Below are 57671 nucleotides of genomic sequence, written 5' to 3'. Positions count from 1 at the left end.
CCCGAGCTGACCCATCGTTATCCCACCTACAGGTTCGACATCGCACTGGGAAGGGTCGCAAGGGGAGACAGGTCACTCATTCGTCAGCTCCAGCGCGACGTAGCCGCCCTCATGGAACAGACCAAAGCGGAGCTCATCTTCTGCCCGGTCGGCGTGGGCAAGCACGTGGACCATCTCATTACCCGGGAGTCCGGCATGGGTCACCAGGAGAACCTTGTCCTCTACTCGGACTTCCCCTACGACCTGACAGGCAAACCGGATGCATCACGCCTGGCTGAATTGGGATACGTGCCGTGGACCTGGGATGAGGGCCTCACGGCCAAGCTGCCTCGGATCCGGCAGTACGCAACCCAGGCGGACGCCTTGTTCCCGTCGGGTGCCATCCCGGTGAAAGCGGAGACCTATTTCGTTCCGGCTGTGCGCTAGCAGGCGGCAGCTAGCAACCTTTCCGGTTGCCGCTCACAACGTTCCCGTCGCCATTGCCCAATTGCAGGGGACCCGACTCGCAGAAGACATTGTCTGTCACCGTGATGTTCTTCAGCTCACCTTGGAAATTCAGCCACGGGCCAGGTGAGTCGGTGAAGGAGTTGTTGTTGACTACAATGTCATGCACGGCAGCGTCGCCGTCGTAATAACCAATTTTGACTCCATTGGGGGATCCCCAGAACCGGTTGCCCTGTATGGTGATGCCATAAATCTCGTGGGTGCCAACGGCCAACTGCATACCGGAGCCATGGGACCCGCCACGGACATTGTTGTTCCGATAAATGACGTCGTAGACCGTCGCCCCAATGGTTTGCGCCACAAGGCCGTCATCGCCGTCTTCCCCTTGGCGTTGGTCGATGGTATTGCCTTCCACCACGCCGCTGTGCGAGTCCGTGATGTGGATGCCGTCCAGCTGATCGTATTTGCCGGTGCTGGTCACCAGGGTGTCATTGCCGCGGATGCAGAACGTGCTGCTGGCCACCACGGCAATGGAGTACGTGAAGGGGTTACGCGTGCGGACGCCCTCCACTAAGGCATTGCTGGTGCGGCGTACATCGATCAGATACTCGCTCAGCCGCCCCTGTGCGTTGCCATCGAGCTCGTCCCCGCTCTGATCCGCTGTCAGGTTGGCGATGGTGACGTTCTGAGCCCCATTGGTGGTGATTAGCGGGTGACCCCCGAACGGACCCTTGGTGTCCAGGAAGTCCGGGCCAGCCTTCAGCACCGTGGAAGCTCCGGTCCCCCTCAGCGCGACGTTGTTCTTGACTACCAGCGGACGCCCCAGGACGAAAGTACCCTCGGGCAGTTGCACCACGGCACCGCCGTTTTTAGAGGCAGTGTTGATCATTCGCTGAAGTGCTGTGGAGGTGTCGTCGGGGTCCAAGTAGCCCTCGACGATGAAGTGGTTCACCTGCGTGGCATTGCTGCCCTGGGCGCTGCACGAGCTTCCCTGGGGCTCCGGAACTACATTTGGCTTTGCCGCAACGGCAGCCACTCCAACTCCTGCCGCGACCAAAGCCACGGCCAGCAGCGCTACCTTCGGAGCGGCGGACTTCATGACAACACTTTATCTTGTTTGGATTCGGGCGGGTTAAAGACGAAGGCCCGGCATTAGGCCGGGCCTTCGGAACGCTCATGAAATCTAGCTTTCGCCTGCCGAATCCGAGCGGCCAAGAATTGTCTGCGGGATCCAGAATGCCAGGGCGAACAGGCCAAGGCAGACGGCCATCGGCCACGGGTTATCCAGGCTGAGGAAGGACAACGAGTAGATGGCACCCAGGAAGAGCACGATCATGACCACGAACAGCACAATGCTGGTGCCCAGGTTGTTCTCTTTTTCAATGGGGGCGCTTGTGGCGTTCTTGGACATTCATTCCTCCTCGGCCCCGCAGGGCTCAAAAATCTCTGACGGCAGCGGAAGCCTTAGTAGGCAGATGAACCCTGTTCACCTTTGACGATGGCAATTCCGGAACTCGCTCCGATACGTGTTGCACCAGCAGCAATCATAGCCTGTGCATCGGCCAGGGAACGCACTCCACCGGAAGCCTTTACCCCCAGATCGGGTCCCACGGTCCGGCGCATCAAGGCAACGTCTTCAACGGTGGCGCCGCCGCCATTGAATCCAGTGGAGGTCTTGACGAAGTCCGCCCCGGCTTCAACAGCCGCTTCGCAGGCGATGACCTTCTGCTTATCGTCCAGCATGGACGTCTCAATGATGACCTTCAGGATTGCCCCGCCGGTGTGGACTGTCTCGGACACGGCCCTGATGTCGTCCACCAGCGCGCCCTTGTCGTTGGCGCGGGCGGAGGCCATGTTGATCACCATGTCGATTTCATCCGCACCGTCCAGCACAGCTCCGCGGGCCTCGAAAGCCTTGACGTCGCTGGGGGTAGCACCCAGGGGAAATCCGATCACTGAGCACGTCAGCACACCCGAACCCTTGAGGGCCTTAGTAACTGTTTTGACCCAAACGGGGTTCACGCACACCGACTTGAACTTGTACTCGATTGCCTCGGCGCACACCTTGAGGACGTCAGCCTCGCTGGCCTCCGGCTTCAACAGTGTGTGGTCAATGTAGGAGGCGATATTTGCAGTTGCGACGGCTTCGTTGCTCATGGGATCCTTCCGTGCAGGGCGTGGCCGGCCCGGTGGCCGCAGGGTTGTCACTGCCCGTCAAAGGACCATCTTGCCACATGCGCCGGGCGCCACTCAGGGCGCTGCAGATTGCGGGTCAGGCAGCGATCAGAGCCTGCTGATCGTCTTTGCCCGCGCTCAGTAGCAGCCCTGAGGCGCACAGCATCGCAGAGGACTCGGCGGAGAGCAGCAGGCCCAGTCGAAGTCCGTCGCAGGATGCGGCGTCGCCAATCGCCCAGATACCCGGGACGGATGTGGCGAGGTCGCGCCCTACCGAAATGCCGCCGTCGGGAGCTGTTGTGAGTCCGGCGCTTTCGGCGAGGTCGTTGCGGGCAATGCGCTCCTCGGCCAGGACAACCAGGTCGCCATTCATGCTGCTGCCATCCTCGAAGAGGATGCCGGTGCCCGGCAGCATGGAACCTTGCTCGCCGGTGGCAGTGGAAGGAACGACGGCGGTCGGGCGGAGGGTTGTGCGGACGGGACGGACTCCGCGGGCACGCAGCACAGCCTCGGCCTGGCCAGCCGCTGGTCCGTTCCCAACAAGGATTCCCAGTGGACGGCGGCCCACCATGCGGGTGACGTCCTTGAGCGCTTCGCCGATGTTCGCGGCGTCGTCGATGGTGGAGTAGCTCAGGCCGCATTCGGCGCCTGCTACCGGCGGAAGGGCCGGGGCGGAGCCGGTCGCGATAACCAGTTGATCGTAAGAGAACTCCATGCCGTCCACGGTGGTAACAATTCTTGCGTCGGCGTCGATGAAGCTGGCCGCCTGTCCGAAGCGGACCGAGACCTGGGGGAGTTCTGCGAGTTCCATCAGGGCGTCCGGGCACTCGTCGCGGTTGCTGAGCACAGTGACGGTTCCACGGAAAGCCGGCTGTCGGGAGTCGGACCCTCCCGCAAGCCGCCGCACCAAAGCCTGGGCCGCGGGACCTGCGCCTGCAATGACGATGTGGAGGGAAGGTGCGGACGGGGTGACGGACATGTTTGGCCCTTTCGCTCATGTGACCTGCTGTTGATCATCAGCGTAGGGGGCCGGTTTTTCGCGGGTGTTTCCCCGCTGTTGCCATCTTTGGCTCATCCGTAGCGTGGTGTTTACCCGCCGGTAATAACGTGGATCACATCGAGGTCGCAGACTCGTTTATGCCGGTGACCACCGGGTCAGCGGATGCGCGTGAAGTTCAGGTCGAAGTCGTGTTCCAAGGGTGCGCCCGGATAGTTCCCTCGTTCCCAGCGGCCAGCGATGGTGTTGCCGTCTTCGCTGAAGCGGCCCACGTACCGGTGGGGCCGATGGTGCAGATGGCGTTCGGGAACTCCGGCCGCTGGACCGTGGAGCGTTGAATGAGGAAACCTCCGCCCTCAAGCCACTCGAAAGTGGTTCGGCCCGTTGCTTCCATGGCCGGAGCTGTGGTCTCCCACTCGCCGACCAGGATCTCGAGATGCTCCAAATTGGATGGGTGTGCCATGGATCTTCCTTAACTGACGCGATGAGCACAGGGTACGGCTCCGGTTGGGGCCAGCATAGAGTCGGAGGTTTCAAGGTGGAGTGACCCACCCGCTGACCTCGTGGGGCGGTGGTGGCATGATGGGCGCATGAGCCAAGTCACGTGCGATCTGACTGTTTCACTCGATGGATTCGTTGCTGGTCCCAACCAGCGAGCGGAGGAGCCGTTGGGTGACGGCGGAGAGCTCTTGCATCGATAGATGTTCGAAGATCCGGAGGCAAATGCGCCTGAGATCGAAGGGATACTCGCGGCCGGTGCCTTCATCATGGGGCGGAACATGTTTGCAGGGCCCGGACCCACGGCGTGGGACGCGGAATGGCGCGGCTGGTGGGGCGAAGAACCGCCGTATCACGCCCCCGTGTTCGTCCTCACCCACCATTCCCGTGCGCCGTTGGAGATGGAAGGAGGGACAACGTTCAACTTCGTGACCGACGGCATCGAATCGGCGTTGGCGCAGGCCCGGGAGGCCGCCGGGGACAAGGATGTCGCTATTGCCGGGGGAGCGCGAACCGCCCGCCAGTATCTGTCCGCCGGCCTGATGGACGAGTTGCGGCTCCACATTTCACCGATGGTCCTCGGTGGTGGCGAGCGACTGCTCGACGGCGTGGGTGACCTTAAGCTTGACCAGGCAGAGGTACGCGGGACTGACCTGGTCACACATGTGCGGTACCGTGTGGTTCACTGAGGCGGTCCTGGCGGCCGCTGGCCGGTATTAGGAACGGGGGTCCCGCTTCGACGGACATCAACCGGAGGTCTTGCCACTCCCTGACGATGACGGCCCTTGGTCGGACCAGGCGAAGGGCGGCGCTTGGTTTGCAACCACTCGCGAATGCTCCTGACTATTTCCGCCGTACTCCCTTTCCTTAGCTGCGCGAGGACTACAAGCCCGGTTAGAAGGACAGCCAGAACCCAGATGAGAGGTTCGCCGTCCACCAGCTTCAGCAGAAGGGTAAGGCAGGCTGCCACGGCAAAGCCGCCGGCAGCCATGCGGCCCGTTCGTGGGGGGAGATATGGAAGTGCTATTACGGTCAAAACGAACGCCGACGCTGTGGCACCGGCTGCACATCCGATCGCGATCCCCGGCACGCCTCCCGCATTCCAGCCCACAAACAGTCCAGCTGTGACGAGCACGGATGCTGTAAGCAATCCGAGCTGGCAACGCCTGTAGGCGCGCAGGGCAAGCAGAATTGTCACTAAGACAGTCAACGTGGCATAGCCAAGACCCGAAAGCGCCAACCAGGGCAGGAGGGACACGGAGGAGTGGTACTTCTCCGGAAGGAAGACGGACACCAAGGCCGGAGGAGCTGTGGCGATGACGGCGCAGGCAACCAGGGAAAGCCGGCCGAACGATCGTAAGGCATCGGTCAAAAGGAGGGTTCCGTCCACTCCGGGGCGGCGCAGGAGCGGAAAGATCACGATCACAGTGCCCGCTGCCACATAGACGGGGGCTTTGGCGATGGAAGCCAGTGCCTGAAATCCTGCAGCGGCCGGCGAACCGCCGTCGAGGAATGCTGCCAGCACCACATCTATTCCAACCAGAACTGACACGACGCAGAGAGTAAAAGCGATGCCGGATGTTTCAGCCCACCGCCATCGTTGCCGCAGCACAGTCGGACGCCACGACAGATCACGGAGAAATGATCTGGGAGTGACCAAAAGCGCCAGCCCGCCCATTGCGAAACCGAGAACCGCGCCGGTGGCTCCCCAAGAAAAAACGATCACAAGCACGGAGAAGAACAGGCGGATCATGACTTCTCCGACCGCCTTGACGGTGTAGCGCACGAATCGCAATTCTCCCTGGATCCACCCCGAAGGAGCCGCCCCAATGAACAGGACAAAGGCGGAAAGTCCTACGACGGCACCCGTGGAGGCACCGCCTAATCCTGTTGCAATCAGGCCAGTTACAAGAGCAGCCAGCACCCCGCCCCCGACTGATACCAGGCAGGCAAAGGCCATGGCGTCGCGCCGTTCTTCGGAACCCGGGGGGTGTGCCGTCACCGAGTGGGAGAGAGGCAGGGGAACCAAAGCGGACGTTACGATTCCCACCATCCCGAGGATCATTTGAGCCGCGGCAAATTGGCTAAAGTCGGCCGGCTCCAGCGCATTCGCCATCAGCAAGGTAACGACGTAGCTGAGGACACCTATAAGCCCGGCCCCGGCAGACAAAAGCACTCCGTGCTTGGCAGCTCCGGCACTCCCGTCCGGATCGGAAGCCTCCGTGTGGGAGCCGAGGCCGGCTTGGAGTTCAGCAATGGGACCGATGGTCATGTGTTTGGCCTTAAAGGGACACGCGGCTGCGGATGGAACGCCAGACTACGGGCACGGTGGAAGGGCTGGCAAGAGTAGTGACTACTCGATTTTTAAAGCAGTGACTACTTGGAAAAACAGGTACAAATTCCGTCCCTGCGGCGCTCACTCAGCAGTGTTCATGACCATATACTGGCCGTTAACTTTGAACAACGGTAGGGCTTCGAGTCCCCTCATTGAAAACCGGTAGGAAAAAGTATGGATTTCTTTGCATCTGATGTCTTCCTTACAGCACTGGCCACGGATTATCACCGAGCAAAGAAGTTCGAATTCAAATTCTTTGAAGCGCAGGGACGCATCGTGCGGCTTTTGGAAATCAATGGCCGCAAAGTAATAAGTACAGGGCCATTTTATGACTACGTTAAATTCGTGACCTCGGAGCAGGTCCCCCAAGGATCTGTGAAACATATTCCCCGTTTGGTGACTACGTCAATGCTGCTCCCCGAGCAGGACCCTGCAGCATCAGTTCCTGTCACGAAGCAAGACCCGGCGCCGTTGGTTGAGTGGAATGGCTTCAGCAGATGGGAAGAGTATGTGGCCTTGCTGAAGAAGCGGAGCAAGAGCCTCTTGCCGAACCAGCAGAGAAGGCTCCAGAGGCTGATCAAAGAGCATGGAGAGCCCACCTTTATTTTTGATAACCCCGATACCAGGGCGTGGGACCTCTGCATCCAATGGAAAGTCCGGCAGTACGAGGGCGGACATGAAACTCTGGAGGACCCCCGCGCGCTCGCCATGCTGAGGCGCCTCTTTGATGAACGGCACCTCATTCTATCGACGTTGCAGGTGGCGGATGACTATGTGGCCATTCAGGCGGGATTTTTTTGGGAGGGGGAATACCTTGCCCTCATTCCGGCCTATGATCCCGACTTTGGTAAGTACGCGGTGGGGAAGGAACTGCTGCTGCGAATGATGGAGTACAGCTACCGTCATGGACACAAGTGTTTTGATTTTTTGCAGGGAGCTGAAGCATATAAGTGGGACTTTGCCACACATGTTCAAATATTGGACAGTTACGGCAGGCCGCCTTTGGCCCAGGGTGTCCGCCTTGATGTACAGCGGCGGATGAAGGACCTCCTTGTTGCCATATCCCCGAACCTGTTCTACCGCCTCAAGCGACTGGTGATCTCGGCCCGCGCGTTATTGTCGCGTGCATTGGCTCATGGAAGCGCCGGACTGTGGGTACCATGACGGGATCCGCGTCACCACCCGTCGGGTCCTGACGCGGACGAACATGCTGGAGTAACCACAATGTCGGCCGCTGGCTGTACACTCGAGTATCGAACATATATTCGAATAAAGGTGTGTTGTGGGCGTGATAGTCGGCCCCCGCGTGATAGATGCGGGTTTTTCCCTTATGTCAGTACTGCTGGCGCCTATCCCGGTGGCTGCAGGGTATCCGTCGCCTGCACAGGACTATTTTGATGGCCGGATCGATCTCAATGAGCACCTGATTAAGGATGTCACCAGCACTTTCGTCGTGAGGGTCACGGGGCAGTCCATGGAGGGTGCAGGCATCAGCGACGGAGATGAGTTGATCGTCAACCGCGCGCTCGAACCCAAGGATGGCTCCGTCGTCGTGGCTGTCCTTGACGGCGAGTTGACCATCAAGAGGCTGCGAATCACGCGCTCGGGCGTAGTCCTGCAGGCTGACAATCCCAAGTATCCGGATATTCGCGTGCCGGCGATGTCTGAGCTGACCATCTGGGGTGTCGCCACCACCTGCCTGCATCACATCTAAGTGCGTTTTTCCGTTAAATGCGAATCTTGCTGCCGTGAAGCGCGTCCTTTTGCCAAGACGAGCTTATTGCTCCCCGTAACCTCGGGTACTGGACTTGCTTGAGCGCCAGATTTCGCATTCAGTGCATGAATAGTGCAACGAACGGGAGGATAAGTGCAGCATTCCGCTATCCCACTGGGGTCTTCGTCTCTGTATCTCGCGCCGGGCATTTCCTTCCTGGACGAGGAGGGTGCCGTCTTTAAGGGCACGCTGGATAGTTGGGCGATGCAGCAGCGGGGAGGCCGGAACTTGGAGGCAAAGTCCGTTGCGGCAGGCTTGGCCCGAGTTCGGGACTTTCAGCGCTTCACGGATGAGTGGTCGTGGAATTGGACGGCCGGGGATTTCGATGAGTGGATGATGCACCTGGTGTCGGTCAAGCGTCTGGCGCCGTCGACGATTCGCCCGTATCAGCATCCGATTCGCATGTTCTGCAATTACGTGTGCTCGGCTCATTACGGCTGGGTTGACGAGTGGCTGAACCGGTTCGGCACGCACCCCGCCCAGGTGTGCCACGAGTGGAACTCCGTGGCTCACCTGCAGGAGTACGAGGGCCGTCCCCGGCGCAGGCCCTTGACGCGCAAAGAGTTGCAGTTGCTCTTGGATCGTGCCGACTGTGTGGTCGAGGAATGCCTGAACGCTGGCAGGAAGGGTGCCTTGCCGGCCTATCGGGATGCGACGCTACCAAAAAGTTCTCTATGCGTGGGGGCTGCGCATTTCGGCGGCCGTGAGCCTGGACATGACGGACTTCTATGCCAATGCCCACGCTCCTGAGCTGGGCCGATTCGGGATGCTGCAGGTCCGCAACGGGAAGTCCTCCGCGGGTGGAGCGCCGAAGCGCCGTTCTGTCGTATCGTTGCTGCCTTGGGCCGTCGAGGCGGTGCAAGACTACGTAGAGAACGTCTGGCCGGGGGGGTCGAGTAGGGCAATCGAACGCTTTGTGGCTTTCCGAACGGGGCACCAGGCTGCGATCACGGGAGCTGCAGGACCGCTTTGCTGCGCTGCGCGACGAGTTGGGCCTCGACAGGGAACTCTCACGGCACGCACTGCGACATTCCTACGTCACTCACATGATTGAGGACGGACTCGATCCTGCCTTTGTCCGTCAGCAAGTCGGTCACGCCTATCAGTCAACGACGGCGATCTACACTGCCGTGAGCGGCGATTATGCGAACAAACTGATGCGCCAGGCACTGAACCGCACGCTCGGAACGGGCACGGCAACAGGAGGAATGGTTTGAAACTTATCGACTATGAGTGGCGGCTGCGGGAAGTGATGGCGGCAGTCGGAATGTTCACCACGACGAAACTGATCCCGGAGCTGCGCGAACGAGGAATTGTGCTGTCCAACAGCCAAATTTACCGGCTGGCCACAGACAAACCGGAACGGCTGAACTTGCAGGTCTTGGTTGCCCTGATGGACATCTTCGATTGCAGTGCCGATGACTTAATTCAGCGCGTGGAGTTGGGAAAGCCCGCAGCTCTGACTGGAACGGAGGAGACTGCGGGCAGCGCCGCGTCTCCCGACTTCCTCCGCCAACAAGGGTTCCGGCCCAAGAGAGCGAAGATCCTTCCCCCGCAGTGACGCCACGCATCGACCGCTGTCCGTCCTGTGGGAAGGAAAAGCTGTGCCTTTTCGCAGGCGCGGCCAAAGCACGCTGTCACGAGTGCTCGAAAAAGAAAGAGACGTGCAGTGTCTGCGGCAGGAACGGACTGGTCGGAACCCGCACGCAGGCCGGCGAGGCCAATGCAAAGTCTGTGCCCGCACCCGGGAGCCCTGCTCTGATTGCGGAAGGAGCCGGTACGTCGTAGGACGAGCAGAGGGTGCACCAATGTGTGACTACTGTTATCGGTTCAACCCGGCATCGTTCCGGGACGGCTGTTCCGGAAGCGGCGCTGCCGGACCAGCAACCTCGACATCGGATCTCGACATCGCCGTGCTCTTAGATTGGAGATCGCGGCCAGCGTTGAAGGCATGCCGGTATTGGCTGGGTGTGAGGGACGTAGCCTTTTTGAAAATTTGGCGGAAGTTCGCTCCTGTTCCCAGTCCGACTGAGGCGGCGATTCTGTCGATGGGGGCCGCCGTTGTTTCCAGTAGCTCCTTGGCTCGTTCAACACGCTGAATCGCCAGCCATTTCATAGGGGTAGTTCCTGCATGGGTGACAAATCTGCGGGAGAGCGTTCTTTCGCTAAGTGCCGTCGCGGCGCAGATGTCAGCGATGGTGAGGGCCTCGCGCATGTGCTTTGTTGCCCATTCCATGGCGGCTGCGACGTCGGTTGGCTGGTCCGAGTTGCCGTACATGCTCCGGTGTTCAATGAACTGTGATTGGCTGCCTTCGCGGCGAGGCGCGGAAACTATAGATCGGGCTGTCTGGTTTCCCTGTGCGGCTCCCCAGTCGCTCCGAACCAAGTGGAGGCAGAGGTCGATTCCTGCTGCGACACCGGCTGAGGTGAGCACTTGACCGTTGTCAACGAAGAGAACATTTTCATCCACGGTGATTTGCGGATAGAGACCGGCGAAATCGGCAGTGGAACCCCAATGGGTGGTGGCTGACAGCCCATCCAGGATTCCGGCCTGGGCCAGCGCAAAGGCGCCCGTACAGATCGAAACCATCCTCGCTCCTCGTCGATGGGCTTCGACCAGTGCAACCAGGACATCGTCCGGGAGCGGATCCCGGGACCTGGTGAATCCGGGAACGATCACCGTGTCTGCTTCACCGAGCAGGTCAAGCCCCCTGTCCGGGACCACTGAAAACCCGCCCGACGCTGGGACCGACTGGCCGCCCGGGGAACACGTGGCCACGTCGTAGAGGTGCGGTGAGCTCCTTCCGAGGATTTGGATGGGAATGCCAAAATCTAGGGCAAGGACCTCCGGCAATGCCAGGACTGCGACCTTGATCCGACCAAGGTCTTTCGCGGGATCAGCACTGTTTCTGATCAAGGTGTCTGGATTCTTTTGCATAGTGGCTATCTTGCCACTGGTGGGCTCGTTTGCCCAAGGAAATCATGAATGCATGACCACACCACCTCCACGCTTTCGTAACCTACTCATTCGTCTCATCGCCGCCCAGGCCTGCTACTACATCATCGTCAGCATCGAGCTGACCCTTACCGGATTGGTGGGAATGTCTCTGGCGCCCAGCCCGGCATTGATGACCTTGCCTTTGAGCCTGATTGTTGCGATCGGCACGGCTTGCTCGTTCCCTGCAGGGCATGCGGCCGCCCGCTTCGGGTACCGGCCAGTCATGATCGTTGGGGCGCTCACGGCGATCATCGGTGGAGCTCTTTCGGCAATGGCCGTCGCCTCGCACTCCTTCACTCTGTTCTGTGTCGGGGCTGCCTTGACCGGCGGATACAGGGCCGTGGGCGGGTTTCTGCGTTTCGTGGCCTCAGAATATGCTCCACCGACCAAGCGTGAACGCGCCTTGGCATTGGTCATGTATGGCGGGATCATTGCAGCGGCACTGGGGCCCTTCGCCGCCATCGCCGCCTCACGAGTAGTCGAAAAAACCTATATGGGATCCTGCCTGCTGATAGCGGTCCTGGGAATTGTCGCACTCCTCCTGGCGGCGTCCATGCCACCAGCAACTGGTGGCGGCGACGTCGAACACAATAAGCCAGCGATACCGATTCGGGACCGTCTTGCCGATCCGCAGTTTCAACAGGCAGTTCTTGTCTTGGCCGGTGCCGGGCTTGTGATGACGCTCGTCATGGCTTCCGGCCCGTTGGCGAACAACCATGCAGGCCACGGCTCTGCCATGGGAGCAACAATGATCCAATGGCACCTCATTGGGATGTTTGCCCCGTCCGCGCTCAGCGCACTGTTTCTCAAGAAGTTTGGAACCATGATGACCAACGTGGCCGGGTGTTTCATTATGGCCAGTGGGTGCGTCATAGGCATGATCGCGAGCACTGGATGGGCCATGACGGCGACGATGATGCTGGTTGGGATCGGCTGGAACGTTATGTTCGTTGCCGGATCGGCACTGCTGCTCCAGTCCTATCCCCAAGGGCGGGGAGCGAAACTTCAAGGCTTCACTGACGGAACAACGGCCGCCATCTCAGCAACAGGGTCTTTCGCAGCCGCTTGGCTACTTCAAGGCTTGGGATGGAGTGGAATCAATACCGCGGCGCTCACGACAACCGCGAGTATCCTGCTTCTTGTTGTCTGGTTGACCATCCGCGCTCGTAAAAGCGGTTCACCCCGGCCAACGCTAATTTCATCTTTGGTCGGGGTCGATACCTAGGACCTGGATTCCACATTCCACAAACAAGCTGTAGTAGTCGCGGCGATTTGGGCTCTGGTTCCCACTCATCGGTAGCGACTTCAGTACTCCGCACGGGGAAGCCTACGGGATGTGCCATGCCCGAGTCTGAAATCCGCTCGAATGTCACTCGATCCGGGCAAACGTTTGCCACCTTGGGTGCCAACCCAGGTGGGAGGGCGGACACGAAAAGTAAAGTAGCTCCGATGAACGCAGGCGCCGAAGCGGTGGAATTTTGCCCAGCTGGCCCCATCAACAACTCTGATCGGTCAGGGCTCTGGGCGGCTCGTTTACACCCCGGCCAGCCATCCATCGATCGACTCCGCAGAGCCATACATTGATAGGAAGACGGCAGCAACTACGTAGCCCCTGCTCCCTGTCCCCCTCCTACGCCCGGCCACGGACTCCGCGGCGGTGGCCAGCTTGGCCTTCATCGGCGCCACATACGGGTTCTCGCATGTGACCGGGCTAGAGTCCTACTTCGCGCCGGCCTTGCACGAGATCTTGGAACAAGATGTCAGGTATTTCACTGACCTGCCCTCGGGGTCGCTCCCCATCACAGGTGTCTCATTTCCTTGGAAATGAGACACCTGTGGTGAGCACTCCTGCAGCTATAGCCTTGAACGCTTCGCTTACCAACGGACGCAAGGGGAGACCTCGCTGTCAGTGGGCGCAAGTACACTCATGTACTTCCGCTGCGTAACGGACGTGGTATCAGCAGAGGGTCGAGTGGAGAGTCTTCTAAGACGCTTATCACCGGGGTCACCGCTACGAATAGCGCTCCAATGAATAACGCTAGTTACCGATATGACTGATTCCAGCCGGCGGAGCCGTCGAGTTTCGCACCACCAGTCGCGGTACGAGCCGCCTGTCTGCGACGGGCGCCTCGGGATTGCTGAGGCGTTCCAAGGCAACGGCTCCCGCAATCTGTCCCAGCTCAGCGGCGTAAAGGTCGACGGATGTGAGGTCGATGCCGTGGAGTCCGGCGGTCCTCGAATTGTCGTACCCCACCAGTGAAAGCTCGGATGGGACCGAGAGGCCCTTGGCATACGCGGCCTCGCGGGCACCCAGGGCGAGCTGGTCGTTGTGGGTGAAGATTGCCGTTGGTCGGTGGGCCATGGCGAGCAGTCGGGCGGCGGCGCGCTGTCCGGCATCCTGTGTGAAGTCCTCCGCAGCGAGCATTAGTGGCTTCAGCCCGGCGTCGCGCATGGTCTTTGCGTAACTCTGCCTGCGGACCGTGTGTCCGTCGTAAACGGGACCGGCTAAGTGTGCGATCCTCGTGTGACCCAGCCCGATGAGGTGTTCAGTGGCTGCGCGGGCGCCAGCGTCGTCGTCTGAGTACACGCTATCCACTCCGTCTACGGGACGCGTCACGCTGACGAGTGGAACGATCTTCGCCAACTCTTGGACCCGTTCCTCGGAATCCAACAGCGTGGCGGCGATGATGATGCCCACCCGCGCCTCAATGAGCGACTCCAATGCGCCTTGGTCCTCACCGTCAATGGACCGTGAGACGCTGAGAATGAGTCTGTTGCGGTCTTGGGGAAGCGCCGTGCGGACACCGCTGAGAATGTCCGCGTAGACCTCATTGCGGATGTCCATGAGATAGAGCCCGACGGCGGACCGATGCTTTCGTGCGAGATCGGCGGCTACTGCGTTGGGTCGGTAGCCCAGACGCTTGGCGGCATCGAAGATGGCCTGCTTGTTTTCATCGCTGACACCCGGCGCGCCGCGGAAGGCAAAGGACACGAGGGTTCGGGATACGCCGACCTCCCTGGCCACGTCGCTTTGTGTGGCCGAACGATGGCGGTTGTCGATAACCATGTCCTCATCCTCCCATGGGGGAGAATCGCGAAATTGACCCATTTGTAAGTTTGACCTTACATTCATGCCTTTCGCGCGTTAGTCTGTATTCAGAGCGGGTGGATATGACCCGCACCACACTGACAAAGGAGTCCTGATGTCTGCTACGCAAACGCAGCGGGGAGGCGCCCATGGCGTTTCGCTCCCTCCGCTGACCAATGGCCCGCACCGAAAGCGCTTGGGCCTCGTCGCCCTGGTGGCCACCTTCGGCGGTCTCCTTTTCGGCTACGACACGGGTGTTATCAACGGCGCACTGCGGCCGATGACGGCCGATCTCGCCCTGACGCCTCTGACCGAAGGGATCGTCACCAGCTCACTCTTGTTCGGAGCTGCTGCTGGAGCTGTTGGCGGGGGTCGGTTGTCCGACGGTTGGGGTCGTCGCAAGACGATCATCCTGCTGGCCGTCCTGTTCTTTGCTGGAACCGTCGCCTGCGTTTTCGCGCCGAGCTTCGAAGTGATGGTAGTTGGCCGGGTCATCCTTGGCCTGGCGGTCGGTGGGGCCTCTACCGTGGTTCCGGTATTCCTCGCCGAGTTGGCACCATACGAAATCCGAGGCTCCCTGGCCGGACGAAACGAACTCATGATCGTCATCGGGCAGCTCGCGGCCTTCGTGGTCAACGCCGTCATCGGCAATGTCTGGGGAGAGTTCGGAGGAGTCTGGCGGATCATGCTCGCGGTTGCCGCGCTGCCTGCCATTGCTCTGTTCTTCGGCATGCTGCGCATGCCTGAGTCTCCGCGTTGGCTCATCTCCAAGGGCCGCTCGCAGGAAGCGCTGGAAGTGCTGAAGACGATCCGCTCAGTGGACCGCGCCGAGGCTGAAATGGCCGATGTGAAGCACCTTGCCGATGAGGAAAGGGCTTCGAAGGCCACCTCTTGGGGCGCACTGAAGGACAAATGGATCCTGCGCATTGTGCTGGTGGGTATCGGCCTGGGTGTTGCCCAGCAACTGACCGGCATCAACTCGATCATGTACTACGGCCAGTCCGTGTTGGTTGAGGCAGGCTTCGACTCGAGCGCGGCCCTCATTGCCAATATTGCCCCTGGTGTCATTGCAGTGGTTGGCGGTGTCATCGCCCTGACGCTCATGCAGCGGGTCAATCGCCGAACCACCTTGCTCCTCGGGTTCACGCTGACCACTGTTTGCCACTTCCTCATCGGCATCGCCTCCATCGTCTTGCCAGTCGGCAATGCCGCACGGCCATTCGTCATCTTATTCCTGGTGGTCGCGTTCGTAGGCTCCATGCAGACATTCCTCAACATTGCCGTCTGGGTGATGCTGTCCGAGATCTTCCCGCTGCATGTTCGCGGCTTCGCGATCGGCCTGTCGGTGTTCTGCCTCTGGATCGCCAATGCCCTCCTGGGCCTTTTCTTCCCCACGCTGGTGGCCGGGGTCGGGATCACAGGAACGTTCTTCCTCTTTGGGGTTGTTGGAATCCTTGCCCTTATTTTCATCTACACCCAGGTTCCCGAAACTCGTGGACGCACGCTGGAGGCGCTCGAAGAAGATGTGACCACCGGAGCCATCTACTTGGTGCACAAGAGGGAATCGGCAGGAGTTTCCTAACTTTTCCGTACAGCCGCACCCCGTTCGCCGGACTTTCCACAGCCCCGCGGGCGGGGTTGGCGGACCTCGATTTAGGATCGATCACGTTCGGCTGTGACGGCAGATGCCGGACCGGTCTGCCGCTGCAGCTATGGGCTGAGCGGGCCTCATGTCTATCAGCAAGTGAACCGGATACACGTCAGGTGCCGGTTAAGGCACTGGAGAACCCGAGACCGGCCAGGCAAACCGGTATGGGACGTCGTTGAGTCATCGACCTGCACGCCCACGCTCGACCTCGGCGAGCTGATTGCTGGCGCAGTCACGCTCGACCCCTCATCGCCGCCGGTTCCTGAGTCCGACCGCGTGGCCCTGCTCGTTTCGGAGTTCGACTGCAATTCAGGGCAGAACGCCGAAGGTCGGGTGGAAGTCGTCAAGCTCACCGAAACCGAAACTGAAACCGAATCCGAGGTCGAGATCGTCCTAGGCGTGCGTCCGTCCGGAAAGCATTTGGCCTCGTGCCAGGGAAACCCAGCGACACCATTCACAGTCGAACTCCAACGACCACTCGGTACCCGAACAATCATGAATGCCGCCGTTCTGCCCGCCCGGGAGATCACCGCACCACCGTTACCGCCCAGAATCGACGGATAGCTTCATTCGCCTGCTTATCCGGCGCCGCCCTCTAAATCAGCGACTGTTCCGCACCAGGAAATTCGAAGCTTGTTGGGCCCGGCACTTCTAGGACGAGACCGAATCCAAGGCCTCCTGTTTGCCGGAGCATCGTGCCTCTAGTGCAACTTGATGGAGTGGTTTCTTTGTCAGGGGCCGGCGGTACAGTAGAGGTATTCGAATATATGTTCGAATGCGCGGCGTGTCTGGCACTGAAACAGCGGCTCGCGTGCTATCGCCGAGCCAGGGAGGGAAATGTCCAAGCCAGCACTCATGCACCGGATGCAGGAGATCGCCCATGTGGATATCAACTGCTTCTACGCCTCCGCGGAACGGGCCTTCAATCCCGCATTGGAGGGCAAGCCGCTGATCGTCCTTTCCAACAATGACGGCTGCGCCGTGACCCGGTCTCCGGAGGCCAAAAAGCTGGGGATAGTGCTGGGGGAGCCGTGGTTCAAGCTTGCTCCACGGGCCAAGGAATGGGGGCTCGTTGCACTCTCAAGCAACTACGAACTGTATGGAGACATCAGCTCGCGGGTCATGGAGCTCCTGGCCCGGTACTCAGCGTGGCAGGAGGTGTACTCCATCGATGAGGCATTCCTCGGAGTAAAAGGGACACCAGAAGACCTGCTGGAACTGGGACGGACCATTAAAGCTGCCTGCCAGAGACATGTCGGGGTACCCGTCTGCGTAGGAATTGCGCGCACCAAGACCCTTGCCAAGCTGGCCAACAAGTGGGCCAAGCACAATCCAGCCTTCAAGGGGGTGTGCCGTTGGGACTCCATCCCGGAAGCCCAACGCAACGCACTCATGGCGCGGCTCTCCGTGATCGAGATCTGGGGCGTGGCCACCAGGCTCACCAAACGCTTGAATGCGATGGGAATCTTTTCGATCCTGGACTTGGTCCGCGCGGACCCCGTGGCGCTGCGGGACAAGTTTTCCATCGTCATGATGCGGACCATTTTGGAGCTGCAGGGCACACCCTGCATCCCCATGGAGGAGGAGCGGATCGGGCGGGACCAATTGATCTTCTCCCGCTCCTTCTCCACACCGATCACCACGGCAGCTGAGCTGCGGCAGGTGCTCAGCGTTTACGGCCAGATGGCCAGCGCCAGGCTGGCCAAACATGATCTCCAAGCCAAACTGCTGACAGCCTTTGCAGCAACATCGGTCTATAACCCGAACGACAAATCCTTCCCCACCGTCAACGTCAAGCTGCCCATGCCCACCTCGGATCCTGTGTTGCTGACCAAAGCCGCGCACGCTCTGGTGCCAAAGATCCAGGAAGGCGTGAGGTACGCCAAGGCCGGGATCATGGTCATGGACCTCCGTCCCAGCGGCAACCAGAGACCATTGGAGATCTTCGAGAACCGGCACGAAGAACGGGGGATCGGCCCATTGCTGGAGCAAGTCAGCAAGCGGTATGGCCGCGGCTCCATCGGTTTGGGGCATGCGGGCATCAGGGGCGGCCCGGACTGGTCCATGAAACGCGACATGCTCAGCCCCCGCTACACCACCAACTGGGACGAACTTCCCTTGGTGAAGGCGGCATAGCGTGTCCGGGAATCTAAGCCCGCAGCCGGTAGCCGCGCTTCACCACGGTTTCCACGAGCTTGCCGTCCGGAAGGGAGGACCGGAGCCGGCTCACCGTCATGTCCAAGGCGTGCACGGAACCACGGAGATCCAAAAGGTCAGAGAGCGCCTCGCGGGACAGGACAGCCCCACCCGCGCCGAGCAGCGCTCGCAGCAGCAGGAGGGGAGCCGGTGCAAGCTCCACTACTTCACCGTTGATCCGCAAGCAGCGCCCTCGCAGCTCGATGGTGGCGCTCTTGGTCTCCAAACGGCGCACGTGGTTCAGGGACAGGTGTTCGGTCACCAGACGGATCAGTGCGCCCATGCGGTAACGGTCGGGAATCAGTGGCGTCAGCCCGGCGTCGACCAGCGGCTGTGCGGTAACCGGTCCAACGGCCGCAACAGTCACCGGCCCTTTGAGGGCCTCGATGAGCTGGCGGTAGAGTCCCATTTCGTGTGCGGTGCTCCACATCGCGTCCACGGCCGGGGCGCTGGTGAACGTCAATACATCGAGGTTGCCGCTGACTACGGCTTCGATCAGGCGCGGCAGTTTGTCTTCGCCGTCGGGCTTCACCCAGCGGTACGGGGTCACCGTAAGGACGGTGGCCCCGGACATCCGGAGCCGTTCCAGCTGGCGGACGTCCGTGTAGCCGTGCAGCTGCACGGCCACAGTCTTGCCGCGCACGCCTTCGGCCAGCAGCATGTCCACCAGCGTGGCGGTGGTCTCGTCACTGCTGATTCCGACGTCGGCAAGGCCAGCCGCCCGCACGGCGCCGCGGGCTTTGGGACCACGGACGAACATGCGGCAGGCGGACAGCGTTTCCAAGAGCTGCTCGCCGATGCCGAAGGAATCAGCGGCCTCGCACCAGCGCCGCATGCCGTAGGCGGTGGTGGCGATGCAGATGTCCGGCCTGGCCGCGATGATGGTGCGGGTGTCCTCGATGAGGACCATGTCCTCCTGCACAGGGGCGATCTTCAGGGCAGGGGCATGCAACACGCTCGCACCGCGACGTTCCAGTGCCTCAATGAGGTCGCGGGAGCGGCGGTGCGAGGTGACGCCGATGCGGAATCCATCCAACGGAGCTTCTACGGCTTCGGAAACTTCCGGGGCGACAGTAGCGTCCTGGACTTCGATGGCACGTGCAACAGTCATGTGTTCTTACCTTCAGGCTTCAAGGAGCGAAGCCGCGAGTCGGCTCAGTTCAGCGGATGCTTCGGCATGATTCCGGTTGGCTTCAGCCACCCGGACCACCTCGCCGATGACCAGCACGGCCGGGTTGCTGCAGCCGGTGGCTGCCGTTTCGATGGTACCGAGGTCAGCGATGGTGGTTCGCTGCCCCGGGCGGTATCCACGTTCCACCACGGCCATTGGCATGTCCGAATTCATCCCCGCGCGGCGCAGGCCCGCCGCCAGTTGGGGCAAGGTGCCGATGCCCATGAGGACTACAATGGTCCCGCCCAGGCCGGCAAGGTGGGTGTGTTCCTTCTCCGTCAAAGGGGCGTGGCCGGACACAACGGTGAACATGTGGCTCACCTCGCGGTGCGTCACTGGGATTCCAGCTGCGGCCGGAACCGAGATGGCGCTGGTGACACCGGAAATGACCCTCACCGGGACGCCGGCAGCAACGCAGGCAGCTACTTCTTCGCCGCCGCGGCCGAACACATACGGATCGCCTCCCTTGAGCCGGACCACGTTCTTGCCCAGAAGCGCCGCTTCCACCATGAGCTTCTCGATGTCCCTTTGAGTCACCTTGTGGAGCCCGGGCTGCTTTCCAACGTCCACGAGCTCTGCAGAGGTCAGGTCGGCCAGTTCCTGGTAGGGAGCGAGCCGGTCGTAAAACACGACGTCGGCATCCCGCAGGGCGTCCACGGCACCCACCGTCAGCAGGTCCAGGGCTCCGGGCCCTCCACCCACCAGGGTTACATGGCCCTCGGCGCCAGGTGCAGGTTCAAACGCAACCGGAATCCCGGCGTCGCGGCAGCGTTCCACCAGCGGCAGCCAGCCGGCCCCGCCGTCGTCCACTACCGCCACCAGGAACGGGCGCTCGGGGAGCTGACCGTCGCCCGGGACGCCTTCAGGGGCGCTGAGCCGGTACACGTTGGCGCCGGCGCCCTGGTAGCGGCGCACCGCTTGGCGGGCGGACTTTTCAGATCCCGTGACAAGGACGTCGCGGCCGGTGAGATCAATGGTGAGCTGCATGGTGAACCCCTAGTTTTCTGCGCCGACGGTTTCGCTGCGGATCGGGATAGTGGAAGCGATGAGCACGCCGCCCTTTTCCTCGTTGGTGGCCGGACGGATCTGGCCGCGCTCCGGAACGAAGGAGATGGACTCGTCCTTCTGGTTGGGGGCGTTGACGAAGGAACGGAAACGGCGGAGGCGCTCCGGGTCCTTCAGGGTCTCGGCCCACTCGTCCTCGTAGGTATCGATGTGCTTGGCCATCGTGGCTTCAAGCTCTTCTGCGATGCCCAAGGAGTCGTTGACCACTACTTCTTCGACGTGCCTGATGCCGCCGTCGAGCTCCTCCTGCCAGCGGGCGGTGCGCTGGAGGCGGTCAGCCGTTCGGATGTAGTACATGAGGTACCGGTCGATGTACTTCAGCAGGGTTTCGTCGTCCAGGTCCTTGGCCAGCAGTTGGGCGTGCGCCGGGGTGGCGCCACCGTTACCGCCTACGTACAGGTTCCATCCGTCGGCCGTGGCAATTACGCCAACATCCTTGCCGCGGGCTTCGGCACATTCACGGGCGCAACCGGAGACACCCATCTTCAGCTTGTGCGGGCTGCGGAGGCCGCGGTATCGCAGCTCCAAGGCGATGGCCATGGCCACCGAATCCTGAACACCGAATCGGCACCACGTGGAACCAACGCAGGACTTCACCGTGCGAAGGCTCTTTCCGTAGGCCTGTCCGGATTCGAACCCGGCGTCCACCAGTTCTTTCCAGATGTCCGGGAGTTGCTCCAGGCGGGCGCCGAACATATCGATGCGCTGGCCGCCGGTGATCTTGGTGTACAAGTTGTACTTCTCCGCGACGGCCGCGATGACGCCGAGGCCCTTGGGTGTGATCTCTCCGCCGGCAATGCGGGGAACCACCGAGTAGGTTCCGTCCTTCTGCATGTTTGCCAAAGCGCGGTCGTTGGTGTCTTGCAGGGAACCGCGCCCGGCATCCAAGACGTAGGCGGAGTGCTGGCTGGCCAGGATGGAGGCAATGGTCGGCTTGCAGATATCGCAGCCTGCTCCGGTGCCGTACTTGGCCATGATGTCTTCGAAGGACGTGAGTTCCAGGACGCGGATGGCGTCGAAGAGTTCCTGGCGAGAGAGGCTGATGTGCTCGCAGAGTGCCTTGGACACTTCAATGCCGGACTTCGTCAGTTCGCCTTCGAGGAGCTTCTTCAGCATAGGGACACAGGAACCACACTGGGTGCCGGCGCGGGTGCAGCCCTTGAGCTCGCCGAGTTCCTGCACGGGGGAGTTGCCCTCGCAGGCACCGCAACCGTTGATGGTGTCGCGGATTGTTCCGGCGGCTACGTTGTTGCAGGAGCACAGGATGGCATCGTCCGGAAGCTCGGTCTCCGGAGCTTCGCCACCACCGGCAGCGCTCAGGTAGGCGCCCGGTTCGGCGGACAATTCGCGGCCCAGGAGCGGGCGGAGGCTCATGTACGGGGAAGCGTCGCCCACGAAGATGCCGCCGAGGAGGGTCTTGGCATCGTCGGTGGTGACAATCTTCTGGTAGACGCCACGAGCGGGGTCGGCGTAGACGATCTCCAGGGAGTGCTCGGTCCGGGCAAATGCGTCGCCGAAGCTGGCCACGTCAACGCCGGACAACTTGAGCTTGGTGGCAGTGTCAAAGCCCGGGAAGGTTGCTTCGCCACCATGAAGCCGGTCTGCCACGATCTCGGCCATGGTGTTTGCAGGAGCTACGAGGCCGAGGCACATGCCCTCGAAGTTGGCTACTTCGCCGATGGCCCAGATGCCATCGACTTCGGTGGCACAGAAATCGTTGATGACCACACCGCCGCGTTGGCCCAGGCTGAACAGTTGCTCTTCACCTTCTGCGGCGCGGAAGAGGTCGTCGCGGGGCTTGACGCCGATAGCGACGATCACGAGGTCGGCGTCGATGGTGCGACCGTCAGCCATCAGGACACCGGTGACGTTGCCGTCGTCGTCCGTCACTACCTCGGAGGGGAAGACTCCACCGTGAACTTCGAAGCCCTTGGCTTCGATCAGGCGGCCAAGGGCTTGGCCGGCGCCCTCATCCAACTGGGTGTTCATGAGCCACGGTGCACCGTTGATGACGATCGGTGTGGCGCCCAACTGCTCGGTACCGGCAGCGGACTCAAGTCCAAGCAAGCCACCGCCAATGGTGACCGCGTTGACCTTGCGGCCCAGCTTTTCGCGCAGCTCGGCGATGGCTTTGTTAATGGCCCAGACGTCCTCGAGCGTGCGGTAAACGTGGGTGTGCTCGGAACCGGGGATGGGGAGGCGGGCCGCGTCAGAACCCGATGCCACCACCAAGTGGTCGTATTCGTACTTGTTGCCGGCGGCGGTGAGGACACTCTTGGCAACCGAATCGATCTTCACGGCGCGCTCGCCGGTTACCAACGTCAGTGCCTCGTGGTCCCACATCGACGCATCGCCCAAAGTGAGGTCCACGCCGGTTTCCGTGAGGGCCTTGCTCAGCGCAACGCGGTCGTAGGGGAGGTGGGCCTCTTCGGTCAGCACCGTAACCTGCCAACCTTCAAGACCGCGATTGAACATGGCATCGGCGAAACGGTGGGCAGCGGGGCCGCCGCCGACGACGACGATGCGGCGCGGGTTCTCTGTACTTGAAGTGTGTCCGGTCACTGGTGGGCCTTTCGCAGATGTTGCAGACGGATCTCCGCAACTTGTGCTTCCAGCCTAGGGACGGGCAGTTTCGCTTCAGTTTCCCTTTTGTTTCGTGATCTTAACTTCTGCATCACGAACGCATTTCGTGAGGTGTGAGGTCTCTTTTACGCGTTCGACACAAACCCGGACTACCGATGAAACACCCGGGTCCTAGCTTGGAGTAGTGGCCGCAAGCGCGGCCCGGTCCGGGGGAGTAACGGTGAAGAATGCCAGCACCCGGACACAGTGAGAGGGGCTGAAATGACCGTAATTCTGGACCGTGCCGAGGACCTGACCACCACCGCAACATGGCACCGTGTTTGCCCGGTGGATGAACTCGAACTGGCTTGGGGCGAGGCCGCGCTGATCGCAGGCCGTCAGGTTGCGCTGTTCCGCACTACGCCCGCCGAGGTCTTCGCTGTGGCACAGCAGGACCCGGCGACGCTCGCCAACGTTATGGCCCGCGGAATCATCGGATCCCGCGGAAGCCGGCCGACCATCGCGTCGCCGCTGCACAAAGAGGTCTACGACCTCGAAACCGGTGAATGCTTCACCAATCCTGAACTCAAGCTTGATGCTTTCGCCACCCGCTTGGTGGACGGCTTCATCGAGGTTGAACTCTAAAAGCCCTACAAGCCCAAGGCTTCGCGGACGTCCCTGAGAACATCGTCCAGGGATGTCCGCGCTGCTTGGCGTGCAGCAGTAAGTTCCGCCGCGGACTCCACGGCCTGGATGACTTCCAGGTAGCACTTCAGCTTGGGCTCCGTGCCACTGGGCCGGATAATCACGCGGCTCTGGTCCCGCGTGAGGTACAGCAGTCCGTCCGTGGGCGGCAGGGCTTCGCTTCCTTCCGCGAGATCGGCGAAAACCTCGACGGCGGAGCCTCCGAATGCTTCCGGCGGGTTGACCCGCAGGCGGTTCATCATGGCGTCCAAGAGTCCCAAATCCGCCACCCGGATACTGAGCTGGTCGCTCGCATGCAGCCCGTGTACCAGGTACAAGTCATCCAGGGTGTCGAAGATCGTCTTGCCGTCGGCCTTGGCAGTCGCTGCGAGTTCCGCGATCAGCACTGCCGCTGAAATGCCGTCCTTGTCGCGCACCAGGTCTGGTGCCACGCAGTAGCCCAGCGCTTCTTCGTAGCCGTATGTGAGGCCGGGAACGCGCGAAATCCATTTGAAGCCAGTGAGCGTTTCCTCGTGGAGGTATCCGGCTGCTGCCGCGATCCGCGAGAGCAGCCGCGACGAAACAATCGAGTTCGCAAAAACGCCGGTCTGCGGCTCTTCCCCCGCACCTGCAGCCAAACGCGCCACGATGTGGGCACCCAAAAGTGCACCAACTTCGTCGCCCCGCAGCATACGCCAAGCTCCCGTGGCGGGATCCAACGCAGCAACCGCAGCCCGATCGGCGTCGGGATCATTGGCCAAGACAATGTCCGCACCCGAGTCCGCGGCCGCGGCGAGTGCCAGGTCCAGCGCGCCCGGCTCTTCCGGGTTGGGGAATGCGACCGTAGGAAAGTCCGGATCCGGCTCAGCCTGCTCGGCCACGAGGGTGACATCCGTGAAGCCGGCGGCGTTCAGGACTGAGAGGGCCGTTTGGCCGCCGACGCCGTGCATGGGGGTCAGGACGATCTTCAGGTTCCGTGCGGGGAAGTGCTCCGGATCCACCAAGCCGGACATGGCGGATTCATAGTCGGAAGCGATGGACGTCGGTAGCACCGACCAGCCGCTGTCTGCGAGTTCGATCGACTCCAACGTCCCCAAGGCCTCGATCTTCGCCGCGATCCCGGCGTCATACGGTGCCACGATCTGCGAGCCGCGGCCGCTCTCGGAGACGGCGTGTCGCCCCAGATAAACCTTGTAACCGTTGTCCTGCGGAGGGTTGTGGCTGGCTGTGACCATCACGCCGCCGTCGCAATCCAGGTTCCTGACCGCGTAGGCGAGCAACGGCGTCGGAAGTGCTGCCGGCATCAGGAACGTCTCGATGCCCGCTGCTGTGAAGATCGCCGCGGTCTCTTCCGCGAAGATGTCCGAGTTGTAGCGGGCATCGAAGCCGACGACGGCGCGGGGCCGGGTGCCCGGCGCCGCCGCGGCAACAGTTTCGGTGAGGAAGGCCGCCAAACCTGCCGCTGCCCGGCGGACGACGACTCGGTTCATCCGGTTGGGGCCGGGGCCGAGCGCCGCGCGGAGGCCTGCTGTGCCGAACTGCAGGGTGCCGTTGAAGCTGTCGCCCAGTTCCTGGACAGCTCCCGCGTCACCGCCGCTGGCGAGGTCGGCCAGCTCGACGAGAGCAGCCGACGTCGCCGGGTCCGGGTCTTGGGAAGCCCATTGGCGGGCGTCGGTGATCAGCTGTTCAAATGCGGCATCGCTGGATGTCATAGGGACAAAACTATCCTCAATGGGCGCTTCACGGGCAACGAGGGGTGAGATCTCGGCCTTATGAGCGGTTGTAAAGGGTGAGATCCCGCCCCTCAGCGGCCCTAAAGTGCCCGCGTCCGCACGGTGAAGTCCGTGTCGCCGTCGACGCTGAAAGCCGAAGATTCCGTGGCGTCCCAATCCGGGAAGAACGTGTCCGAAATGACCGCAGTTCCACCCGCAGCCAAGACTTCCACCGAGGACGAATCGAGGAGGATCGTGAGATGGACCTTGCTGCCGGGGGAAGGCAGTGATACCTCATGGAATGGGCTGAACTTTTCGGAGAAGTTGCTGGTTCCGGCCTTTGACCGGTCCACCCTGACAGTGCCTCTTTCCTTGTTATAGGAGATGCGCAGCCCGTCTTCGGAGGCGGAGGATGATTGGCGGAGCAGAACGCCTGCTTCGAGCGCTGAGGTCAGGTCCATGTCCAGTTCGATCAGCTGGGTGCGTCCCGTGAAGTCCTGGCCAAGGTCCTTGGTTGAGGAGCTGACGGTGAGGTTATTGCTCTTCACCTCACCGGAGCGTTCCAGCGCCTGCCGTGCCGCGCCGGCTATGGCAGATCGCAACTCAAGCCGCTTCTCACCCCGAACCAAGGTGAGTTCGCGCGGAATTGCCATGGAGCCGCGCCACGGTGTGGTGGGAACGTGCTGGGCGTAGTCCCAGTTGCCCATCCAACCGAGCAACACGGGCTTGTCCCCGGGCGCTCCGGAGATGGAGTTCGCTGCGTAGTAGTCGGCGCCGTAATCCAGCCATTGCGATTCGTTGAGCGGCGCATCCGGTGCGGCAGCGTTCTCGGAAGTGAAGCGGGTCCCGTCGAATTCGCCCACGAAGTACTGCATGCCCGAGCCGCCCGCGATACCACCGGGGTTGATGCTCAGCAGCATCACCCACTTCTTGGCGGTGGAGTCCTCCACGTCCATCTGGATGAGTTCGGGTACTTCCCAGAGCCCTCCTTGGGCGCCCACGCCGGCGAAATCACTGAGGAAGTCCCAACGGAGCAGGTCAGTGGATTTGAACATCTTCACTACCTGCGCGTCCGCTACGACGGTAGTCATCACCCAGTAGCGGCCGGGCTCGTACCACGTGATCTTGGGGTCGCGGAAGTTGTTGTTGGTGGGTGCAAGGTTCAGCACGGGGTTGCCCTGGTACTTCTGCCACGTGCTTCCGTTGTCCAGGCTGAAGGCCACGGATTGCGCTTGCGCACCTTGGGGGAGCGCACCGTTCTTTCCATATGCGCTGGTGTAGAGGGCCACCATAGGTGGGTTCTGGGCGGACCCCAGTCCGGACGCGTTGTTCTTATCCATCACGATGCAGCCGGAGAAGATCTCTTCCTCAGGGCTCGCCTCCAAGGCAACGGGCTTCTGTTCCCAGTGGATCAGATCCTGGCTGGTGGAGTGCCCCCAGGACATGTTGCCCCACGAGTTCCCCCGGGGGTTGTACTGGTAGAACGCGTGGTAGGTCCCGTCGTGGTAGACAAGCCCGTTAGGGTCGTTGAGCCAGTTCTTCTCAGCTGTCAGATGCGCGACGGGCCGCCATGGATCCGAAGGGGACGGGCGGCGCCCGCCCGGGGTTGGGACCGGCGTCGGGCTTTCCGGTGGCGTGCAGGACGCGGCAGAGAAGGCGACAACGACGGCGGCACTTGCGGCCAGCATTTGGCGGCGGGACAGGTGGCGGTTGGGGTAGGTCATGGGGAGAAATCCTGAAGGGTTGGGGGTTGGCAGGGGTGTTGGCTCTTCTGGAGCCAACACCCCTGCCGCGGCCTCACGGCCAGGGTATTACGGCCTACTTGTAGTGGCCTTCGCCGCCAACGCGGAGGTTGGTGGGCAGGTAGCCGAACGGGCCGAGGCCGTTCTGGCCGAAGCTGCGGTCAACCTGGGTCACGCCACCCTTGAAGTTCATCTTCACGGTGGGTGACAGGGAGCCGCCGCGGACGCCGTCCACGTTGTCGATGAACGACTGGACGAGACCGCCGGGCTGTACGTAGTGCGAGTAAGCCTGGAACTGGCGGCCGTTCTGCCGCGGGTCCGGACCCTCCGGCGCGTTGGCCGGCATGTTCAGGTCAGTGGGAGAGCCCAAGGCTAGTCCGCTGTTGTTGACCGGTTGGTAGTCCGAACGGACGCCGTCGCCGACAAAGCCGTACACGCCGTCAGGGCCGCGCATGCCATCCGCGTAGGTGAACTGGTGGCTGATGGTGAACAGGTAGTACTTGTTCTTGCCGTTCTCGTTCTGGATGTAGATCTGCGGACGCTCAGTCTGGTCGTTGACGCAGTTGGCGGACAGGATCGGCGGCAGGAAGCTCCACTTGGTGAGGTCCTTGTTGTCGGCCACCGCCAGGCCCACATTGGCGGTCTGGTACCAGGCGCCGGTGGTGCTGTTGACCTGGTCCACGGTCTCCGCGTTCGGATCGCCCGGGCGGTAGCCCAAGTCCTCTTGCTTGCATTTGTAGGAGCCACGGGTGCCGCCGGTGTTGCCTTCGAAGACCATGAAGGTCTTGCCCGGGTGGGCTGGATCGGCGAACGTGTACGGGTCACGGAACGCGAAGCCCGGGTTCTGGGCCTTGTTCTGGTAGAGCTTTCCGTCCGGTTCCAGCAGCTTGGTGTGCTGGAAGCCGTCGAACGTCACGCCGTTCTGGTTGGCGTGGATATTGCCGAGGGCCTTGGCGATGGCCGCATCCGGGGCAATTCCTCCGCCGCCGGCGTTGCGCTCGGCGACGTCGTAGAACGTGGTGGCCGTGTAGAACACGTTGATCTTGTTTCCCTGCATGAGGCGCGTGGAACCGGACCATTCCGTGTTGCCGATGGACGTGTTGTCCAGGAACAGGTGTCCGCCGTAGTTCCATTTGTCCTTGGCGGGATCGGCGTTGGTCTTCCGGAAGAAGTAACCGATCCGGGCGTTCCAGTGGCGCTGGTCGAAGCCGTAGCCTGCGTGGCGGTCGGCGACCAAGGCGAAGATCACGTCCCAGCCCTTATAGCTGATCTGGTTCGCGTTTTCGTCGGTCAGGGACCAAGTGTCCCAGACCCAAACGTCGTCATTCATGGCCGCAAAGTCCTTGGGGATTTCGGGCATGGTGACGTTGGGGCTCATGGAGTTCTGGCCAGGGGCGACGTTGGGGTTGCTTTGCGCCATGATCTGTTTGGCGTCGGCTCGCGTCCACTTGGACGTGAAATTTGCCGCCGGATCATAAGCCTGCTGGGTGTGCAGGCTCGGCAGCGGGAATCCGGGCGTGGGTGCCGGCATGGTGCTCGACGGCGGGTCGGCCGGCAGGTTTGCCTGTGCAGCGGGCGTGACCAGCAGGATGGTGCCCGCCACGCTGGCTGCCGCTGCGACGGCTACTGCCCGTCGCAGACGGCGGCGTGGCCGTTGAGGGATTGAGTGCGTGTTCATGCTTGCTCTTCTCGCGGAGTGTTGGACTTCGTGGAGTGGGGCGCATGCCCTGTTCCCCTGATGAGGGGTTCTCTACTCAGGCGTCCGTCGATCCGCTGGAGGCGTCTTCGAGGGACGCCATCGTTTCGAGGTGCGGCGGTCCCTTGGAGGGTGCTCGCCGCGGGTGCTCCGGCACGTCGACTTACCGGGGCACTTTCCACGCTAAACACGTGTGAGGTTCAAAGCAAAGCCTGTTTCACGGCTCTGGCTCCGGTTGTCGGCCATATTGCGCAAGCGTTTACATTGGCAACACGCGCGCGTGCCAAAACCTCGAGGCCAAAGTCAATTGTTTCGTCATAAATCAGATTTATTCTGAGAATTTGCTGTGCGTTTTCCAGCGCGCCATTTGACTTGACGCTTCCTGCGGCTTGCCCCTATGGGAAAAGAAAACTGGCTGGCATTAGTGGTTGTTCCCTATGCTCAGAACAACAGCAAATGCCAGCCAGTTTGGCCTTTAGTGCCTGCTAAAGCTTGGCGATGATTTCCGCCAGGAGCTTCGAGATTCGCTTGCCCGCTGCGTGTCCGGCTTCCAGGACTTCCGCGTGGCTCAAGGGAACAGGGCTGATGCCGGCCGCAAGGTTGGTAACCAGCGAGATGCCGAAAACTTCCATTCCTGCGTGGCGGCCGGCGATGGCTTCCAGTGCCGTGGACATACCCACAAGGTCCGCACCGATCCGCTTGGCGTACTGTACCTCTGCCGGCGTCTCGTAGTGCGGGCCTGTGAACTGCGCGTACACGCCCTCCTGCAAGGAGGAATCAACTTCACGCGCAAGGTCGCGGATCCGTGAGGAGTAGAGATCGGTGAGGTCCACGAACGTGGCGCCCTCAAGCGGTGAGGTTGCGGTGAGGTTGATGTGATCGCTGATGAGGACCGGAGTTCCCGGGGTCCAGTCTTCGTTGAGGCCGCCACAACCGTTGGTTAGGACGAGTGTCTTGCAACCAGCGGCGGCGGCAGTGCGCACGCCGTGCACGACGGACCGCACCCCGCGGCCCTCGTAGTAGTGCGTCCTGGCGCCCAAGACCAGAGCCCGCTTTCCCTCCTTGGTGAGGACGGAACGAATGGTTCCTACGTGGCCCACGACGGCAGGTTTATGGAAGCCCGGGACTTCGGATGCATTCAGGGTGGCGGTGGTTTCACCGATGAGATCTGCGGCCTCGGCCCAGCCGGATCCGAGCACCAGGGCTACATCGTGGGACTCGACGCCGGTCTCCGCAGCAATGAAGTCAGCGGCGGCCTGTGCGGCTTCGAAGGGGTCTGTGTTCATCAGCTCAGTGTTACTCACTGGTACAAGCTACCTTGCGGCTGCAGGACATTGGTAGGGACCGGGAGCGAGTGAGGTTCGGCTGAGTGGCAACCGGCGTGGCAATAAGCGAGAATTGAGGATTGTGACCACCCAAGTTGACTTCAGTGCCCCCCGTATCGCGATCCTGGGAGGTGGTCCCGGTGGTTATGAAGCTGCCATGGTGGCCGCCTCGCTCGGCGCGCACGTCACGATCATCGAGCGGGCAGGCCTCGGTGGCTCCGCGGTGCTGACCGACGTCGTGCCTTCCAAAACCCTTATTGCCACCGCCGACCTCATGACCCGCGTCGGTGAGGCGGACGAGCTCGGAGTGAAGTTCGACGGCGACGGCACAGCCTCAAAACCCCGTGCCGACCTCAAGCACATCAACGATCGCGTCCTGAACCTGGCCCATGGACAGTCAGCTGACATCCGTGCCGGCCTTGAGCGCCTCGGCGTGGAGATCGTCATCGGTTCCGGCAGGTTGCTGGACAACAACACCATCGAGGTCCTGACCCTCGAAGGCACCCGTACTATCGATGCGGACGCCATCCTGCTGGCTGTCGGTGCGCACCCGCGTGAACTCCCCACGGCCAAGCCCGACGGCGAACGCATCCTCAACTGGGCCCAGATCTACAACCTGGACGAACTTCCCGAAGAACTGATCGTTGTGGGGTCCGGTGTTACCGGCGCCGAGTTCGCGTCCGCCTACAACGGCCTGGGCTCCAAGGTTACGCTGATCTCCAGCCGCGACCAGGTCCTCCCCGGCGAGGATACGGACGCTGCCAAGCTGCTGGAAGGCGTCTTCGAACGTCGCGGCGTGAACGTCCTGTCGAAGTCCCGCGCCAATGCAGTGGAGCGAACGGACGACGGCGTGAAGGTCACCTTGGGTGACGGATCGATCGTGACAGGTTCGCACTGCTTGGTGTGCGTCGGCTCCATCCCCAACACTGCCGGCATCGGCCTTGAGGAAGCCGGCGTGACCCTGACAGAGTCCGGGCACATCAAGGTGGACGGCGTTTCCCGCACCACTGCCCCCAACATCTACGCTGCCGGCGACTGCACGGGTGTCTTCGCCTTGGCATCCGTGGCCGCAATGCAGGGCCGCATCGCGATTGCCCACTTCATGGGCGACGGCGTGAAGCCGCTCAAGCTCAACCAGGTGGCGTCCAATATCTTCACGTCTCCTGAAATCGCCTCTGTGGGGGTCTCCGAGGCCGATCTCGCGTCCGGCAAATACCAGGGCGACGTCGTGATGCTGTCCTTGCTCAGCAACGCCCGCGCCAAGATGCGCAACACCAAGGACGGCTTCGTCAAGATCATCGCCCGCAAGGGATCCGGCACCGTGATCGGTGGCGTAGTGGTTGGCCCGAACGCGTCCGAGCTCATCTTCCCGATCTCCCTGGCTGTGACCCAGAAGCTCCATGTGGACGACGTGGCCAGTGCGTTCACCGTGTACCCGTCGCTGACCGGCTCCATCTCCGAGGCGGCGCGGCGCCTGCACGTGCACATGTAGCTCCACGCTGACCAGCGTGGGTTGCCCGTTTCGACGGTCCGCTGCGGATCGTGCCGTACGCACGGCACGATCCGCAGGGAACCCCCGAATCGGAGCGAGAACTATGCGGCTTCAGGCGGCAGCCGCTTGGAAGTGTTTTTCGATGATCCCCTTGATGTCCTCATGGCACCCTCCGCAGCCTGTGCCGGCGCGGGTGGTCTTGGAGACCTCTCCTACTGTGCTGCAGCCTTCCGCAACTGACTCCGAGATGCTGGCCGCACTCACCCCGGCACAGCGGCAAACGGTCCGCTGGGGATCGTGGCTTGTGGCGCCGGCATCCAGCTGGTCAGGTCCGTCCAGGCGGAGCAGCAAGGACCTGTCCGCAGGCAGCTCCGAGGAACGCTCGAAGAGCACCACCAGCTCGGCGGCAGTCCTGGGCATACCTACGGCCACCAAGCCTTCCAGCACTCCTCCGCGGGTGGTCATCTTCACGTAGCGGCCGTGTTCGGGATCGGCCCACTGGGAGATTTGCCTGCGGGCACGCCCGGACGCGGCACCGGCTTCCAGCAACTCCTCGTCCCAAGGATCGGCCTGGTTGTCGCCCGCCACGGCCAGGTTGATGCCACGTGCCTTCAGGACAACCACCCCGGGCTTCTCCTTGGGCAGCGCTTCCAAGGCATCTGCGGCGGCCTGGCCATCCCGGGCCAGCACCACGAGGTATTCGGCCAACCACTCAGCCTGCCGCCAGCCCGGACCCACCAAGCCGGAGGGTCCACCGGCCGTGCGGCAATCAACACATGAAGCGTCCGGGCAGCGCACTTCGGCGCAGTCGCCGATCGCGAACATGTGGGGTTCGTGATAAGTCCGGAGGTGGTGGTCGACCAGAATGCCCGCCGCCACAGGAAGACCACAGCCTTCCGCCAGTTCAATGCGGGGGCGAACACCACAGGACAGAACCAGCAGGTCGCCGTCGATCGCCGAGCCGTCATCCAACAGCAAAGCGGAGAAGCTGCCGCCGGGACCAGCCGTTTCCACACCAGTAGAACGCGCGTTGCCTGCCATCCGGACACCGCCGGCTCGCAAGCTGTTGGTGAGGACTGAGCCACTTCCGCGGTCGATGCTGCGCCCCAGTGGGAAGGGACCGTTGTGAACCACGGTTGCCTGAGCTCCCTCTTCGGCGGCGGCGAGTGCAGTCTCCAGGCCCAGCACGCCGCCTCCCAGCACCACCACGCGCTTGCCGTCAGCGACCGCGGAGCGGAGCACGGCAGCATCCTTCAGGTCGCGCAACGCCGTGACCCCCGCGGGGAGTACGGGTCCGGAAGGGTCGGGGTTGAGCCCGGTGAGGTTCGGAATCACGGGACGGGACCCGGTGGCGAAAACCAATCTGTCGTAGTGCTCCGTGCTGCCGTCGGACAGCACTACGTTCTGGCGGGCGCGGTCGATCCTCTTGACCTTGACGCCCAACCGCACCTGCACGCCGTCGGACTCCAATTCGGAAGCGTCAGCCATCGCCAACGCGTCGGCAGTGGTGCGGCCGACGCCCAGCTCGGCGACCATCACGCGGTTGTACGCTGCCTCTGCTTCCTGTCCGACCACGAGCAACTGGACGAGTCCTGTCCGCACGGCGGGGAGCAATTCGTCGACGAGCCGGGCAGCGACCGGTCCGAATCCAACAACAACAATGCGCTCGCTCATGATGCCTCCTTGACGTGCACGGGCAACCCGGCCATGGCTGGACTACTTGCAGGAATGGCCGGCGAAGCTTGCGTAGCCGCAGCCTTCCGGACCCATACCCGGCTGGTCTTGAACTCCGGCATGCCGGAAATGGGATCTGTGGTCGCCTCCGTGAGGCGGTTGGCGTTTTCCTGGCCGGGGAAGTGGAACGGGAGGAAGACGGTGTCCGGGCGGACCGAGTTGCTGAGCTCGGCACGGCAGAGCACTTCACCGCGCTCATTGGTTACCGTGGCGTAGTCGCCGTCGACAATGCCCCGCGCGGCTGCCGTTCCCGGGTGAATGAGGAGCCGGGCTTGCGGCTGCGATGCCAGGAGCTCGCTCACGCGTCGGGTCTGCGCGCCGGATTGGTAGTGCTCCAGAAGTCGGCCGGTTGCCAAGGCCAGTGAATCGTCCCCAAACGAACGGACGGCCCGCTTGGAGGGCGTCACCGGAACCATGACGGCCCGGCCATCGGCATGGGCGAACCCGTCGGCGAAGAGTCGCGGCGTCCCGGTGCTGCCCACGGGGTAGGGCCAGTAGGCAGCTTCGCCACGGTCCAGCATGGCGTAATCGATGCCCGAGTAATCGGCCAAACCACCGGCGGAAGCCAAGCGCAGTTCTTCGAAAACGGTCTCGGGATCATCGCTGAATGTTGAAGGAGCCTCGAGCATCTCGGCTAGCCGGGCCATGAGCCACAACTCGCTGCGGACACCCGGGGGAGGAGTCAGTGCACGGCGGCGGCGGATCACGCGACCCTCGAGGTTGGTCAGTGTGCCCTCTTCCTCGGCCCACTGCGTCACAGGCAAAACCAAATCCGCTTCAGCAGCGGTTTCTGACATGAAGAAGTCGCACACCACCAGGAAATCAAGGCTGCGGAGTCCTCGGATCACCGCGTTGGTGTCCGGAGCCGACACCACCACGTTGGCGCCGTGCACGAAAAGGCAACGGACGCCGTCGGGCTTTCCGAGAGACTTGAGAAGTTCGACGGCGGGGAGGCCGGGGCCGGGGATCAGCGACTCGTCAATGCCCCACACTCCGGCGACGTGGGCGCGGGCGGCGGGATCGGTGATCTTGCGGTAACCCGGGAGCTGGTCGGCCTTCTGTCCGTGTTCGCGGCCCCCTTGGCCGTTGCCCTGGCCGGTGAGCGTGCCGTAGCCGCTGCGCGCTGAACCGGGCAGGCCCAGAAGGAGGCTGAGGTTAATCGCCGCGGTCGCGGTGTCCGTGCCGTCCACGTGCTGCTCCACACCACGGCCGCTGAGGATATAGCTGCCGCCAGCGCGGGCTCCTTGCGCCAAGCGGCGGGCGGTCTCGCGGATCAGGGTGGCGGGGACGCCGGTGACGGACTGCACGCGCTCGGGCCAGAACGCATTGAGGCTGCGCACCACGGCAGCGTAGCCGCTGGTGTTGGCCGCGATGTACTCAGCGTCGGCCAGGCCCTCGTGGACCACCACGTGGCTGATGCCCAAAAGGAGGGCCAAATCTGTGCCGGGCGTCGGCTGCAAGTGGAGGCCGCCGCCGTCGGAGGTGAACGCTGCAGTAGCCGAGCGGCGGGGGTCCACCACGATCAGCCCGCCGGCGTCGCGGGCACCCTGCAGGTGCTGGACGAACGGCGGCATGGTCTCGGCAACGTTGGAACCGAGCATGAGGATCACGGACGCGGTGTCCAGGTCCGTGACAGGGAAGGGAAGGCCGCGGTCCACGCCGAAAGCGCGGTTACCGGCAGCTGCGGCCGAAGACATGCAGAAGCGGCCGTTGTAATCAATGCGGGAAGTGCGCAGGGCAAGCCGGGCAAACTTGCCCAGCAGGTACGCCTTCTCGTTGGTGAGACCGCCGCCGCCGAAGACTCCGACGGCGTCATTCCCGTACTGCTGCTGGGTGTCCTTGACGGCGGCTGTGATGAGCATGAGCGCCTGGTCCCAGGAGATGGGCTGGTGAACGCCGTCCGATCCCTTCAGCAATGGTTCGGTGACGCGGCCGTTGTGACGCAACAACGACGCCGATGTCCAGCCTTTGCGGCATAGCCCGCCCCGGTTTGTTGGGAAGTCGCGCCCGGATACTTCCAAGGGCACGTCAACTTTGGCGGGGGCTGCCTCCGGCGCGGGCACTGCCCCGGCTGCAGGCGCAGCCGGGGTCAGCGTCATGGCGCACTGGAGCGCGCAGTAAGGGCAGTGGGTATCGGCGCCGTTGGGCATCTAGATGTGTCCGATCGTGTTGCGCTTCTGGGCGGGGCGGATGTAGCAAACCCAGCAGACGGTGAGCATGAGGACATAGGCTCCGACGAATCCATAGAACGCCGGGGTATAGGAGCCGCTGGCCGAGTTTGAGGCGTTGAGGACCTGCGGGATGACGAAGCCGCCGTAGGCGCCGATCGCGGAGATCAAGCCCAGTGACGAAGAAGCGAGTCGTGCGGTGGTGGCGCTTGGGGCGCCTGCACGGGCGGCCCGGCTGGAGGTTGCGAAGATGACCGGGATCATGCGGTAGGTTGCGCCGTTTCCGAAGCCACTGGCAAGGAAGAGCAGCAGGAACAAGGTAAGGAAGAGCCAGAAGTTCTTCAGCGGCAGCGTCCAGATCATGGTAAGCGTGATGACGGCCATGGATGCGAAGGAGGCGATGGTCATCCGGGCGCCACCCATGCGGTCGGCCATGCGTCCGCCGTATGGGCGGGCCAGGGACCCAACCAGCGGGCCGAGGAAGGCCAGAGAGAGTGCCACTGCGCCGACGTGAATGGAGGAGAAGTCCGGGAAGTAGTCCTTGATCAGCTTGGGGAAGACGCCCGCGAAGCCGATGAACGAGCCGAACGTTCCGATGTAGAGGAACGCCATGATCCACAGGTGCGGTTCCTTGAGGGCTGCCAGGGAACCAGCCACATCACCCTTGGCGCTGGTGAGGTTGTTCATGTACTTGTAGGCGCCGAACGCGGCGATGATGATCAGCGGAATCCAGATGATGCCTGCCATGGGCAGGTTGACGGTCCCGGCGGCCAGCAGGGTGATGGCGATGGGGACAACAAGCTGCGCGACGGCGGCACCAAGGTTACCGCCTGCTGCGTTCAGGCCCAGGGCCCATCCCTTTTCGCGGGCGGGGTAGAAGAAGGTGATGTTGGCCATCGAGCTGGCGAAGTTGCCGCCACCGAAACCGGCGAGTGCGGCCATGAGGAGCATGATGCCGAACGGCGTCTCCGGGTTCGAGACGCAGATGGCAAGGCCTGTGGTGGGGATCAGCAGGAGCAACGCCGAAACGATGGTCCAGTTCCGGCCACCGAACTTGGGAACCATGAAGGTGTAGGGGATACGGAGAGTAGCGCCCACGAGGCTGGGGATGGAGATGAGCCAGAAGATCTGGTTGGTGTCGAACTGGAAGCCGGCTGCGGGGAGTTGGACCACCACGATGGACCACAGCTGCCATACGACGAATCCGAGGAATTCGGCGAAGATCGACCAGTAGAGATTGCGCTTGGCGATGGACCGGCCTTCGGCTTCCCACTGGCCCTTGTCTTCGGCATCCCAGTTGGCAATCCAGCGGCCGGGGCGGTGTTCAAGGGCGGGGGCGGCGGTGGCAGTGGACTGGACAGGGGCCAGTTCTTCTGCGGAGCGGTCAACAGTCACGGAGTGCCTCCTAGGTGGGGGACGTTGTTATTCCAAGGTAGGTTTCCCGCATTTCGTGGACGGGCGCCGTTTGTAAACGTGCTGTGACATTTCCCTATCGGCGGGGTCACCAGCGCGTGAGGCGATGGTGAGGTAATGTGGCGCGGACCACAGAATGAGATTCTCCCGCTTGTCTGCATGCTGGACTTGGTTGTCCAGTCAATGGACGGCGGGAACTATTATTGAACTCTCGAATAATCCTTCGCCGGGTAGGCTCCTGGGTCATCGGCCGGCGTGAACGAAAGCTGCAAATACATGTCTTCCACTGCACCATCCAAGGAAGGCGAGTCCACTAAGCCAGTGAACTCGCGGGGCAAGGTGATCTTCGCGAGCCTGATCGGCACGACGATCGAGTTCTACGATTTCTACGCCTATGCCACGGCGTCGGTACTCGTCTTCCCGAAACTCTTCTTCCCGGACGCCACTGACATTAATGCGCTACTCAGTGCGTTCGCCATTTTTGGCGTTGCCTTCTTCGCACGGCCCATCGGCGCCGTGGTCTTCGGCCACTTCGGTGACAAGATCGGCCGCAAGGGCACCCTGGTTGCATCGCTGCTGACCATGGGTATTGCAACCTTCCTCATCGGCCTCCTGCCTACGGCCTCCATGCCGGGATGGGCCATCCTGGCTCCCATCATGCTGGTCATCCTGCGGTTCTTCCAAGGCCTGGCTTTGGGTGGAGAATGGTCCGGCGCAGCGTTGCTCGCCACGGAGAACGCACCCGAGGGTAAGCGCGCCATCTACGGAACGTTCCCGCAACTGGGCGCCCCCATCGGCTTCATCATCGCCAATGTCATCTTTATCTGGATGAACGTATCCCTGAGTGCAGAAGAATTCCTCGCCTGGGGCTGGAGGGTTCCGTTCCTGCTCAGTGCGGTCCTGGTCATCGTGGGCCTCTACGTGCGCTTGAAGCTGGTGGAGAGCGTGTCCTTCACCAAGGTGATTCAGCAGGAAAAGGTGCAGAAGCTGCCCCTCGCGGCCACCCTCAAGAGCCACTGGCGCCCCGTTGTGGCCGGTACCTTCATCATGTTTGCCACCTACGTGCTCTTCTACATCATGACCACGTTCACCCTGTCCTACGGAACCAAGCCGACACTGGCCGGTGCCCAGGCAGCAGCCGAAAAGGCCGGCAAGCCCATGACAGCAGAGCAGGTCGCGGCATTCGTCCCCGGCCTGGGAATCACCCGGTCCGACTTCCTCTGGATGCTGATCATCGGCGTCGTGTTCTTCGGTATCTTTACAGTGGTTTCCGGACCACTCGCTGAGAAGTGGGGCCGACGCAAGTTCCTGCTGGGCGTCACTGCCGGTATCTTCGTCTTCGGTGCGCTCTGGTTCACCATGTTCGGTCCCGGCCAGGCAGCGGCCATGGTTGGCCTCATTGTGGGCTTCACCCTCATGGGCCTGACCTTCGGACCCATGGCGGCCATCCTCCCCGAGCTGTTCCCGGCCAACGTCCGTTACACCGGTTCAGCGGTGGCGTATAACCTGTCCTCCATGATCGGAGCCGCACCGGCCTCGTTCGTTGCCATTGCCCTCTGGCAGGCAGCCAACGGCAGCACGTGGCTGGTTGGCGTCTACATGGCGGCCGCCGCTGTGGTCACCTTCGTGGCGCTCTGGCTGACGCGTGAAACCAAGGACATGGACTACGAGAACAACGTCGCCTAAGTATCCCGATTACGACGTCGGCCCCGCACCAAACGGTGCGGGGCCGACCTCGTTTAAGAGGTTCTTGGTGTTAGTCCTCGATGGTGGCGATGACTGCGCCCGCGGCGACGGTCTCTCCGGCGGTGGCAGCGAGGCCACGCACTGTACCTGCCTTGTGGGCGGTCAGGGGCTGCTCCATCTTCATCGCTTCGAGAACCACGATCAGGTCGCCCTCTGCCACAACGTCACCTTCAGAAGCAGCGACCTTGACGATTGTGCCCTGCATGGGAGACGTCAGTGCGTCACCGCCAGCAGCTGCAGCCGTAGCGCCAGCTGAGCGGGAGCGCTTCTTGGACTTGCCGGATTTGGTGGCCGAACCGGCGGAAGTCGCAGCGATGCCGCCACCCAGGCCGGACGGAAGGACGACCTCAAGCCGCTTGCCACCAACCTCGACGACGACGCGCTGGCGGTCACCGGCGTCGGGCGTTTCAGCGCCCGCGCCGCTGGCAGACCAAGCAGGGATGCTGTTGACGAACTCGGTCTCGATCCAGCGGGTGTGAACCTTGAAGGGTCCTTCCGCTGGAGCGAAGTCGGGGTCGGTGACCACTGCGAGGTCGAAGGGGATGACGGTGGGGATGCCCTCAACCACCATCTCTTCCAGGGCGCGGCGTGAACGCTGGAGGGCTTGCTCGCGGGTGGCGCCCGTGATGATCAGCTTGGAGAGCATGGAGTCGAAGTTGCCGCTGATGACGTCGCCCTGCTCAATGCCGGAATCGATCCGGACGCCGGGGCCGGTCGGGTTCTTCAGTGTGGTGATGGTGCCGGGGGCGGGCATGAAGTTGCGGCCCGGGTCCTCGCCGGTGATACGGAACTCGAAGGAGTGGCCGCGGACCTCGGGGTCGTCGTAGCCCAAGGCTTCACCGCGGGCGATGCGGAACTGCTCACGGACGAGGTCGATTCCCGTGACTTCCTCGGACACGCAGTGCTCCACCTGGAGACGGGTGTTGACCTCAAGGAAGGAGATGGTTCCGTCCTGGCCCACCAGGAACTCGCACGTGCCGGCGCCAAGGTAGTTGGCTTCCTTCAGGATTGCCTTGGAGGACTCGTACAGGCGCTTGTTCTGCTCTTCGCTGAGGTATGGAGCGGGAGCTTCCTCAACGAGCTTCTGGTTGCGGCGCTGCAAGGAGCAATCGCGGGTTGAAACCACCACAACGTTGCCGAAAGCATCCGCCAGGCACTGTGTTTCGACGTGGCGCGGAGCATCGAGGAAGCGCTCGATGAAGCACTCGCCGCGGCCGAAAGCTGCGGTGGCTTCGCGGACCGCGGATTCGTACAGTTCGGGGATTTCGTCCATGGTGCGGGCGACCTTGATGCCGCGTCCACCGCCGCCGAAGGCAGCCTTGATGGCGATGGGAAGGCCGAATTCCTCGGCGAACTTCAAGATTTCGTCCGCGGACTCAACGGGGTCAGCCGTGCCGGGCACCAACGGCGCGCCCACCTTTTCGGCGATGTGGCGGGCCTGTACCTTGTCGCCCAGGGCTGAAATGGCTTCGGGAGAGGGGCCGATCCACGTGATTCCGGCGTCGATGACCTTGGCCGCGAACTCGGCGTTCTCGGCTAGGAAACCGTAGCCGGGGTGGATGCCGTCCGCGCCGGACTGCTTGGCGACGTCGATGATCTTGTCCATCACCAGGTACGACTCAGCAGCGGTGTTGCCGCCCAAGGCGTAAGCTTCGTCGGCGAGGCGGACATGGAGGGCGTCACGGTCGGGGTCGGCGTAAACGGCTACGGAGGCGATGCCTTCGTCCCGGGCGGCTCGGATGATGCGGACCGCGATTTCGCCGCGGTTGGCAATCAAGACCTTGGTGAGAGGGCTGGAAATGGGCTGCGCCGGGTTAGCTGACAAGTTGTTGACTCCTTCTGTCCTTGAGGAGCCTAGCGTGATTGTGAGGGTTCCGCCCATATTGATGGGGGATTCCGTGTGTGAGGCGATGTTCCTTTGTAGGGTTGCTACAAACCGCTTCTACTGGTTCTTCGCGTCCCACAGTTCCGTAATGCCCACGTTCGCATGGACCAGCAGGTCCCGGAGGGTGGAGATGGAGAGTCCGACGACGGCGTGCGGGTCGCCGTCGACCTTACGGATGAAGGCCCCACCCAAGCCGTCGATGGTGAACGATCCGGCGCAGTGAAGGGGTTCTCCGGTGGCGATGTAGGCGTCGATGTCCCGGGTACTCATTTGGGCGAAGTGGACCTCAGCGCTCGATACCGCTCCCACGGTGGCGCCCGTGCCTTCGGGCGTTTCATCTGCGTCTGCCTCTTCGTCCGCGTCAGCGGGGGTGTCCCGGCAGTCAACCAGCCAATGGCCCGTGTGGAGCACTCCCTGCGAGCCGCTCATCCGCAGCATCCGCTCCCGCGCGATCTCCGCGGTGTAGGGCTTGCCGTGGGACTCGCCGTCGAACTCGAACACCGAATCGCAACCGATCACCAAGGCACCCTCAGCTTCGGGGAGGGCGGCAACGGCCTCGGCCTTGGCGCGGGCCAGCAAGAGCGCTGTGTCGTGGGCGTCAGTCACGCCGTACTTGGCCTGGACCGCATCCTCGTCAACGTCCGAGACCAGGACGTCGTGCTGAATCCCGGCTTCCGTGAGCAGCTTGGTACGGGCGGGGGACTGGGAGGCAAGGATCAATCGGGTCACGCCTCCCAGCCTAATACGACCCTCTCTCACATCCCGCGTGCTTCCCCCGACGCTCGATCACATACCGCGTGCTTGCGACGAACGCCCTCTCACTTGCGTCAAACAAGTGAGAGGGCGTTCGAGAATATTGGCTGTTATGTGAGAGAGGGTTAGTGGACCAGTTCCTCGGACCCGGCCTTCGAACGGTCCGTTCGGTCCAGTTTGGCGCCTTCCACATCCACATCCGGGAGGATCCGTTCCAGCCACTTGGGGAGCCACCAGGCCTTCTCGCCAAGGAGGTACATCACGGCAGGAACGATGGTCATGCGGACCACGAAGGCATCAATCAGCACACCGAATGCCATGGCAAACCCGAGGGGCCGGACCATGGTGAGGTGGCTAAAGATGAAGCCGGAGAACACACTGACCATGATGATCGCGGCCGCGGTGACCACTGCTGCAGCGTGGCTGAACCCGGAGCGGACAGCATGCTTGGCGGACTCGCCGTGCATGAAGGACTCCCTCATGCCGGACGTAATGAACACCTGGTAGTCCATCGCCAGGCCGAACAGAACGCCGATCAGGATGATGGGCAGGAAGCTTAGGACAGCGCCCGGATTGGCGACGTCGAAGATGCCTCCCAGCCAGCCCCACTGGTACACGGCAACCACGGCGCCGAAAGCAGCGGCCAGCGAGACCAGGAAGCCACCCGTCGCCAGCAGCGGCACTACGATAGAGCGGAACACCAACAGCAAAAGCAGCAGAGAGAGTCCCACGACGATCGCCAAGTAGGGTGGCAAGGCGGCGCCGAGCTTGTTGGAGACATCGATGTTGCCTGCGGTTTGGCCTGTCAGGCCGATGGTCACGTCCAGGTCGTCGTGAATCGCTGAGCCCTTGGCGCGGAGATCGGACACCACCTGCACGGTACCCGCGCTGGCTGGGCCCTCCTTCGGGATGACCTGGAAGACGGCGGTGCGGCGGTCTGCGCTCAATGCAACCGGCACAGCGGCGATGACGTTCTCAACGCTGCGAAGCTGGTCCGCGACGTCGAACTGCTTGTTCTTGGCATCGTTCTCGCTGAGGCCTTCGGGGAATTCGCCAACGACGACGATCGGTCCCGTCACGCCTTCGCCGAAGCTGCTGCGCGTGAGGTCGTACGCCTTGAAGGCTTGCGAATCCACCGGCTCTGAGCCGCCGTCGGGAAGTGCCAACCGCAGCTGCGATGCCGGCAACGCCAAGGCGCCCAGCAGGGCGACGCTTGCCACGAGGGCAACCCACGGGTGACGCGTGACCATACCGCCCCAGCCGCCGCTGCTGCGCTTCTCCTCGCGTTCCCGGTCCGCAGCTTCGTGGCCCGGCTCGGCGTTGTGCTTGGCAGCTTTGGCCCAAGCGCGCTTGGAAATGAGTCGGCGGCCAATCAGGGCCAGGACGGCGGGCGTCAGGGTCAAAGCCACGACGACGGCCACGCCGACTGTCGCTGCGGCCGCAACGCCCATCACTGCGAGGAACGGCAACCCGGGAACTACCAGAGCGGCGAGGGCGATGATGACAGTAAGGCCGGCAAACAGCACGGCGTTACCGGAGGTGCCGGTGGCCAAGGCCGCAGATTCCTCGGCGTCCATACCGGACAGGAGCTGCGTCCGGTGGCGGTTGACGATGAAGAGGGAGTAGTCGATGCCAACCGCGAGGCCGAGCATCAGGGCAAGCATGGGCGAGATGGAGCTCATGTCGATCACACTGGTGAGCGCGAACGTTCCACCTACTCCCACGGCAACGCCGATCAAGGCCATCAGCAAAGGCAGGCCAGCGGCGATAAGCGTGCCGAGCATCAGGATCAGAACCAGGGCTGCCACAGCGACGCCTACGATTTCAGCGATGCCGAAGATTTCCGAGACGTCCTCGGTGATTTCCTTGCTGGCGTATGCCGTGACACCGGCGGAGGAGACTCCGTGGACGATCTCCTGGACTTCCTCGCGGACGGCTGGGTCAACGGCGTTGATGGAGGTCTTGAACTGGACCTGCGCGATTGCGGCTCTGTTGTCGTTGGAGACAAAACGCATGCCCTCAGAGGCTTCGAGCTGTCGCTTGCCAGCGGCGAGTTCTGTTCGCTGCGGAGCCAGCTGGGCTTCGATCTGTGCTGGCGCCAGGCCGGCGGCGGCCATCTGCTGTTCTGCGGCGCCGAGCTGAGCTTCACCGGCGGCAATGTCCGCGGCGCCCTTATCCAGTTGCTCCTGCGTGGTGAAGGGGTTCACCGTGCCCTGCACGTCCGGCATGGCTTCAAGCTTGGTGAGAGCAGCCGCAACCGCTTCTTTTTTGGCTTGGTCGAAGCCCGCATCTCCGGCGTCGAAGACCACGCTGGCCGAGCCGCCTGATGAATCGGGCAGGGCCTCCTTGAGCTTGTCGGCCATCTGCTGGGTTTCCGTACCCGGAATAGTGAAGTTGTTGGACATGGTGCCGTGGAAAGCTGCGGCCGAGCCGCCCACTGCCACCATGACGGCCAGCCATATCGAGATGACCAGCCAACGGCGGCGATACGAGAATTTGCCGAGACGGTAGAGGAGCGAGGCCATGTCAGAACCGATCTTTGGTGGTTGGAACGGAAGGTGAGGCTGTTGCGGCTTGTACGGACGCGTCCGACGGCGGCGCGAAGCCGGCGCCGAGAAGGCCCATCGCATCGATGAGGTGCTGCCGAAGTACGGCAAGCGATTTGGGGGAAAGGTCCGGTCCATGTTCGGCGAACCAGACGGTCATTGCCGCTTTGCCGCAGGAGATGACGGAACCTGCGAGGGCGTGGAGGTAGAGCTCACTGACGCCTGCGGGGAGGCGGCTGCGGGCTGCTTCGATAATCTGCTCGGTGCAGTGCTCCCAGGCTTCCAACTCGGAACGGGCCAGCTGGCGGTTGTCCTGGGTCAAGCTGAACAATTCGGCCATGGGTGCCACGGACATGGGATCCGCCAGCGCCATGAGGGCGGCCTGGGCGGATTCGAGGATCGATTCGTCGGCGGGACGCAGCCGGAACTGCTCCAAGGCGTGGTCCATGAAGCCGTCGGCCACGGAGGCCAGGGCGGCTTCGAGGCTAGGGAAGTAATTGAAAAAAGTTCGTCGGGAGACACCCGCGCTGGCCGCGATGTCTTCCACGGTGAAATTGCCGGGCCCGTTGCTGCGCAAAAGGTCCAGGGCAGCGGAGGCGATGGAGCTGCGGGTGGCCGCCTTGTTGAGTTCGCGGCGGGAAGGGGCGCTCGGCTCACTTCCGTTTGCCTCGGGAGCGGAGGACTCCTCGGAGGCTTCTGGGTTGGTTTGGGTCACGTACTTACACTAAGTGCAAGTTTGCACTCTGCGCAATTTGATTCCGTCCGGCTCAAAAGAGATCCCGCCCCTGTTCGTTTCCCTCGCCGACTACGGGGAGGGAGGCGATCAAGAACGGGATCAGCGGACGGCTTGGTTTAGAACTGCGTCGGGGGAGTCGGCGGAGTGGGCTGGGCCGGTGGTGATGGCTGCGTTTGAGTGGGCTGGGCGGCTTGCGTCGGTTGTCCCGCAGTTTTGGTTAGGTATACCGACTGGCCTGTTGCCCCAGGTTCTCCCTCGCCCAGGGGGAGGACATAGACCGCAGTGCCATAAGCGCATACTTCGGTCCAATTGGTGCCCATTTCCGAGGTATCGAAACGCATGGCGACGATGGCGTTAGCACCACGTTGCTGCGCTTCGTTGACCATGCGTGCCATGACCTCCTGGCGGCTTTCGTAGAGCGCCTTGGTCATTTCGGGCAGCTCGCCGCCGCCGAGGGAACGGAAGCCGGCAAGCATTTGCGAGCCGATATCCCGCGAACGGACAGTGAGGCCCATGACTTCGCCGAAAACGGCGTCAATGCGGTGGCCGGGGATTTCGTTGGAGGTGACGATCAACATGCTCCGAGCCTATCCAGCTTTGGCTGCTTAAACCGGGAGATCCCCCGGGGGGAACTCCCCGGGGGATCAGCACCTCATGGCAGCGGTTGGCGGCTACGCCTTTGAACCGGCCAGTTCGCGCTCGTCGGCTTCAGCTGCAGCCTTGTCGGCGGCATACTCATCGGCGAACACAGCACCGTTGCGGGGTGCGTTGTACAGCGACTCGTCCAGGATTCCCTGGCGCTTGGCCACGATCGCCGGGACCAGAGCCTGGCCTGCCACGTTAACAGCGGTCCGGCCCATGTCCAGGATGGGGTCGATCGCCAACAGGAGGCCGACGCCGGCAAGAGGCAGGCCCAGCGTGGACAGGGTCAGCGTAAGCATGACGACCGCGCCGGTGGTGCCCGCCGTAGCGGCGGAACCGAGAACGGAGACCAACACGATCAGCAGGTACTGGCTGAAGTCCAGGTTGATGCCGAAGAACTGTGCCACGAAGATCGCAGCGATGGCCGGGTAGATTGCTGCGCAGCCATCCATCTTGGTGGTGGCGCCGAGCGGCACTGCGAAGGAGGCGTAGCCGGAGGGGACACCCAGGTTTCGCTCAGTGACGCGCTGCGTGAGCGGCAGGGTACCGATGGAAGAGCGGGAAACGAATGCCAGCTGAATGGCCGGCCACACACCGGAGAAGTACTGCTTGATGGAGAGCCCGTGAACACGCACCAGAATGGGGTAGAGAACGAAGAGCACCAGGGCCAAGCCAATGTAGATGGCAGCCGTGAACTTGCCCAGCGAGCCGATAGTGTCCCAGCCGTAGATGGCAACAGCATTGCCGATCAGGCCAATGGTGCCCAGCGGGGCAAGGCGGATGATCCACCACAGAACCTTCTGGATGACGGCAAGCGCTGAAGCGTTGAAGGTCAAGAAAGCCTCAGCCTGCTTGCCCACCTTGAGCGCGGCAACGCCGACGGCGATCGCGATGACCAAAATCTGGAGCACGTTGAAGTTGACCGCGGTGCTGACAGTCGTGGCAGCGTTGGCGCTTTCGGTCACGGTGGAGCTGGCGCCGAGGCCTAGGAAATTCTTCGGGAAGAGGCCGATCAGGAAGGCCCACCAGTCACCGGTCTTGCCGGCGTACTTGGCTTCCTCGGTGATGCCCGTGGCTGCGCCCGGCTGCAGGAGTACGCCCAAGCCGATACCGATCAGCACCGACACCAGCGAGGTGATGGCGAACCAGAGCAGCGTGTTCCATGCGAGGCGCGCGGCGTTGGAAACCTGGCGCAGGTTGGCGATGGAGCTCACCACGGCGGTGAAGATCAGGGGAACGACGGCGGTCTGCAGCAATGAGACGTAGCTGGAGCCGATCGTCTGGAGAGTAGCGCCCAGGCCGTTGGGGGCGGTCTTGGTGCTGCCCGTGTACTTGGCGATGAGGCCGAGAATAAGACCGACGATAAGGGCTGCGATGATCTGGACGCCGAAGGATCCGGCCCACTTGGGGAGCCGGAAGCCGGTCTTGCCAGCTGAGGGGGAGGTGTTGGTTGAGGTGCTCACCGGAACACGGTAGGTGCACCGCAAATAACATAGCGAACGGACGTTGAGAAATGTTACGGGAGTAAAAGTTATTCCCAAGGCTTTGTGATCTTGCTCTCGGTCGCGCCATCTCCGGCCTGGCGGTTGGCGATACAGCCGAGGGAGCCAATCTGAAGTGGGTTGGCCACGGGCAGGAAATTTTATCCAGTAGTGCTCTGCTTCTGTTCGCCTTTTCTCATGCAGAACAGTAGTTCAAAGCATTGATACGGGACTGCTCTGCGCTGGCCGCCACTGTTTGACTGTTTGTTGGATTTATTCCTTGGTGTTGGTAGTTTAGGCAGCGTCTGGTCGCCGGGGTTTTCCGGTGTTGCGATTGTTCTTATTGGGAGGAAAGTTCTATGTCGCGTGTGTTGTCTACTGAGCAAGCCAAGGCTGCTATTGGTCAGGTGCAGTCGATTATTACTGGTGGTTTCACGGATCAGATTTCGGCGTTGGATGCGCAGGGGCGTTTGTTGTCGGATCCGAATGTGTGGGATGGGCCGTTGGCTGCTGAGTTCCGTGGTTCGACGTGGCCGGAGACGAAGGCTGCGTTGGATAAGGCCAAGGAAGAGTTGGAGCAGTTGCGGGGTCAGTTGCAGAAGATTTCGCAGGATATTTTCTCTGCTGGTGGCGGGGCCTGATTCTTTGTTGGTTTGAGTGTGGGGGCCGGGTGATCGTGCCGCGTTAGTGCGGTGTGGTTGCCCGGCCGTTGCGCTGTGTTCTTGTGGTGCCGCGTGGTTGTGGTGCCGTCTTCGTGTGGTGCTGGTGTTTTGTGGGTTGCTGGGTTTTGTTCGCGTTCTTGTTCTGTGGGGGGCTTTGGTTGTGACCGAGTTCGTTGAGATGCCGTTGTTGCCGGATTCCGATGCTGCCCATGGTGGCCGGTTTGTGTATGGGGTTGCCGAGTCGGTGAAGGGTGCTTTTGAGTCCGCAGCGTCGCGGGTTGATGAGCATTCGGGTTCGCGTGCTCCGTTGGTGACCGGGGCGGGGGAGGATTTCCGGGGGCATTTTTCGGAGGTGTTCGCGGCGAACGCGGCCACGGCGGCCAGGGACGCGTCGGGGTTGGCGGCGGCGTTGCGGACGGTGGCCGGGTATGTGGGCACCATGATCGAAAAGGCGCGGGAGGAGGATGACCGGCGGCGGCGGAATAACGAGTGGGTGCGGCGGCATAACAATCGGAACTGGCTCGAAGAGGGCTGGGACAACATTTGGGGTGAGGAGGCCCGGCCGAACATGGAGCCCGGGAGTGCGCCGTCGTTCCCGTCCGAGTCCCCGGCGTCGGGGTCGCGGGAGACCCCGGGCCCGGGTGGCGGGTATGGGGGCGGGGTGTCTTCGGCGCGTCCGGAGTCGTTGCGGAGTTTCGCTGCCGGGTCCCGTGGCCTGGATGATGGGGTCGCGTCGGTGCCGGGGTCGTTGGAGGGGGAACTGTCGTCGTTCGCGGACCGGTGCGGGTGGGGCCGGTTGGATGCTGCGGGTGTGGTGACGGCGTTCCGGCAGTATTTGCGGGCTAATGAGAATGACGCGGCGTGGGCGGTGGTGGTCGCGGACGCGTTCGCTGCTGCCGGTAGCGAGGGGGCGGTCTCGACCCTGTCGGACGCTGCGGTGAACGAGGCGTTGGCAGCGGCGGGGGTCTCGGGGCACCGGTCCGGCCTGGTCATTGATCCGCCCACGGCGGCCGGGGCGATGCCCACGAGCGGGTATGCGAATGATCCGGTGAACACGGCGACGGGGAATTTCATTGAACCCGAAACCGATCTGGGCTTCGCCGGGGCTTGTTCGGACTTGGTGCTGACGCGGATGTATAACTCGTTGGGCTCTGGCCTGGACACCCCCGGGGTGTTTGGTCCGGGGTGGGCGTCGGTGTTGGACCAGCACCTGGTCTTGTCGGATGAGGGTTGCCGCTGGGTGATGGCTGATGGCCGGGCGGTGGATTTCCCCCGTGAGGGTACCGGCTGGGCCCGTGCGGTCGGAGAGAACTTCTGGCTCACCCGCAAAGATGCCAGCACACCGTGGTTGGCGGAGCTGTCCTCCGTCCCGGAGGGTGTCACTGAGGTGTTGGTCGTGCGGGATAACCAGGGCGGTTGGTGGGCTTACACCACCGCCGGGGTGTGGCTCGGGACCGGGGCAGGCCCAGGCCGGACCGTCTCGGCCCACCGCCACACACCATCAGAGACCGTGTCCGGTGTTGTGGATCCCGGTAGCGCGGATGCCAGCGCGGACGCCACCGGTGAAGCGGTCGGGGGCGGGGCTGGTGTGGTGTGCCGGTTGGTGCATGTGCGGGGCCGGTTCGTGGAGATCGATTATGTCGGTGGTGTGGTCGCGGTGGTCCGTGGTTCGGACGGGCGCCGGGTTCAATACGGCTACGATGCCACGGGCCGTTTGGTCACGGTGGGCACGGAGACCGGCACCCGCACGTATCGGTGGAACGAGCAGGGCCTGATCGCCTCGGTGGTCTCGGCCGCGGGTGTGGTGGAGGCCGAAAACAGCTATGACGAGCATGGCCGTGTGGTTTTGCAGGTCACACAGCATGGGCGGCGGACGAGGTTCGCGTATTTGCCGGGCCGGGTCACGGTGGTTTCGGATGAGGACGGGTCCCGGTCGAATTCGTGGGTCGCCGATTCGAAGGGCCGTCTGGTGGGGGTGCTGGACGCGGAGGACCAGCGCCAGTCCATGGCGTATGACGCGCACGGGAACCTGGTGTCTTTGACCGAGCGTGACGGCGCGGTCACGGTCCACGGCTACGACACCCGCGGCCGGAAAACCCGCACGCTCACCCCGGAGGGCGCGGACCTGACATACGGGTGGGACGAGCAGGACCGCATCACTACCCTGGTGACCGCGTCCGGTGCCGTGGTGACGTATGAGTACGCCGATGAGGTCTCGAGGGACCCGTCGGTGATCCTGGACCCGCTGGGTGGCCGGACCGAGCTTCAGTGGCGGGACGGGCTCCTGGAACGGGTCACGGACCCGGCCGGGGTCACTATCGGTTTTGAGTACGACAAGTTCGGGGACTTGATCGCAACCCGCAACGCCGCCGGAGACGTGGCGAGGATCATCCGGGACCAGGCCGGCAGACCGGTCACCGCGTACACCCCCTCGGGGGCCGCGACACGTTTCAGTTATGACGGTGCCGGGGTGTTGGTCCGGCGGGTGGACCCGGACGGGGCGGTGTGGGCGTTCGAGCACGACCCCGCGGGCCGGACCACCGCAATGGTTGCCCCTGATGGGGGTCGGACCGTGTTCGAGTACGCCCCCAACGGTGAACTGGTCCGGACCACCGACCCGCTGGGCCGGGTCGTGGAGCGGGTGTTCGATGAGCTTGGGAACCTCACTGGTGCGGTGTTGCCGGACGGGGCGTCGTGGGGGTTCACCCATGACAACCTCTCCCGGCTCGTGGGGATCACGGATCCTGCCGGTCATGACTGGGTGCGGGAGTACGACACGGTCGGCGCCCTCACGGGGGTTGTGGACCCGACCGGGGTCCGGACCGCGGCGGTCACCGACCGATCCAACGGGACGGCGTCCCTGACCGATGCGTTCGCCACGAATACTTACAGTTTTGATGAGTACGGCCGCCCCACGAAAGTGGAGTCCGCGGACGGGTCCGCGGAGCTGGTCAGCTATGACGCGGCGGGGAACCCGGTCGAGTTGGTCGATGGTGAGGGCGGGTTGACGGTCCTGGGCCGCGACGTTGCCGGGAAGATCACCTCGATCACCTCCCCGGCCGGGGCGGTGACCCGGTTCGAATACGACCACTGCGGCCGCCCGTTCCGCAGTATTGACCCGGTCGGGGCGGTCACGGAACTGTCCTACGACCCCGATCAGCGCCTCACCTCCAGGACCCTGCCCACCGGCGAGGTCGAAACCTTCGCCTACGACGCGTGCGGGCGGTTGACCGCCCGGCACACGCCCGGGGAGGGGACGGCCCGGTACGGGTACGACAAGGTCGGGCGGCTGAGCTTCGCCCAGGATTCCTGGTACGGGACCCGCCGCTTCACATACAACACCGCCGGGGAACTGACCGAAACCATCAACGGGGTGGGGGGCAGGACCCGGTTCGAGTACGACACCCGCGGCCGCCTGGTCCGGATCACGGACCCGACCGGTGGGGTCACCACCCGCACCTACACGGCCACGGACCAGGTCGACACGGTCACTGACCCGCTCGGCCGTGTCACCACCGCCACCTACGATCCCGCGGGACGGCAACTGTCCCAGACGGACCCGGACGGGCACACCACCACCTGGACCTACGACCGTGCGGGCCGGGAAGCGACCACCTCGGTGGACGGGACACTGATCGCCGCCATCGAACGCGACGTTACCGGCCGCCGGGTCGTCATCACCGATCACACCGGCGGGGCCGGGTACGCGGTGGAGCACGAACTGTGCTTTGACCGGCGCGGGCTCCTCACCAGCCGCACCAACGGGAACGGGACCGGGACTGGGACGTTGTCGTGGGAGTACGACGCCGACGGGAACCGCGCCGCGATCACCGACCCCACCGGGACCACCACCCGCTACACCCGCGACCCCGCCGGGCGGGTCGTGAAGGTCTCCAACCCGTTGCTCGGGGACGCGTCCTTCACCCACGACCCCTCCGGTCGGATCGTTTCGGCGACCGCCGGGAACTACACCCAGGAATGGGTTTACCGGGGAGGGAGCCTTGCAGAGCACACCCGCACCCACACCGGTAACCCGGGTGTGGCTGATGTGACCCTGATCGGTCGTGAGGATGGTGGGCGGATCACCGCGCTGACCCGGAACGGGGCCGTGACCCGGTACGGGTACGACACCGCCGGGCAACTGACCACCACCACCATCACTACCACTGGCACCACCGGTGAAACAAGCGCTTCCGGTTCGGTGTCGGAGTGGGAGTACGACGCCGGTGGGCGGCTGCTCCGCGAAACCACCGGCACCGGGGCCCGCACCTACACGTACGACGCCGCGGGCCAGCTCCTTACTGTCACGGAACCTGATGGTTCGGTCACCGAGTTTGTGTATGACGGGTTGGGTCGGAGGGTCCGGGTGATCGGGGCGGACGGGTCCTGGACCGAATACGCCTGGGCCCCCACCGGGTACCTGGCCGGAACGGTCGAAAAGGACCCGGACGGGGCCGAACGCAACCGGCACCGGCTCCACGTCGACGCGCTCGGTGAACTCGCCACCGTGGACGGGACGCCGTTGTGGTGGGACACCGCAGCGCCCGTGCCGACCCTGGCCGGGATCAACACCACCCAGGTAGTGTCCCTGCCCGGCGGAGTCACAGGTATCGGGCAAGCGTGGACCGCGCCGGGCTGGCGTGCCGCCCGCCCCACCGACCAGCACGACCCCTGGGCCGTCCTCGGAACCCCCACCACCCCCACCCCAGACAGCCCTGCAGCTGCTAATGCGGGTGTGGGCGGTGTGTTGCCCGCCGGGGTCACCCTGACCGCCGGCGGCGGGATCGACATCGCCGGGCTCGAATGGCTCGGCAAACGCGCCTACGACCCGTCCACCCGGGCCTTCCTCTCCACCGACCCCCTCGCCCCCGTCCTCGGCGCCGGCTGGGACGGCAACCCCTACGCCTACGCCGGAAACAACCCCCTCAACACCACTGACCCCACCGGACTGCGACCCCTCACCGACGCCGACCTGAAAGCCTACGACGGCTCCTCCCGCGGCGCGTTCGCAGCAGCAGGAGACTGGCTCGGGGACAACTGGGAATATTTGGCCGGCGGTGCGATGGTGATTGCTGGCGGTGTTCTGATGGCTACCGGTGTTGGTAGGCCCGTGGGGATGATGCTTATTGGCGCGGGTGCCGACACCATAATCCAGAAAGCAACCACCGGCGAGGTCAACTGGGGCCAAGTTGCTCTCAGCGGAGCCCTTGGGGGTTTTGGGGGTGCGAGTATCGCCGCCCGCGCTGGTCTGAGCGGCATGAAGGCGACACTCGTGGCCGGGGCTAGCTCGGGCGGCATCAGCGGTGGAATCCAAGGTACATACGGTTACTACACAGGCCCTGGCCCACACACCGTCGCCGGGGCTCTGGGAGCGACTGCACAAGGGACGGTGTTCGGTGCGGCTACGGGAGGTGCCGGTGGAGCGATCGGCCAGAAGGTCAGCCAAGGCATTATGGGGGCAGTCACAAGAAATGCCAACGCGGACACAGTAGTCATGGGCCGGATGATGGATCAAAGAGTGCATCCATATGGCAGTGCCAACGGCTACGGGACATACACGGCCCTTCCTGAGTCGATTTACAACTTTACTTACCGAAATCTTCCCAACTCGGTCCATGACGGTATCCATCTTTGGGCCAACAAAAAGTGGATCAACTATCAAATGATGCAGGGCCACCAAATCGTGGACATTGGTGCGCCGAGCCCTGCCCTGAACCCGCGAGGACCGGGCGCTTTGCCCTCGAGCAATTACTATGACATGGAACAGGCACAGGTGGCTGGATACCCTGGCTATAGTCAGGATCCGCAACCTGCGTGGGATCTGCGGTAGGGATATTGATGTACATCGAGGGAAACACGTATCTGCGTTTGGTCGCTGTGCCAGTCCGCAAGGGATTGCTCGTCCGGGGAGATCATATGTATGAGGTGATGAAAGACTCCGGACGTCCAAGTGTCGTATCAGCAAAAGATCTGGCAGGGGCTGTCGGGGTGAATCCGCACGGGCCATGGAACGACTTGCAAGAGTGTCAACGGACCGCGGATCGACTCTACCGGGAGGGCAGGCGCGGAGATTGGGTTGAGTATCCGACAGCGATAATTGTTTCGGACACGGCCCACTAAACTCATGCGCAGCTGCCAATTGTTGGTTGGCCCGGCCTCTAGTCGGAGGCACTCGAGTAAATCAGCCCAGCAGCGCGCGGCGCAGCACATCCAAACCTACAGAGCCGATGTTCAGCGCTTTGCTGTGGAAGGACTTCAGGTCGAACCCCTCGCGGGATTCGAGCTCTGAACGGATCTGCTCCCAGAGGCGCTGGCCCACCTTGTAAGAAGGTGCTTGTCCGGGCCAGCCGAGGTAGCGGGTGAATTCGAACTGGAGCTGGCCTTCACTGATGTCGAGGTTGGCTTTGAGGAAGTCGAAGCCCTTCTCGGGAGTCCACGTACCAGTGCCCCAGCGCTCGGGGACTGGCAGTTCCAAGTGGACACCGATGTCGAACACCACGCGGGCGGCGCGCATCCGTTGCCCATCCAGCATGCCCATGTGGTCCCCAGGGTCCTTGAGGTAGCCCAGTTCCAACATGAGTTGCTCGGCGTAGAGCGCCCAGCCTTCGCCGTGGCCGGAAACCCAGCAGACGTTCCGGCGCCAATTATTCAGGAGCTCCCGTCGGTATGTCGCCGTGGCAACTTGGAGGTGATGGCCGGGGACGCCTTCGTGGAACACGGTGGTTGTCTCGGACCAAGTGGTGAAGGTGTCTTCGCCTGCCGGTACAGACCACCACATGCGGCCGGGCCGGGAGAAGTCGTCGGAAGGGCCGGTGTAGTAAATGCCGCCTTCATCGGTGGGGGCGATCATGCATTCGAGGGTCTTCATGACGTCCGGAATGTCGAAGTGGACGTCGGCCAGTTCGGACACAGCACGGTCCGAGAGTTCCTGCATCCACGCCTTCAAGGCGTCGGTGCCCTTGAGTTGCCGCGCGGGATCGTTGTTGAGGATGCTCTTGGCTTCCTCGATCGACGCTCCCGGCTGGATCTGTCCGGCAACCTTCTCCTGCTCGCTGATGAGCCGCTCGAGCTCCTGGACTCCCCAGGCGTACGTCTCTTCCAGATCGACTTCGGCGCCGACGAATGAACGGGAGGCAAGGGCATAGCGTTCGCGGCCCACGGCGTCCTTTTCAGGGGCTACCGGCAGGAGCTCGTCCCGAAGGAAGTCTCCCAAGGCGCCATACGCTGAACGCGCGGCCGAAGTCCCGGCGTCGAGCTTTGACTGAAGCTCCGCGGGCAGCGGCTGGCCACCAAGGGCGGCCGATGAAGCCATTTTTGCGAAGAAGCCGTCCTCCGCCGCGTACCTGCCGGTCTGCTCAATGACGATCCGCACTTGGCGGGCGGCGGCTACTTTTCCGGCGGCAGCAGCCGCGCGAAGGGATGCAATATAGCCCTCAGTCGCACCGGGAACGTTGGCAGCGCGGCCTGCGATGTGCTCCCAGTGTTCAACAGTGTCCGTGGGCATGAGGTCGAAGATGGCGCGGATATCCTGCGCGGGAGAGGCAATGTTGTTGAGGTCGGCTGCATCCCAGCCGGACTCGTGGATCTCCAGTGCCAGGCCGAGCCGCTCGCGCATGGCGTCCAAGGTGACGGCGTCCACATCATCGGAAGGCTCAAGGCCGGCCAGAGCATCCAAGGCCAACCCTGTGGCCTCCGCATGGGCCTCAGCGCCGGTAGGCGAGTAGTCCTGGTATTCCGTTTCGTGTCCCGGCAAGCCCAGCGTGGTGGCGAAGCTGGGATTGAGTTCGATCAGCTTTTCTGTGTACGCGTCAGCGACGGCATCGATGGCGGACTTCGGGCGTACGGGAGTGTTTGCAGTAGTCACCCACAGAGCCTATCCGCGACATCGCTTACGTGAAAGGGTTGTTGAACTTTTCTACGGACGAGGGAATTAACCCCGGCTGCGTTTCCAAGCGCCTGGGCCCGGCGTCGGCTCCAGGCGCAGTTGCTGGCGACGCACCCAGTGCCGGACGTTCGGCTTGGACGAGGCCGCTTCCTGAGGGCCACCGAGTGAAACCACGACGGCGGCAAGCGCGGCGAGCTCTTCGGCCGTCGGTTCGCCCTTGACCACCGAGAACATTGGGGCGGCCGGGGTCTGATCCGGCGCCGAATCGGCGCGATGCTTCGGCGTGCTCACAGGGGAATGTTTCCGTGCTTCTTGGTGGGCAGGCTCGCGCGCTTGTCGCGGAGGGCCCGGAGGCCCCGGATGATCTGCAGACGCGTATCCGACGGAGCAATGACTGCATCAACGTAGCCCAGCTGCGCAGCCTGGTACGGGTTAAGGAGTTCTTCCTCGTAGCCCTGGATGATCTCGGCGCGCTTGGCCTCCACGTCGCCGCCTGCTTCGGCAACGGCAGCGAGATCGCGACGGTAAAGGATATTCACTGCACCCTGGGCGCCCATGACGCCGATCTGGGCGGTAGGCCACGCGAGGTTCAGGTCTGCGCCCAACTTCTTGGAGCCCATCACGATGTACGCTCCGCCATACGCCTTCCGGGTGATGACGGTGAGCTTGGGAACAGTTGCTTCAGCGTAGGCGTAGAGGAGCTTGGCGCCGCGGCGGATGATGCCCTGGAACTCCTGGTCCTTGCCGGGCAGGAACCCGGGGACGTCAACCAGCGTGATGATGGGAATGTTGAAAGCGTCGCAGTGGCGGACGAAGCGGGCAGCCTTCTCCGACGCCGAGATGTCCAGTGTGCCGGCGAACTGCATGGGCTGGTTGGCCACGATGCCCACGGTGTGCCCCTCGACGCGGCCGTAGCCGATCATCACGTTGGGAGCGTAGAGCGACTGCATTTCCAGGAAGTGGGCGTCGTCCACAATCTGTTCAATGACCTTGCGCATGTCGTATGGCTGGTTGGCGGAATCGGGGATCAGTCCGTCCAGGGCGAGGTCGTCGTCGTTCAGCTCCAGTTCCTGGTCGTGCTCCACCACGGGTGCCTCGGACAGGTTGTTGGAGGGGAGGAAGTCCAAGAGTTCGCGGACGAATTCGATCGCGTCGGCTTCGTCGGAAGCAAGATAAGTAGAGGTACCGGTGGTTGCATTGTGCTGCCGTGCGCCGCCGAGGGTTTCCATGTCCACGTCCTCACCGGTGACGGTCTTGATGACGTCAGGTCCGGTGATGAACATGTGGGAAGTCTTGTCCACCATCACCACGTAGTCGGTCAGGGCGGGGGAGTAGGCAGCGCCGCCTGCGCACGGTCCCATGATGAGGGAGATCTGCGGGACCACGCCGGAAGCGTGGACGTTGTTGCGGAAGATGTCCGCGAACATCGCCAGCGAAGCGACGCCTTCCTGGATGCGTGCGCCACCGCCGTCGTTGATTCCGACAACCGGGCAGCCGTTGCGGAGGGCGAATTCCTGGACCTTGACGATCTTTTCGCCGTTGACCTGGCTCAACGAGCCGCCGTAGACGCTGAAGTCCTGGCTGTAGATGGCGATGAGGCGGCCATCCACGGTTCCGTATCCGGAGACCACGCCGTCACCGAGCGGCTTCTTCTTATCCATGCCGAAAGCGGTGGAGCGGTGGATTGCCAAGGCGTCGAACTCGACGAACGATCCGGGATCGACCAGGAGGTCGATGCGTTCGCGGGCGGTGTTCTTGCCGCGAGCGTGCTGCTTTTCGATTGCTTCCGGGCCGGAAGGCTGTTCTGCACGGGCCTGGCGGTCGCGGAAGTCGGCAATCTTTCCCGCTGTCGTTGTCAGATCGTGGCTCATCAAGTGTCTCCGGCTCTGTAGCTGATTTTCGCTGGCGCAATCCCGGGTGCGGACAAGTAGCTGACTTAAGTAGCTTCCGTACAAAGAACAGGCCCCGCAGGCCAGTCTAGTGACGCCTTTGCCGCGAACCGCTGTAGAAACCCTACAATTTTCCGGGACCAAGCCAAAGCCAATGGTATGTTACCCGCCAGTAACATAGTTGGGTTAGAGTGTCCCCATGACTTCAAGCAACGGCGCTTCCTCCGCCTCCACAGAGGGTCAAACGCAACGCACCAGCCCGTACGTGGCCACCGGTTCTCTCAAAGGCAAGACCATCCTCATGTCCGGCGGCAGCCGTGGCATCGGCTTGGCCATCGCCACTCGTGCAGCCCGCGATGGCGCCCACATTGTGCTCATGGCCAAGACCGGCGACCCCCACCCCAAACTCGAAGGGACCGTCTTTACCGCCGCGGATCAGCTGGTCGAAGCAGGGGGCCAGGCGCTGCCGCTCGTCGGGGACGTCCGCAACGATGACGACGTCGCCGCAGCAGTCGCCGCCGCCGTCGAG

The 57671-nt window shown here is 62.9% G+C and carries 42 protein-coding genes and 1 pseudogene (2 of these 43 only partly in view); 16 read left to right on the top strand and 27 right to left on the bottom strand.

Going from position 1 to position 57671, the window contains the following annotated elements; genetic code table 11:
• On the top strand, nt 1-426 hold the 3' portion of the coding sequence (locus AC0J5Z_RS16860; RefSeq protein ID WP_475034439.1) for a PIG-L deacetylase family protein. The gene continues 369 nt to the left of window position 1, outside the view; 426 of the gene's 795 nt are visible here — the last part of the coding sequence; its start codon lies off the left edge, out of view; the stop codon is at nt 424-426.
• Nucleotides 427-436: 10 nt separating this feature from the next.
• On the opposite strand, the gene AC0J5Z_RS16855 is transcribed toward AC0J5Z_RS16860, so the two are convergent.
• The 5 genes from AC0J5Z_RS16855 to AC0J5Z_RS16835 all read right to left on the bottom strand — a co-directional run bounded on the left by AC0J5Z_RS16855 (nt 437) and on the right by AC0J5Z_RS16835 (nt 4079).
• The gene (locus AC0J5Z_RS16855; protein ID WP_475034437.1) at nt 437-1543 is read right to left on the bottom strand and encodes a right-handed parallel beta-helix repeat-containing protein; all 1107 of its coding nucleotides are present in this window, start codon (nt 1541-1543) and stop codon (nt 437-439) included.
• A gap of 84 nt (nt 1544-1627) precedes the next feature.
• A complete protein-coding gene (locus AC0J5Z_RS16850; RefSeq protein WP_442006291.1) occupies nt 1628-1855 on the bottom strand; it encodes a hypothetical protein in 228 nt (75 codons plus the stop codon).
• Nucleotides 1856-1908: 53 nt separating this feature from the next.
• Entirely contained in the window at nt 1909-2601 is a 693-nt protein-coding gene (deoC, locus tag AC0J5Z_RS16845; RefSeq protein ID WP_475034435.1) for a deoxyribose-phosphate aldolase, read from the bottom strand.
• Between the two features lie 115 nt (nt 2602-2716).
• A complete protein-coding gene (locus tag AC0J5Z_RS16840) occupies nt 2717-3598 on the bottom strand; it encodes an FAD-dependent oxidoreductase (RefSeq protein ID WP_475034433.1) in 882 nt (293 codons plus the stop codon).
• Between the two features lie 196 nt (nt 3599-3794).
• Nucleotides 3795-4079, bottom strand: a complete 285-nt coding sequence (locus AC0J5Z_RS16835; protein ID WP_475034431.1) for a hypothetical protein — start codon at nt 4077-4079, stop codon at nt 3795-3797.
• Nucleotides 4080-4206: 127 nt separating this feature from the next.
• Between AC0J5Z_RS16835 and AC0J5Z_RS16830 the strand changes: the two are divergent.
• Nucleotides 4207-4803: pseudogene (locus tag AC0J5Z_RS16830) on the top strand (dihydrofolate reductase family protein).
• Here the strand turns inward: AC0J5Z_RS16830 and AC0J5Z_RS16825 are convergent.
• Nucleotides 4797-6386 carry a lipopolysaccharide biosynthesis protein gene (locus AC0J5Z_RS16825; protein ID WP_475034429.1) on the bottom strand — a complete coding sequence of 530 codons (1590 nt, stop codon included), beginning with the start codon at nt 6384-6386 and terminating at the stop codon, nt 4797-4799. The pseudogene AC0J5Z_RS16830 and the gene AC0J5Z_RS16825 overlap by 7 nt on opposite strands.
• Nucleotides 6387-6623: 237 nt before the next feature.
• On the opposite strand from AC0J5Z_RS16825, the gene AC0J5Z_RS16820 reads away from it, so the two are divergent.
• From AC0J5Z_RS16820 to AC0J5Z_RS16800, 5 genes are all read left to right on the top strand, one after another.
• Nucleotides 6624-7613, top strand: coding sequence for a GNAT family N-acetyltransferase (locus AC0J5Z_RS16820; RefSeq protein ID WP_475034426.1), 990 nt, complete (start codon nt 6624-6626; stop codon nt 7611-7613).
• A gap of 118 nt (nt 7614-7731) precedes the next feature.
• A complete protein-coding gene (locus tag AC0J5Z_RS16815; RefSeq protein ID WP_475034423.1) occupies nt 7732-8163 on the top strand; it encodes a LexA family protein in 432 nt (143 codons plus the stop codon).
• A gap of 153 nt (nt 8164-8316) precedes the next feature.
• Nucleotides 8317-8973, top strand: a complete 657-nt coding sequence (locus AC0J5Z_RS16810; protein WP_475034421.1) for a hypothetical protein — start codon at nt 8317-8319, stop codon at nt 8971-8973.
• Nucleotides 8974-9137: 164 nt separating this feature from the next.
• Complete coding sequence (locus tag AC0J5Z_RS16805; protein WP_475034419.1) at nt 9138-9440, top strand: tyrosine-type recombinase/integrase; 303 nt, start codon at nt 9138-9140, stop codon at nt 9438-9440.
• Nucleotides 9437-9784, top strand: coding sequence for a helix-turn-helix domain-containing protein (locus tag AC0J5Z_RS16800; protein ID WP_475034417.1), 348 nt, complete (start codon nt 9437-9439; stop codon nt 9782-9784). Before AC0J5Z_RS16805 ends, AC0J5Z_RS16800 begins: the two co-directional genes overlap by 4 nt.
• A gap of 261 nt (nt 9785-10045) precedes the next feature.
• Here the strand turns inward: AC0J5Z_RS16800 and AC0J5Z_RS16795 are convergent, their stop codons facing one another.
• Nucleotides 10046-11161 carry a GlxA family transcriptional regulator gene (locus AC0J5Z_RS16795; RefSeq protein WP_475034415.1) on the bottom strand — a complete coding sequence of 372 codons (1116 nt, stop codon included), beginning with the start codon at nt 11159-11161 and terminating at the stop codon, nt 10046-10048.
• Between the two features lie 52 nt (nt 11162-11213).
• Between AC0J5Z_RS16795 and AC0J5Z_RS16790 the strand changes: the two genes are divergently transcribed.
• Entirely contained in the window at nt 11214-12446 is a 1233-nt protein-coding gene (locus tag AC0J5Z_RS16790) for an MFS transporter (RefSeq protein WP_475034412.1), read from the top strand.
• 813 nt (nt 12447-13259) lie between these two features.
• Here the strand turns inward: AC0J5Z_RS16790 and AC0J5Z_RS16785 are convergent.
• Entirely contained in the window at nt 13260-14288 is a 1029-nt protein-coding gene (locus AC0J5Z_RS16785) for a LacI family DNA-binding transcriptional regulator (RefSeq protein ID WP_475034410.1), read from the bottom strand.
• Nucleotides 14289-14424: 136 nt separating this feature from the next.
• Between AC0J5Z_RS16785 and AC0J5Z_RS16780 the strand changes: the two genes are divergently transcribed.
• Both AC0J5Z_RS16780 and AC0J5Z_RS16775 read left to right on the top strand, forming a co-directional pair.
• Nucleotides 14425-15891 (top strand): sugar porter family MFS transporter, encoded by a 1467-nt coding sequence (locus AC0J5Z_RS16780; protein WP_475034408.1) that lies wholly within the window; start codon nt 14425-14427, stop codon nt 15889-15891.
• Between the two features lie 903 nt (nt 15892-16794).
• Nucleotides 16795-18093, top strand: coding sequence for a Y-family DNA polymerase (locus AC0J5Z_RS16775; RefSeq protein ID WP_475034406.1), 1299 nt, complete (start codon nt 16795-16797; stop codon nt 18091-18093).
• Between the two features lie 13 nt (nt 18094-18106).
• Here the strand turns inward: AC0J5Z_RS16775 and AC0J5Z_RS16770 are convergent, their stop codons facing one another.
• Genes AC0J5Z_RS16770 through nirB form a run of 3 tightly spaced genes read right to left on the bottom strand, consistent with a single transcriptional unit; the run spans nt 18107 to nt 22951 of the window.
• Nucleotides 18107-19264, bottom strand: a complete 1158-nt coding sequence (locus AC0J5Z_RS16770; RefSeq protein WP_475034404.1) for a uroporphyrinogen-III synthase — start codon at nt 19262-19264, stop codon at nt 18107-18109.
• A 12-nt stretch (nt 19265-19276) separates the two neighbouring features.
• Nucleotides 19277-20311 (bottom strand): uroporphyrinogen-III C-methyltransferase, encoded by a 1035-nt coding sequence (gene cobA / locus AC0J5Z_RS16765; protein ID WP_475034402.1) that lies wholly within the window; start codon nt 20309-20311, stop codon nt 19277-19279.
• Nucleotides 20312-20320: 9 nt separating this feature from the next.
• Complete coding sequence (gene nirB, locus AC0J5Z_RS16760) at nt 20321-22951, bottom strand: nitrite reductase large subunit NirB (protein WP_475034400.1); 2631 nt, start codon at nt 22949-22951, stop codon at nt 20321-20323.
• 282 nt (nt 22952-23233) lie between these two features.
• Between nirB and nirD the strand changes: the two genes are divergently transcribed.
• The gene (nirD, locus tag AC0J5Z_RS16755; protein WP_475034397.1) at nt 23234-23596 is read left to right on the top strand and encodes a nitrite reductase small subunit NirD; all 363 of its coding nucleotides are present in this window, start codon (nt 23234-23236) and stop codon (nt 23594-23596) included.
• A gap of 5 nt (nt 23597-23601) precedes the next feature.
• Here nirD and AC0J5Z_RS16750 read toward each other — a convergent pair whose 3' ends face one another.
• The 4 genes from AC0J5Z_RS16750 to AC0J5Z_RS16735 form a co-directional block, all read right to left on the bottom strand.
• Nucleotides 23602-25347, bottom strand: a complete 1746-nt coding sequence (locus tag AC0J5Z_RS16750) for a phospho-sugar mutase (protein ID WP_475034395.1) — start codon at nt 25345-25347, stop codon at nt 23602-23604.
• A gap of 101 nt (nt 25348-25448) precedes the next feature.
• Nucleotides 25449-27071 (bottom strand): glycoside hydrolase family 32 protein, encoded by a 1623-nt coding sequence (locus AC0J5Z_RS16745; protein WP_475034393.1) that lies wholly within the window; start codon nt 27069-27071, stop codon nt 25449-25451.
• A 94-nt stretch (nt 27072-27165) separates the two neighbouring features.
• Nucleotides 27166-28767: a glycoside hydrolase family 68 protein gene (locus AC0J5Z_RS16740; protein WP_475034390.1), complete on the bottom strand. Its 1602-nt coding sequence runs from the start codon at nt 28765-28767 to the stop codon at nt 27166-27168.
• A gap of 503 nt (nt 28768-29270) precedes the next feature.
• A complete protein-coding gene (locus AC0J5Z_RS16735) occupies nt 29271-30071 on the bottom strand; it encodes a purine-nucleoside phosphorylase (protein WP_475034388.1) in 801 nt (266 codons plus the stop codon).
• A gap of 121 nt (nt 30072-30192) precedes the next feature.
• Between AC0J5Z_RS16735 and AC0J5Z_RS16730 the strand changes: the two genes are divergently transcribed.
• The gene (locus AC0J5Z_RS16730) at nt 30193-31602 is read left to right on the top strand and encodes an NAD(P)H-quinone dehydrogenase (protein WP_475034385.1); all 1410 of its coding nucleotides are present in this window, start codon (nt 30193-30195) and stop codon (nt 31600-31602) included.
• Nucleotides 31603-31713: 111 nt separating this feature from the next.
• Here AC0J5Z_RS16730 and AC0J5Z_RS16725 read toward each other — a convergent pair whose 3' ends face one another.
• Genes AC0J5Z_RS16725 through AC0J5Z_RS16715 form a run of 3 tightly spaced genes read right to left on the bottom strand, consistent with a single transcriptional unit; the run spans nt 31714 to nt 36899 of the window.
• Nucleotides 31714-33276, bottom strand: a complete 1563-nt coding sequence (locus tag AC0J5Z_RS16725) for an FAD-dependent oxidoreductase (protein WP_475034382.1) — start codon at nt 33274-33276, stop codon at nt 31714-31716.
• Nucleotides 33273-35486, bottom strand: coding sequence for a molybdopterin oxidoreductase family protein (locus AC0J5Z_RS16720; protein WP_475034379.1), 2214 nt, complete (start codon nt 35484-35486; stop codon nt 33273-33275). Before AC0J5Z_RS16720 ends, AC0J5Z_RS16725 begins: the two co-directional genes overlap by 4 nt.
• Nucleotides 35487-36899, bottom strand: coding sequence for an MFS transporter (locus AC0J5Z_RS16715; protein ID WP_475034377.1), 1413 nt, complete (start codon nt 36897-36899; stop codon nt 35487-35489). It abuts the gene before it with no gap.
• 294 nt (nt 36900-37193) lie between these two features.
• Between AC0J5Z_RS16715 and AC0J5Z_RS16710 the strand changes: the two genes are divergently transcribed.
• Nucleotides 37194-38603: an MFS transporter gene (locus AC0J5Z_RS16710; RefSeq protein WP_475034375.1), complete on the top strand. Its 1410-nt coding sequence runs from the start codon at nt 37194-37196 to the stop codon at nt 38601-38603.
• Between the two features lie 70 nt (nt 38604-38673).
• Here AC0J5Z_RS16710 and AC0J5Z_RS16705 read toward each other — a convergent pair whose 3' ends face one another.
• The 6 genes from AC0J5Z_RS16705 to AC0J5Z_RS16680 all read right to left on the bottom strand — a co-directional run bounded on the left by AC0J5Z_RS16705 (nt 38674) and on the right by AC0J5Z_RS16680 (nt 46688).
• Nucleotides 38674-40545, bottom strand: coding sequence for an acetyl/propionyl/methylcrotonyl-CoA carboxylase subunit alpha (locus AC0J5Z_RS16705; protein WP_475034372.1), 1872 nt, complete (start codon nt 40543-40545; stop codon nt 38674-38676).
• A 60-nt stretch (nt 40546-40605) separates the two neighbouring features.
• Nucleotides 40606-41277, bottom strand: a complete 672-nt coding sequence (locus tag AC0J5Z_RS16700; RefSeq protein WP_475034370.1) for a Maf family protein — start codon at nt 41275-41277, stop codon at nt 40606-40608.
• A 149-nt stretch (nt 41278-41426) separates the two neighbouring features.
• A complete protein-coding gene (locus AC0J5Z_RS16695; RefSeq protein WP_475034367.1) occupies nt 41427-43826 on the bottom strand; it encodes an MMPL family transporter in 2400 nt (799 codons plus the stop codon).
• Nucleotide 43827: 1 nt separating this feature from the next.
• Nucleotides 43828-44562: a TetR/AcrR family transcriptional regulator gene (locus tag AC0J5Z_RS16690; protein ID WP_475034365.1), complete on the bottom strand. Its 735-nt coding sequence runs from the start codon at nt 44560-44562 to the stop codon at nt 43828-43830.
• 137 nt (nt 44563-44699) lie between these two features.
• Nucleotides 44700-45161, bottom strand: coding sequence for a YbjQ family protein (locus AC0J5Z_RS16685; RefSeq protein ID WP_475034363.1), 462 nt, complete (start codon nt 45159-45161; stop codon nt 44700-44702).
• Nucleotides 45162-45254: 93 nt separating this feature from the next.
• Nucleotides 45255-46688 carry a dicarboxylate/amino acid:cation symporter gene (locus tag AC0J5Z_RS16680; RefSeq protein WP_475034361.1) on the bottom strand — a complete coding sequence of 478 codons (1434 nt, stop codon included), beginning with the start codon at nt 46686-46688 and terminating at the stop codon, nt 45255-45257.
• 377 nt (nt 46689-47065) lie between these two features.
• Here AC0J5Z_RS16680 and AC0J5Z_RS16675 point away from each other — a divergent pair, with 377 nt between their 5' ends.
• A complete protein-coding gene (locus AC0J5Z_RS16675; RefSeq protein ID WP_089593717.1) occupies nt 47066-47347 on the top strand; it encodes a pyrophosphorylase in 282 nt (93 codons plus the stop codon).
• A gap of 181 nt (nt 47348-47528) precedes the next feature.
• On the top strand, nt 47529-53198 hold the full coding sequence (locus tag AC0J5Z_RS16670; RefSeq protein WP_475034359.1) for a DUF6531 domain-containing protein: 5670 nt from the start codon (nt 47529-47531) through the stop codon (nt 53196-53198).
• A 351-nt stretch (nt 53199-53549) separates the two neighbouring features.
• Here the strand turns inward: AC0J5Z_RS16670 and AC0J5Z_RS16665 are convergent, their stop codons facing one another.
• The 3 genes from AC0J5Z_RS16665 to AC0J5Z_RS16655 all read right to left on the bottom strand — a co-directional run bounded on the left by AC0J5Z_RS16665 (nt 53550) and on the right by AC0J5Z_RS16655 (nt 57124).
• Nucleotides 53550-55232, bottom strand: coding sequence for a DUF885 domain-containing protein (locus AC0J5Z_RS16665; RefSeq protein ID WP_475034356.1), 1683 nt, complete (start codon nt 55230-55232; stop codon nt 53550-53552).
• 66 nt (nt 55233-55298) lie between these two features.
• On the bottom strand, nt 55299-55544 hold the full coding sequence (locus AC0J5Z_RS16660) for an acyl-CoA carboxylase epsilon subunit (RefSeq protein ID WP_475034354.1): 246 nt from the start codon (nt 55542-55544) through the stop codon (nt 55299-55301).
• Nucleotides 55541-57124 carry an acyl-CoA carboxylase subunit beta gene (locus tag AC0J5Z_RS16655; RefSeq protein ID WP_475034352.1) on the bottom strand — a complete coding sequence of 528 codons (1584 nt, stop codon included), beginning with the start codon at nt 57122-57124 and terminating at the stop codon, nt 55541-55543. Before AC0J5Z_RS16655 ends, AC0J5Z_RS16660 begins: the two co-directional genes overlap by 4 nt.
• A 217-nt stretch (nt 57125-57341) precedes the next feature.
• On the opposite strand from AC0J5Z_RS16655, the gene AC0J5Z_RS16650 reads away from it, so the two are divergent.
• Nucleotides 57342-57671, top strand: the 5' end (the start) of a protein-coding gene (locus AC0J5Z_RS16650) for an SDR family oxidoreductase (RefSeq protein WP_475034350.1). It continues 561 nt past the right edge of the window; 330 of the gene's 891 nt are visible here — the first part of the coding sequence; the start codon lies at nt 57342-57344; the stop codon falls past the right edge of the window.

This window comes from Paenarthrobacter sp. TRD_SC_7, assembly GCF_056156245.1.
The sequence above is the reverse complement of the archived record's forward strand: the minus strand, read 5'-3'. Positions and strand labels throughout refer to the sequence as shown.

Excerpts from the sequence above, each read along its gene's own strand:
- AC0J5Z_RS16785 (WP_475034410.1), bottom strand. The coding sequence starts at position 14,288 with ATGGTTATCGACAACCGCCATCGTTCGGCCACACAAAGCGACGTGGCC.
- AC0J5Z_RS16740 (WP_475034390.1), bottom strand. The coding sequence starts at position 28,767 with ATGAACACGCACTCAATCCCTCAACGGCCACGCCGCCGTCTGCGACGG.
- AC0J5Z_RS16655 (WP_475034352.1), bottom strand. The coding sequence starts at position 57,124 with ATGAGCCACGATCTGACAACGACAGCGGGAAAGATTGCCGACTTCCGC.
- AC0J5Z_RS16720 (WP_475034379.1), bottom strand. The coding sequence starts at position 35,486 with ATGCCCAACGGCGCCGATACCCACTGCCCTTACTGCGCGCTCCAGTGC.
- AC0J5Z_RS16850 (WP_442006291.1), bottom strand. The coding sequence starts at position 1,855 with ATGTCCAAGAACGCCACAAGCGCCCCCATTGAAAAAGAGAACAACCTG.
- AC0J5Z_RS16775 (WP_475034406.1), top strand. The coding sequence starts at position 16,795 with ATGTCCAAGCCAGCACTCATGCACCGGATGCAGGAGATCGCCCATGTG.
- AC0J5Z_RS16685 (WP_475034363.1), bottom strand. The coding sequence starts at position 45,161 with ATGTTGATCGTCACCTCCAACGAAATCCCCGGCCACCGCATTGACGCC.
- AC0J5Z_RS16725 (WP_475034382.1), bottom strand. The coding sequence starts at position 33,276 with ATGAGCGAGCGCATTGTTGTTGTTGGATTCGGACCGGTCGCTGCCCGG.
- AC0J5Z_RS16795 (WP_475034415.1), bottom strand. The coding sequence starts at position 11,161 with ATGCAAAAGAATCCAGACACCTTGATCAGAAACAGTGCTGATCCCGCG.
- AC0J5Z_RS16770 (WP_475034404.1), bottom strand. The coding sequence starts at position 19,264 with ATGACTGTTGCACGTGCCATCGAAGTCCAGGACGCTACTGTCGCCCCG.
- AC0J5Z_RS16820 (WP_475034426.1), top strand. The coding sequence starts at position 6,624 with ATGGATTTCTTTGCATCTGATGTCTTCCTTACAGCACTGGCCACGGAT.
- AC0J5Z_RS16745 (WP_475034393.1), bottom strand. The coding sequence starts at position 27,071 with ATGACCTACCCCAACCGCCACCTGTCCCGCCGCCAAATGCTGGCCGCA.
- AC0J5Z_RS16750 (WP_475034395.1), bottom strand. The coding sequence starts at position 25,347 with ATGACATCCAGCGATGCCGCATTTGAACAGCTGATCACCGACGCCCGC.
- AC0J5Z_RS16695 (WP_475034367.1), bottom strand. The coding sequence starts at position 43,826 with ATGGCCTCGCTCCTCTACCGTCTCGGCAAATTCTCGTATCGCCGCCGT.
- AC0J5Z_RS16780 (WP_475034408.1), top strand. The coding sequence starts at position 14,425 with ATGTCTGCTACGCAAACGCAGCGGGGAGGCGCCCATGGCGTTTCGCTC.
- AC0J5Z_RS16675 (WP_089593717.1), top strand. The coding sequence starts at position 47,066 with ATGTCGCGTGTGTTGTCTACTGAGCAAGCCAAGGCTGCTATTGGTCAG.
- AC0J5Z_RS16840 (WP_475034433.1), bottom strand. The coding sequence starts at position 3,598 with ATGTCCGTCACCCCGTCCGCACCTTCCCTCCACATCGTCATTGCAGGC.
- deoC (WP_475034435.1), bottom strand. The coding sequence starts at position 2,601 with ATGAGCAACGAAGCCGTCGCAACTGCAAATATCGCCTCCTACATTGAC.
- AC0J5Z_RS16710 (WP_475034375.1), top strand. The coding sequence starts at position 37,194 with ATGTCTTCCACTGCACCATCCAAGGAAGGCGAGTCCACTAAGCCAGTG.
- AC0J5Z_RS16835 (WP_475034431.1), bottom strand. The coding sequence starts at position 4,079 with ATGGCACACCCATCCAATTTGGAGCATCTCGAGATCCTGGTCGGCGAG.
- AC0J5Z_RS16735 (WP_475034388.1), bottom strand. The coding sequence starts at position 30,071 with ATGAACACAGACCCCTTCGAAGCCGCACAGGCCGCCGCTGACTTCATT.
- AC0J5Z_RS16705 (WP_475034372.1), bottom strand. The coding sequence starts at position 40,545 with ATGGGCGGAACCCTCACAATCACGCTAGGCTCCTCAAGGACAGAAGGA.
- AC0J5Z_RS16790 (WP_475034412.1), top strand. The coding sequence starts at position 11,214 with ATGACCACACCACCTCCACGCTTTCGTAACCTACTCATTCGTCTCATC.
- AC0J5Z_RS16825 (WP_475034429.1), bottom strand. The coding sequence starts at position 6,386 with ATGACCATCGGTCCCATTGCTGAACTCCAAGCCGGCCTCGGCTCCCAC.
- cobA (WP_475034402.1), bottom strand. The coding sequence starts at position 20,311 with ATGCAGCTCACCATTGATCTCACCGGCCGCGACGTCCTTGTCACGGGA.
- AC0J5Z_RS16855 (WP_475034437.1), bottom strand. The coding sequence starts at position 1,543 with ATGAAGTCCGCCGCTCCGAAGGTAGCGCTGCTGGCCGTGGCTTTGGTC.
- nirD (WP_475034397.1), top strand. The coding sequence starts at position 23,234 with ATGACCGTAATTCTGGACCGTGCCGAGGACCTGACCACCACCGCAACA.